Origin of the sequence: Akkermansia muciniphila (genome assembly GCF_002884975.1) — a bacterium.
Classification (GTDB): Bacteria; Verrucomicrobiota; Verrucomicrobiia; order Verrucomicrobiales; family Akkermansiaceae; genus Akkermansia; species Akkermansia muciniphila_C.
Genome location: NZ_PJKB01000002.1, coordinates 344,079 through 399,563 on the forward strand (window position 1 = coordinate 344,079; position 55,485 = coordinate 399,563).

The 55,485-nt window shown below is 57.1% G+C and carries 56 protein-coding genes, 3 tRNA genes and 3 rRNA genes (2 of these 62 running past the window's edge); 48 read left to right on the top strand and 14 right to left on the bottom strand.

From position 1 onward, the window contains the following. Nucleotides 1-95, bottom strand: partial view of a sensor histidine kinase gene (locus tag CXU21_RS07490; RefSeq protein WP_102725624.1) — the start only. The gene continues 1,057 nt to the left of window position 1, outside the view; only the first 95 of its 1,152 coding nucleotides appear in the window; the start codon lies at nt 93-95; its stop codon lies off the left edge, out of view. Between the two features lie 132 nt (nt 96-227). On the opposite strand from CXU21_RS07490, the gene CXU21_RS07495 reads away from it, so the two are divergent. The 19 genes from CXU21_RS07495 to rplN all read left to right on the top strand — a co-directional run bounded on the left by CXU21_RS07495 (nt 228) and on the right by rplN (nt 13,354). Beyond that, nucleotides 228-659, top strand: coding sequence for an acyl-CoA thioesterase (locus CXU21_RS07495; protein WP_102712282.1), 432 nt, complete (start codon nt 228-230; stop codon nt 657-659). 5 nt (nt 660-664) lie between these two features. Further along, entirely contained in the window at nt 665-2,209 is a 1,545-nt protein-coding gene (gene gpmI / locus CXU21_RS07500) for a 2,3-bisphosphoglycerate-independent phosphoglycerate mutase (RefSeq protein ID WP_102725625.1), read from the top strand. A 385-nt stretch (nt 2,210-2,594) separates the two neighbouring features. Beyond that, a complete protein-coding gene (locus CXU21_RS07510; RefSeq protein ID WP_102725627.1) occupies nt 2,595-3,683 on the top strand; it encodes an acyltransferase family protein in 1,089 nt (362 codons plus the stop codon). Between the two features lie 185 nt (nt 3,684-3,868). Beyond that, on the top strand, nt 3,869-4,252 hold the full coding sequence (rpsL, locus tag CXU21_RS07515; protein WP_102712288.1) for a 30S ribosomal protein S12: 384 nt from the start codon (nt 3,869-3,871) through the stop codon (nt 4,250-4,252). A gap of 27 nt (nt 4,253-4,279) precedes the next feature. Continuing rightward, the gene (rpsG, locus tag CXU21_RS07520) at nt 4,280-4,753 is read left to right on the top strand and encodes a 30S ribosomal protein S7 (RefSeq protein WP_012419364.1); all 474 of its coding nucleotides are present in this window, start codon (nt 4,280-4,282) and stop codon (nt 4,751-4,753) included. A 63-nt stretch (nt 4,754-4,816) separates the two neighbouring features. Then, nucleotides 4,817-6,964, top strand: coding sequence for an elongation factor G (gene fusA, locus CXU21_RS07525; RefSeq protein WP_102712290.1), 2,148 nt, complete (start codon nt 4,817-4,819; stop codon nt 6,962-6,964). 37 nt (nt 6,965-7,001) lie between these two features. Next, nucleotides 7,002-7,310, top strand: a complete 309-nt coding sequence (rpsJ, locus tag CXU21_RS07530) for a 30S ribosomal protein S10 (protein ID WP_102712292.1) — start codon at nt 7,002-7,004, stop codon at nt 7,308-7,310. A 45-nt stretch (nt 7,311-7,355) separates the two neighbouring features. Next, a complete protein-coding gene (gene rplC / locus CXU21_RS07535; RefSeq protein WP_022397788.1) occupies nt 7,356-7,991 on the top strand; it encodes a 50S ribosomal protein L3 in 636 nt (211 codons plus the stop codon). Between the two features lie 40 nt (nt 7,992-8,031). Continuing rightward, on the top strand, nt 8,032-8,640 hold the full coding sequence (gene rplD / locus CXU21_RS07540; protein ID WP_102712294.1) for a 50S ribosomal protein L4: 609 nt from the start codon (nt 8,032-8,034) through the stop codon (nt 8,638-8,640). A gap of 6 nt (nt 8,641-8,646) precedes the next feature. Next, a complete protein-coding gene (rplW, locus tag CXU21_RS07545; RefSeq protein WP_022397790.1) occupies nt 8,647-8,931 on the top strand; it encodes a 50S ribosomal protein L23 in 285 nt (94 codons plus the stop codon). 26 nt (nt 8,932-8,957) lie between these two features. Beyond that, nucleotides 8,958-9,794: a 50S ribosomal protein L2 gene (gene rplB, locus CXU21_RS07550; protein ID WP_012419358.1), complete on the top strand. Its 837-nt coding sequence runs from the start codon at nt 8,958-8,960 to the stop codon at nt 9,792-9,794. Between the two features lie 35 nt (nt 9,795-9,829). After that, the gene (gene rpsS / locus CXU21_RS07555; RefSeq protein ID WP_102712296.1) at nt 9,830-10,099 is read left to right on the top strand and encodes a 30S ribosomal protein S19; all 270 of its coding nucleotides are present in this window, start codon (nt 9,830-9,832) and stop codon (nt 10,097-10,099) included. Nucleotides 10,100-10,119: 20 nt separating this feature from the next. Next, nucleotides 10,120-10,830, top strand: a complete 711-nt coding sequence (locus CXU21_RS07560; RefSeq protein WP_102712298.1) for a hypothetical protein — start codon at nt 10,120-10,122, stop codon at nt 10,828-10,830. A gap of 39 nt (nt 10,831-10,869) precedes the next feature. Beyond that, entirely contained in the window at nt 10,870-11,208 is a 339-nt protein-coding gene (rplV, locus tag CXU21_RS07565; RefSeq protein ID WP_102712300.1) for a 50S ribosomal protein L22, read from the top strand. A 39-nt stretch (nt 11,209-11,247) separates the two neighbouring features. Then, complete coding sequence (gene rpsC / locus CXU21_RS07570) at nt 11,248-11,937, top strand: 30S ribosomal protein S3 (RefSeq protein ID WP_012419354.1); 690 nt, start codon at nt 11,248-11,250, stop codon at nt 11,935-11,937. A gap of 51 nt (nt 11,938-11,988) precedes the next feature. Continuing rightward, complete coding sequence (rplP, locus tag CXU21_RS07575) at nt 11,989-12,411, top strand: 50S ribosomal protein L16 (RefSeq protein WP_022397796.1); 423 nt, start codon at nt 11,989-11,991, stop codon at nt 12,409-12,411. A gap of 14 nt (nt 12,412-12,425) precedes the next feature. Continuing rightward, nucleotides 12,426-12,629: a 50S ribosomal protein L29 gene (gene rpmC / locus CXU21_RS07580; RefSeq protein ID WP_022397797.1), complete on the top strand. Its 204-nt coding sequence runs from the start codon at nt 12,426-12,428 to the stop codon at nt 12,627-12,629. A gap of 49 nt (nt 12,630-12,678) precedes the next feature. After that, nucleotides 12,679-12,951, top strand: a complete 273-nt coding sequence (rpsQ, locus tag CXU21_RS07585) for a 30S ribosomal protein S17 (protein WP_102712302.1) — start codon at nt 12,679-12,681, stop codon at nt 12,949-12,951. A gap of 37 nt (nt 12,952-12,988) precedes the next feature. After that, nucleotides 12,989-13,354, top strand: coding sequence for a 50S ribosomal protein L14 (gene rplN / locus CXU21_RS07590; RefSeq protein ID WP_012419350.1), 366 nt, complete (start codon nt 12,989-12,991; stop codon nt 13,352-13,354). A 405-nt stretch (nt 13,355-13,759) separates the two neighbouring features. Here the strand turns inward: rplN and CXU21_RS07600 are convergent, their stop codons facing one another. From CXU21_RS07600 to CXU21_RS07615, 4 genes are all read right to left on the bottom strand, one after another. Beyond that, nucleotides 13,760-14,608 carry a hypothetical protein gene (locus tag CXU21_RS07600; RefSeq protein WP_102725629.1) on the bottom strand — a complete coding sequence of 283 codons (849 nt, stop codon included), beginning with the start codon at nt 14,606-14,608 and terminating at the stop codon, nt 13,760-13,762. Between the two features lie 18 nt (nt 14,609-14,626). After that, on the bottom strand, nt 14,627-17,299 hold the full coding sequence (locus CXU21_RS07605; RefSeq protein WP_102725630.1) for a valine--tRNA ligase: 2,673 nt from the start codon (nt 17,297-17,299) through the stop codon (nt 14,627-14,629). 155 nt (nt 17,300-17,454) lie between these two features. Then, nucleotides 17,455-20,418: a beta-galactosidase GalB gene (galB, locus tag CXU21_RS07610; protein ID WP_102725631.1), complete on the bottom strand. Its 2,964-nt coding sequence runs from the start codon at nt 20,416-20,418 to the stop codon at nt 17,455-17,457. Between the two features lie 308 nt (nt 20,419-20,726). After that, complete coding sequence (locus tag CXU21_RS07615) at nt 20,727-21,845, bottom strand: peptidylprolyl isomerase (protein WP_102712312.1); 1,119 nt, start codon at nt 21,843-21,845, stop codon at nt 20,727-20,729. Nucleotides 21,846-22,021: 176 nt separating this feature from the next. Between CXU21_RS07615 and CXU21_RS07620 the strand changes: the two genes are divergently transcribed. From CXU21_RS07620 to CXU21_RS07640, 5 genes are read left to right on the top strand one after another with little or no spacing between them, the layout of a single operon-like run. Continuing rightward, nucleotides 22,022-22,747 (top strand): UbiA family prenyltransferase, encoded by a 726-nt coding sequence (locus tag CXU21_RS07620; protein ID WP_180972716.1) that lies wholly within the window; start codon nt 22,022-22,024, stop codon nt 22,745-22,747. A 55-nt stretch (nt 22,748-22,802) separates the two neighbouring features. Continuing rightward, nucleotides 22,803-23,453: a MotA/TolQ/ExbB proton channel family protein gene (locus CXU21_RS07625; protein WP_102712316.1), complete on the top strand. Its 651-nt coding sequence runs from the start codon at nt 22,803-22,805 to the stop codon at nt 23,451-23,453. A 26-nt stretch (nt 23,454-23,479) separates the two neighbouring features. Next, a complete protein-coding gene (locus tag CXU21_RS07630; RefSeq protein ID WP_146016573.1) occupies nt 23,480-23,914 on the top strand; it encodes a hypothetical protein in 435 nt (144 codons plus the stop codon). A gap of 21 nt (nt 23,915-23,935) precedes the next feature. Beyond that, entirely contained in the window at nt 23,936-24,700 is a 765-nt protein-coding gene (locus CXU21_RS07635; RefSeq protein ID WP_102725633.1) for an energy transducer TonB, read from the top strand. Next, nucleotides 24,697-24,918: a hypothetical protein gene (locus CXU21_RS07640; RefSeq protein WP_146016575.1), complete on the top strand. Its 222-nt coding sequence runs from the start codon at nt 24,697-24,699 to the stop codon at nt 24,916-24,918. The genes CXU21_RS07635 and CXU21_RS07640 overlap by 4 nt, the downstream gene beginning before the upstream one ends. 52 nt (nt 24,919-24,970) lie before the next feature. Here CXU21_RS07640 and CXU21_RS07645 read toward each other — a convergent pair whose 3' ends face one another. From CXU21_RS07645 to CXU21_RS07660, 4 genes are all read right to left on the bottom strand, one after another. Further along, on the bottom strand, nt 24,971-25,414 hold the full coding sequence (locus CXU21_RS07645; RefSeq protein ID WP_102712325.1) for a hypothetical protein: 444 nt from the start codon (nt 25,412-25,414) through the stop codon (nt 24,971-24,973). A 13-nt stretch (nt 25,415-25,427) separates the two neighbouring features. Beyond that, the gene (locus CXU21_RS07650; protein WP_012419340.1) at nt 25,428-25,691 is read right to left on the bottom strand and encodes a hypothetical protein; all 264 of its coding nucleotides are present in this window, start codon (nt 25,689-25,691) and stop codon (nt 25,428-25,430) included. 81 nt (nt 25,692-25,772) lie between these two features. Further along, nucleotides 25,773-26,405 carry a hypothetical protein gene (locus CXU21_RS07655; protein ID WP_102712327.1) on the bottom strand — a complete coding sequence of 211 codons (633 nt, stop codon included), beginning with the start codon at nt 26,403-26,405 and terminating at the stop codon, nt 25,773-25,775. Between the two features lie 110 nt (nt 26,406-26,515). Next, entirely contained in the window at nt 26,516-26,857 is a 342-nt protein-coding gene (locus tag CXU21_RS07660; protein WP_306419612.1) for an HU family DNA-binding protein, read from the bottom strand. A 180-nt stretch (nt 26,858-27,037) separates the two neighbouring features. On the opposite strand from CXU21_RS07660, the gene rnhC reads away from it, so the two are divergent. Beyond that, entirely contained in the window at nt 27,038-27,925 is an 888-nt protein-coding gene (gene rnhC, locus CXU21_RS07665) for a ribonuclease HIII (RefSeq protein WP_219723167.1), read from the top strand. A 1-nt stretch (nt 27,926) separates the two neighbouring features. Here rnhC and CXU21_RS07670 read toward each other — a convergent pair whose 3' ends face one another. Continuing rightward, the gene (locus CXU21_RS07670; protein WP_219723168.1) at nt 27,927-28,445 is read right to left on the bottom strand and encodes a septal ring lytic transglycosylase RlpA family protein; all 519 of its coding nucleotides are present in this window, start codon (nt 28,443-28,445) and stop codon (nt 27,927-27,929) included. A gap of 196 nt (nt 28,446-28,641) precedes the next feature. Between CXU21_RS07670 and CXU21_RS07675 the strand changes: the two genes are divergently transcribed. The 8 genes from CXU21_RS07675 to rpsP all read left to right on the top strand — a co-directional run bounded on the left by CXU21_RS07675 (nt 28,642) and on the right by rpsP (nt 34,469). After that, complete coding sequence (locus CXU21_RS07675; RefSeq protein WP_102712331.1) at nt 28,642-29,364, top strand: NUDIX hydrolase; 723 nt, start codon at nt 28,642-28,644, stop codon at nt 29,362-29,364. Between the two features lie 101 nt (nt 29,365-29,465). After that, a complete protein-coding gene (gene trmB / locus CXU21_RS07680; protein ID WP_257997371.1) occupies nt 29,466-30,080 on the top strand; it encodes a tRNA (guanosine(46)-N7)-methyltransferase TrmB in 615 nt (204 codons plus the stop codon). A gap of 5 nt (nt 30,081-30,085) precedes the next feature. Continuing rightward, nucleotides 30,086-31,219: a tRNA guanosine(34) transglycosylase Tgt gene (gene tgt / locus CXU21_RS07685; RefSeq protein WP_102725634.1), complete on the top strand. Its 1,134-nt coding sequence runs from the start codon at nt 30,086-30,088 to the stop codon at nt 31,217-31,219. A gap of 8 nt (nt 31,220-31,227) precedes the next feature. Continuing rightward, nucleotides 31,228-31,542, top strand: a complete 315-nt coding sequence (yajC, locus tag CXU21_RS07690; RefSeq protein ID WP_257997372.1) for a preprotein translocase subunit YajC — start codon at nt 31,228-31,230, stop codon at nt 31,540-31,542. A 104-nt stretch (nt 31,543-31,646) separates the two neighbouring features. Continuing rightward, entirely contained in the window at nt 31,647-32,504 is an 858-nt protein-coding gene (locus CXU21_RS07695; protein ID WP_102712337.1) for a hypothetical protein, read from the top strand. Between the two features lie 14 nt (nt 32,505-32,518). Beyond that, the gene (locus tag CXU21_RS07700) at nt 32,519-33,418 is read left to right on the top strand and encodes a tyrosine recombinase XerC (protein WP_275539846.1); all 900 of its coding nucleotides are present in this window, start codon (nt 32,519-32,521) and stop codon (nt 33,416-33,418) included. Nucleotides 33,419-33,433: 15 nt separating this feature from the next. Next, nucleotides 33,434-34,060 (top strand): LysE family translocator, encoded by a 627-nt coding sequence (locus CXU21_RS07705; protein ID WP_102712341.1) that lies wholly within the window; start codon nt 33,434-33,436, stop codon nt 34,058-34,060. Between the two features lie 166 nt (nt 34,061-34,226). Continuing rightward, nucleotides 34,227-34,469, top strand: coding sequence for a 30S ribosomal protein S16 (rpsP, locus tag CXU21_RS07710; protein ID WP_102712343.1), 243 nt, complete (start codon nt 34,227-34,229; stop codon nt 34,467-34,469). A gap of 178 nt (nt 34,470-34,647) precedes the next feature. On the opposite strand, the gene CXU21_RS07715 is transcribed toward rpsP, so the two are convergent. Next, nucleotides 34,648-35,199 carry a shikimate kinase gene (locus tag CXU21_RS07715; protein WP_102725635.1) on the bottom strand — a complete coding sequence of 184 codons (552 nt, stop codon included), beginning with the start codon at nt 35,197-35,199 and terminating at the stop codon, nt 34,648-34,650. Nucleotides 35,200-35,370: 171 nt separating this feature from the next. Here CXU21_RS07715 and CXU21_RS07720 point away from each other — a divergent pair, with 171 nt between their 5' ends. The 8 genes from CXU21_RS07720 (at nt 35,371) to CXU21_RS07755 (ending at nt 41,276) form a co-directional block, all read left to right on the top strand. Then, nucleotides 35,371-36,462 carry an L-threonylcarbamoyladenylate synthase gene (locus CXU21_RS07720; protein ID WP_257997373.1) on the top strand — a complete coding sequence of 364 codons (1,092 nt, stop codon included), beginning with the start codon at nt 35,371-35,373 and terminating at the stop codon, nt 36,460-36,462. A gap of 55 nt (nt 36,463-36,517) precedes the next feature. Then, a complete protein-coding gene (locus CXU21_RS07725; protein ID WP_102712347.1) occupies nt 36,518-36,862 on the top strand; it encodes a histidine triad nucleotide-binding protein in 345 nt (114 codons plus the stop codon). A gap of 117 nt (nt 36,863-36,979) precedes the next feature. Continuing rightward, nucleotides 36,980-37,471 carry a YceD family protein gene (locus CXU21_RS07730; RefSeq protein ID WP_146017012.1) on the top strand — a complete coding sequence of 164 codons (492 nt, stop codon included), beginning with the start codon at nt 36,980-36,982 and terminating at the stop codon, nt 37,469-37,471. 23 nt (nt 37,472-37,494) lie between these two features. Continuing rightward, nucleotides 37,495-37,686, top strand: a complete 192-nt coding sequence (gene rpmF / locus CXU21_RS07735) for a 50S ribosomal protein L32 (RefSeq protein WP_012419324.1) — start codon at nt 37,495-37,497, stop codon at nt 37,684-37,686. Between the two features lie 148 nt (nt 37,687-37,834). After that, nucleotides 37,835-38,884, top strand: a complete 1,050-nt coding sequence (plsX, locus tag CXU21_RS07740) for a phosphate acyltransferase PlsX (protein ID WP_102725637.1) — start codon at nt 37,835-37,837, stop codon at nt 38,882-38,884. 6 nt (nt 38,885-38,890) lie between these two features. After that, nucleotides 38,891-40,651 (top strand): HD family phosphohydrolase, encoded by a 1,761-nt coding sequence (locus CXU21_RS07745; RefSeq protein ID WP_102725638.1) that lies wholly within the window; start codon nt 38,891-38,893, stop codon nt 40,649-40,651. Continuing rightward, the gene (gene ybeY / locus CXU21_RS07750; protein WP_102725639.1) at nt 40,635-41,120 is read left to right on the top strand and encodes an rRNA maturation RNase YbeY; all 486 of its coding nucleotides are present in this window, start codon (nt 40,635-40,637) and stop codon (nt 41,118-41,120) included. Before CXU21_RS07745 ends, ybeY begins: the two co-directional genes overlap by 17 nt. 79 nt (nt 41,121-41,199) lie before the next feature. Beyond that, nucleotides 41,200-41,276 (top strand) — tRNA-Arg (locus CXU21_RS07755). Between the two features lie 260 nt (nt 41,277-41,536). Here CXU21_RS07755 and CXU21_RS07760 read toward each other — a convergent pair. Beyond that, nucleotides 41,537-42,163: a hypothetical protein gene (locus CXU21_RS07760; RefSeq protein ID WP_146017013.1), complete on the bottom strand. Its 627-nt coding sequence runs from the start codon at nt 42,161-42,163 to the stop codon at nt 41,537-41,539. A 102-nt stretch (nt 42,164-42,265) separates the two neighbouring features. Further along, the gene (locus CXU21_RS07765) at nt 42,266-42,610 is read right to left on the bottom strand and encodes a hypothetical protein (protein WP_102712361.1); all 345 of its coding nucleotides are present in this window, start codon (nt 42,608-42,610) and stop codon (nt 42,266-42,268) included. Nucleotides 42,611-42,984: 374 nt separating this feature from the next. On the opposite strand from CXU21_RS07765, the gene CXU21_RS07770 reads away from it, so the two are divergent. From CXU21_RS07770 to CXU21_RS07805, 7 genes are all read left to right on the top strand, one after another. After that, on the top strand, nt 42,985-45,120 hold the full coding sequence (locus CXU21_RS07770; RefSeq protein WP_180972717.1) for a thioredoxin-like domain-containing protein: 2,136 nt from the start codon (nt 42,985-42,987) through the stop codon (nt 45,118-45,120). 550 nt (nt 45,121-45,670) lie between these two features. Then, nucleotides 45,671-47,182: ribosomal RNA gene (locus tag CXU21_RS07780) — 16S ribosomal RNA — on the top strand. Between the two features lie 169 nt (nt 47,183-47,351). Continuing rightward, nucleotides 47,352-47,427: transfer RNA gene (locus CXU21_RS07785), tRNA-Ala, on the top strand. 89 nt (nt 47,428-47,516) lie between these two features. Then, nucleotides 47,517-47,593, top strand: a tRNA-Ile gene (locus CXU21_RS07790). Between the two features lie 214 nt (nt 47,594-47,807). Continuing rightward, nucleotides 47,808-50,643 (top strand): 23S ribosomal RNA (locus tag CXU21_RS07795). A 237-nt stretch (nt 50,644-50,880) separates the two neighbouring features. Beyond that, nucleotides 50,881-50,996, top strand: a 5S ribosomal RNA gene (rrf, locus tag CXU21_RS07800). Together the 16S, 23S and 5S rRNA genes with 2 tRNA genes alongside form the textbook arrangement of a ribosomal RNA operon. A gap of 212 nt (nt 50,997-51,208) precedes the next feature. Continuing rightward, nucleotides 51,209-53,722, top strand: a complete 2,514-nt coding sequence (locus CXU21_RS07805) for an alpha-N-acetylglucosaminidase (RefSeq protein WP_180972718.1) — start codon at nt 51,209-51,211, stop codon at nt 53,720-53,722. A gap of 69 nt (nt 53,723-53,791) precedes the next feature. On the opposite strand, the gene CXU21_RS07810 is transcribed toward CXU21_RS07805, so the two are convergent. Further along, nucleotides 53,792-55,485: the 3' portion of an OPT family oligopeptide transporter gene (locus CXU21_RS07810; RefSeq protein ID WP_102725644.1), read on the bottom strand. Its footprint extends 175 nt past the window's final position; the window shows 1,694 of its 1,869 coding nt (coding positions 176-1,869); the start codon falls outside the window, past its right edge; its stop codon occupies nt 53,792-53,794.

Consider the following 55,485-nt stretch of genomic DNA (forward strand, 5'->3'; position numbering starts at 1 on the left):
TGCTGTTCCGCCAGCTTTACAAAGAAGCGCTGGAGGTCCTCCTCCTTGATGTGGTCAATGCGGCCGATCAGCTTGTCGATGGTGTCTTTTTTCATGGCGGCGGTTCCGTTTCCGTCCGGGCTTGCCCCTATATATAAAGAGAGGAATGTCACAAATCAAGCTGATGTGACATATTGTCACGCATTTGCGGCTGGACATGGTTCCGGGGAAGGGGGCAGGATGGAGGCATGCCTGAAGAACTTACCCGCATCCCTTTTGTCAGAACGCGCCAGGTGGCCTTTCATGATACGGACGCCTCCGGCGTGGCCCACTTCACGCGGCTGCTGTGCCTGGTGGAGGAAGTGGAGCATGAGTACCTGCGTTCACGGGGGCTGGAGGTTCTTTCTCCGGATTGCGGCTGGCCCCGCGTGCATGTGGATGTGGATTACGCCAGTTCCGCAGGACTGGGGGACTGGCTGAGCATAGAATTGACCCTGGGAACGGTAGGAACCAGTTCCCTGGAATGGAAGTTTGCGGTGTTCCATTCCGAGCATCCGGTCATGAAGGGAAGGTATGTGGTTGTGCGCGTGGGGAAGGGAGGCAAACCTCAGGCTATTTCAGACTCGGAGAAGGAATGCCTGATTTCAGGCTTTTCAAAAGGGGGGGATGCCTGTAAATAAGGCGCATGTCTTCTAAAAAGCCTGTCGTTCTTGTGATTCGCGACGGCTGGGGCCGCAATCCGTTGGGCCCTGATGTCGCGAAAGAGTACGGTGACGCCACTGTTCTGGCTGATACACCCTTTACTGATTACCTGCTTGCCAACTACCCCCACAGCCTGCTGGGCGCCTCCGGGGAAGATGTGGGCCTGCCGGACGGCCAGATGGGCAATTCCGAAGTGGGTCACCTGAATCTGGGCGCGGGCCGCGTGGTTTTCCAGGATCTCTGCCGGGTGGACAACGCCATCAAGAATGGCTCCATGGGTGAAAACGCCGTGCTGAAGACAGCCTTTTCCCAGGCTGCTTCCTCCCGCCTGCACCTGCTGGGCCTGGTGAGCGACGGCGGCGTACACAGCCATATCAACCACTTGGTAGGCATTGTCAAATACGCGTATGAAGCTGGCGTGCGCGACATCTGCATCCATGCCATCACGGACGGCCGTGACTGCTCCCCCACCAGCGGAGCCGGATTCATGCGTGAACTGGAAGAAGCTATCAAGCCTTATGGCGCGAAAATCATCACGGTCATCGGCCGTTTTTACGCGATGGACCGCGATAAGCGCTGGGACCGCAACAAGCTGGCGTGGGACGCCATCGTGCTGGGGCGCGGTGAGCAGTGCTCCTGTTCTCCTGCCGAGTATGTGGAACAGTGCTATGCCAAGGGAGAGACGGACGAGTTCCTGAAGCCCGGCATTTTTGCCTGCGCCGACGAGCAGCGCGTGCGTGACAACGACGTGGTGTTCTTTTTCAATTTCCGTGCGGACCGCGCCCGCCAGATGAGCGACGCGTTCCTGTACCCGGAGTTTGACGGCTTTGACCGTGAAGTGACGCCCAGGGTGCACTACGTAACGCTGACGGAATATGACGCCAAGTATCCCTCCCCCATTGTTTTTGAACAGGAACAGCTGGACAACATCTTCGGCCAGATCGTGGCGGAAGCTGGAAAAACCCAGCTCCGCATCGCGGAAACGGAAAAGTATGCCCACGTGACCTTCTTCTTTAATGGAGGAGTGGAAACGCAGTTTCCCGGTGAAGACCGTATCATGGTTCCCTCCCCCCGTGAAGTGGCCACCTACGATCTGAAGCCCCAGATGAGCGCGGAGGAAGTGGCTGACAAGTTTGTGGACGCCGTGGACAAGTATGATGTGGTGATCATGAACTTTGCCAATGGGGACATGGTGGGCCATACCGGCTATGTGGAAGCTGGCATCGCCGCCTGCGAAGCGGTGGACAGCGCCCTGGAAAAGTGCGTGAAGAAGGTTTTGGAACTGGGCGGCAAGCTGCTCATTACCGCTGACCATGGCAATGCCGAACACATGCGCAATAAGGACGGCTCCCCGAATACGGCCCACACCACCAACCTGGTGGACCTGATTTACGTGGGTGCGGACAAGGATGAGGTGAATCTCTCCAACGGCATTCTTGCGGACGTAGCTCCCACTCTGCTGAATCTGATGGGGCTGAAACAGCCTGCGGAAATGTCCGGACATCCCCTGGTGACGCCGAAGAAATAACGGCACCCGTAGTTTTATTTAATGGAATCCGTTTCCGGCAAGCATGGCCGGGAACGGATTTTTTGTGCCCGCCTGTGTTCGGAAAAGCGTGCGGATAAGCAATCCGTTTTTGCCGGTTATGAATGGAAAAGGAGAACATCCTTCTCCTGTCCGGCAAGCCGGAAGGAGTGTGGCAGGTTCCTGAGACAGCGGAAAAAACTGAGCGCCAGGGAAGAAATATAAAAAGGAGACGTCTGTGAGACGTATAATCATGAAGGGGAACAGAAGCCTGCGGCGCCTCCTGAATATTCTCTCTTTCTTTGGAAAGGGAGGGCTTATTTGTACAAGCCTTTTTCCCTCAGGATCGGAACTTGACCCCGGATTGCTTATCCGTTAGCTTCCTGACATGCTGCCTGTCAGGAATTATGGGTTGGACCTGCTGAGAATCTTGCTGTGCCTGACGGTGGTCATCTTTCATTACAGAGGGTGCAAGGATTGCGGAGGTAGCGTGGCCGTGGACGGCTTTTTTGTCCTGAGCGGTTTTTTAGCCGTTCGTTCCTCCGGAGCGGAGGGTGGGGGAATAGGAAATTATTACCGGAAAAAGGCATGGCGTTTGCTGCCTGTGATGATCGTGGCATGGGCCATTGGCAATGCCATTCTCTTTTTTGAAGGCCGTCCGGTTCCCGCATGGCCCGGAATCAAGCTGCTGGTGATTGCTCCCACGCTTGCGCTGGCGCAGATGATGGAGAATGCTTCCGTCTGGTTCATCGGCTGCATTGTGGCATTTCTGGCTCTGTTCCCATGGCTGCGCCGTTGTTACGGGAAAAAGCTGTTTATGTGGGTACTGGCGGCAAGCGTTCTTTTTGCCTTGGTGCGGAGCGGAATGCGGCCTTTTGCCGTGAATGAGTCAGGCGGCCTGTATTACCAGGTGACGTTCCGCCTGTGGCAGTTCCTGCTGGGGATGTGGTGTGCGTCCTGGAACATGGAACGGTGGAAGATTTCATGGCGGTGGTTTTGGATTGGAGCGGGCGCGTCATGGCTGCTGGCATCTTCCATGATCAGGTGGAGGGGCATCGGGGCTCTGAACTATTCCTTTCCGGGATATGTGGTGTCTTCCGGAATTTTTGCCCTGTGCATTGCCTCTCTGTGGAGCGTGCGCCTGCCTTCCCTGTCCAGGCCCGTGCTGAAATGGGTGGGGATCGGAGCCGGGATGACATATGCCCTTTTCCTTTTCCATATTCCGGTGAAACTGGGAATGGACGTAATGTTCCGCATGATGAGGGAAGTCTGGAAGGTGGACTTCCGGGAGGAAGAGTTTCCGGTTTTATTCTGGGGAATTGCCTTGTGCATTTCATCCGTCCTGGCTTATTTCATCTACCAGTATGTGGAAGTCCGCTGGGTGGGAAGGAAGCTGAAAAAAGAATCGGAAGCCCGTCATGATGTTCCGGAAAGAGCAGGGGAAAATGAGACGGAAGAAATATTTAGGAAAAGATGAATAAAAGACTTGTCATGGTGTAAAATCACGTTATATTGGCCGTCCCCAAACGCGCCGAAAGGTGCAAGAAATACGTTTTCTATCGGGTTTGCCTCCGGAAAAAAGGCGCGCTTCCTGCTTATTGAAAGGGATGTTCGCCTTGAATATCGGATCAAACCGACGAACCACAACCAAAGCAGGAAAACATGCCGACCATTAATCAGCTCGTCCGCAAGGGACGTATTACTCCGGAAGAGAAGTCCAAGTCACGCGCTCTTCATAGCTGCCCGCAACGCCGCGGTGTTTGTCTCCAGGTAATGACCCGTACGCCCAAGAAGCCGAACTCGGCTCTTCGTAAAGTGGCTAAAGTCCGTCTTACCAATGGTGAAGAAGTGATCGCCTACATTGGCGGTGAAGGTCACAACCTCCAGGAACACTCCATCGTGCTTGTGCGCGGCGGTCGTGTGAAGGACTTGCCGGGTGTTCGCTACCATATCGTCCGCGGCGCTCTTGACTGCCTCGGTGTTGACAAGCGCCGCCAGGGCCGTTCCAAGTACGGCGCCAAGCGTCCCAAGGCTTCTGCCAAGTAAATTTAACATCTTACCTAATAATATATTATGGCCCGCCGTAAACGCGTCTATAGAAAAATTGAACGTCGTGACCCCCGTTACGACAGCGCTCTTGTTGGCAAACTGATCAGCAAGGTTATGCTGGATGGTAAGCGCTCCCTTGCGGAACGCATCGTCTATGCCGCCATCGACATGGCTAATGAAGGCACGGACAGCATTGATCCCCTGGAAGTGATCACCCGCGCCATTGAGAACGCCAAGCCCCGTGTGGAAGTGAAGAGCCGCCGCGTTGGTGGCGCTACCTACCAGGTGCCTCTTGAAGTGGACCCGGCCCGTTCCGAATCCCTGGCCATGCGCTGGATCGTGAACTACGCCCGCAACCGCAAGGGCGTGCCGATGCACAAGGCTCTTGCCAACGAAATCAAGGAAGCCGCCAACAACCAGGGTTCCTCCGTCCGCAAGCGCGACGACGTTCACAAGATGGCTCAGGCCAACCGCGCCTTTGCCCACTTCCGCTGGTAATCCCTTCCGCGAGCGTCAGCCGAACCACTCACTTTCGATCATTACAGATACTTTCCAGACACTATGTCCGATCACGTAAACAATCCCAATCGCAAGGCTCCCCTTGAGCGCTACCGCAACATCGGTATCTCCGCTCACATTGACGCCGGCAAAACCACTTTGTCCGAGCGTATTCTTTTCTACACCGGCATGATCCACAAGATCGGTGAAACCCACGAAGGTTCCGCCACCACGGACTGGATGGAGCAGGAACGCGAACGCGGTATCACCATCACCTCTGCCGCCGTTACCACCAACTGGAAGCAGCTTCAGAATGAAGGTATCAGCAAAGTGTTCGAAGGCGAAAACTTCCAGCTGAACATTATTGACACCCCCGGGCACGTTGACTTCACCGCTGAAGTGGAACGTTCCCTCCGTGTGCTTGACGGCGCCATCGTGGTATTCTGCGGTGTGGCCGGCGTACAGCCCCAGACGGAAACCGTGTGGCGCCAGGCCACCAAGTACAGCGTTCCCCGCATGTGCTTTGTGAACAAGATGGACCGCACCGGCGCCAACTTCAACAACGTTCTGGACGACATCCACAACAAGCTGGGTGCAAACGCCGCCGCCATCCTGATCCCCATCGGTTCTGAAGACCAGCTTCGCGGCCAGATTGACGTGGTGAACCAGAAGGCTGTCATCTATGCCGATAACGACCGTCTGGGCTCCACCTACACGATTGAAGAAATCCCCGCCGAACTTAAGGACGAAGCTGAACTGGCCTACCATGACCTGGTGAGCCGCGTGGCTGACGTGGACGATGAACTGGCTGAAAAGGTTCTCATGGAAGAACCCTTCACCGCCAAGGAACTCAAGCAGGCTATCCGCCGCGCCACCATCGCCAACAAGTTCATCCCCGTTGCAGGCGGTTCCGCTTTCAAAAACAAGGGCGTCCAGTTCCTGCTTGACGCCGTGGTGGATTACCTCCCCTCTCCGGTGGAAACCGTTCCCGCCCACGCTGAAAGCACGCTGGATGCGGAAGAAACCTTCAAGATCACCGCTACGGACGATGCCAAGCCCATGGTGCTGGCATTCAAGCTCTGGGCTGACAAGTTCGTCGGCAAGCTGGTGTTCATCCGCGTTTACTCCGGTGTCCTCAAGAAGGGTGATACGGTATACAATCCCCGCACCCGCAAGTCGGAACGCGTGGGCCGCATCATTCAGATCCAGGCTAACCAGCACACGGACGTTGACGCCGTGTACTCCGGTGACATCGCCGCCATCGTGGGGCTCCGCAACGTGACCACGGGCGACACCATCACCAGCCCGGACAACGACATCTGCCTGGAACCCCCCACCTTCCCGGAAACCGTTATTTCCATGGCCGTGGAACCCAAGACCAAGGCTGACCAGGAAAAAATGTCCAACGCTCTGGGCCGTCTGTCTGAAGAAGACCCGACCTTCCGCGTGAAGACGGATGAAGAAACCGGCCAGACCCTGATCTCCGGCATGGGCGAACTTCACCTGGAAATCATCATTGACCGCCTGATGCGCGAATTCAAGGTGGAAGCCGACATCGGCAAGCCCCAGATCGCCTACCGCGAAACCATCACCACCCCCGCCCATGGCGACGGCAAGCTGGTCAAGCAGTCCGGCGGCCGCGGCCAGTACGGCCACGTGGTGATCGACGTGAAGCCGAACGAACGCGGCAAGGGCCTCACCATTGAGAACAAGATCGTGGGCGGCGCCATTCCGAAGGAATACATGAACGCCGTTTTCGCCGGCCTCAATGAAGCCATGACCACGGGCGTCATCGCCGGTTATCCGGTGGTAGACGTGCACGTTGAAGTGGTGGACGGTTCCTATCACGAAGTGGACTCCAACGAAAACGCGTTCAAGATGGCCGCCATCTTCGCCATGAAGGATGCCTTCAAGAAGGCCAAGCCCATCATGCTGGAACCCATCATGTCCGTGGAAGCCTCTACTCCGACCGACTACCAGGGCGATATCATGGGTGACCTGAACCGCCGCCGCGGCCAGATCAGCAACATGGAAAACAAGGCTAACGCCTGTATCCTGAAGGCCATGGTCCCCTTGTCCGAAATGTTCGGTTACTCCACCGCTATCCGTACCCTCTCCAGTGGCCGCGCCTCCTACTCCATGGAGCCCTCCCACTTTGAACAGGTGCCTCAGAACCTCGTTGACCAGATCGTCAGCGACAGGGCTAAATAAACAAACCTTTGAAGTATAACCAATAGACCGCACGTCCATGCAAAGTCCAAAAATCCGCATTCGACTCCGCGCATTTGACTCTCGCGCCATCGACCGCTCCTCCCTGGAGATCGTTGAAACCGCCAAGCGCACCGGAGCCAAAGTTCACGGCCCGATCCCGTTGCCGACCCGCATTGAGAAATTCTCCGTGAACCGTTCCGTTCACGTCAACAAAAAGTCGGCTGAACAATTTGAAATCCGCACCCACAAGCGCCTGCTCGACATCGTCGATCCGACCGCCCGCACGATTGATGAGCTCAAGAAGCTCAATCTCCCGGCTGGTGTGGACATCACGATCCGCATCTAGTTTGGTACCCGGATAAGTAATTAAAAAACAGAAAGACACACTACAATGGCTCTAGGACTTATCGGAAAAAAGGTCGGCATGACCCGCCTGTTTGACCAGGAATCCGGCGCTATGGTGCCCGTGACCGTCATCGACGTAAAGGGCAACACCTTCGCCCAGATCAAAACGGAAGACAAGGATGGCTACAACGCTATTCAGGTTGCCTTTGATGCGCAGAAGGAAAGCCGCGTGGCCAAGCCTCAGGCCGGCCACTTCAAGAAACTGGGCATCCAGCCCACCAAGCTCCTCAAGGAATTCCGCGTGGAAGCTTCCGAACTGCCTGCTGAAGGCGCAGAAGATCCCGGCGTGGACCTCTTTTCCGCCGGCCAGTGGGTTGACGTGATCGGCACTTCCAAGGGCAAGGGCTTCCAGGGCGCGATGCGCCGCCACAACTTCCACGGCTCTCCCGCCGCCCACGGTTCCATGATGCACCGCCGTACCGGTGGTGTGGGTGGCTGCTCCACCCCTGGCCGCGTCTGGAAGAACCAGAAAATGCCCGGACAGATGGGCAATGCCAAGCGCACGGTACAGAACCTGAAGGTTGTGGCTGTTCGTCCGGAAGACAACGTCATTCTTATCTCCGGCGCTGTTCCCGGTGCACGCGGTTCCTACCTCGTGATCCGCCCCGCCAAGAAGAAGTAGGCTTTAGTTAACCTCACATTGATTATAGGAAAACCTATCTATGTCCGCAAATACCTTTACATTAGAAGCCGCCGCTGCCGCCAACATCCAGCTTGTAGGCAGTGACAAGGGCTCCCAGGCCGTTCATGACCTCATCGTGGCTTACCAGGCAAACCGCCGTACCGGTTCCGCCAACTCCAAGACCCGCGCTGAAGTCAGCGGCAACAACAAGAAGATCTTCCGCCAGAAGGGCACCGGTAACGCCCGTCACGGCGACAAGCGCGCTCCCATTTTTGTGGGCGGCGGCGTGGTCTTCGGTCCCCGCCCCTGCGACTACACCAAGAAGGTGAACAAGAGCACCCGCCGCCTGGCCCTGCGCCGCGTTCTGGGTGACCTGATCGCCGGTTCCAAGGTCAGCACCATTTCCGAATTCTCCGTGGCTGATGGCAAGACCAAGTCCTTCATCAAGGCCGTCAAGGAACTGACGGACGCCAAGAAGGTGCTCATCGTGGCTGCCTCCTTTGACGAATCCACCTATCTTGCCGGCCGCAACGTTCAGGAAGTCCTCCTGATGACCGCCGCAGAAGTGAACATTGAACAGCTCATGAACGCTGGTGCAGTGATCCTCGTTGACAACGCTTTAGAAACCCTCGCCAGCCGTACTGCTTAAGAAGCCATGAAAGACATTTACCAAGTCATCAAGAAGGTGCGCATCAGCGAAAAGGCCACCATGCTCCAGGAAACCACTGGTGAGCTGGTCCTTGAAGTTGACCGTGACGCCAACAAAATCGAAATCAAAAAGGCTGTCGAAGTTGCTTTCGGCAAGAAGGTCGCTTCCGTGCGCACCGCCAACTATGACGGCAAGCTCAAGCGTCAGCGCCGCGCTGATGCAGGTCGCACCGCCCACTGGAAAAAAGCTTACATCAAGCTTGCCAACGGTGAAACCCTTGACCTCGTTTAACGCCCCTATTAGGAAGGAAAGCTATCATGTCCCTCAAGTCATTCAAGCCAGTTACTCCCTCTAACCGCTACAAGGTGTGGCCGTCCTTTGACGAAATCACCACCTCCACCCCGGAAAAGAGTCTCTGCAGACCCCTCAAGAAATCCGGCGGCCGCAACAACAACGGCCGCATCACCACCCGCCACATCGGCGGTGGCCACAAGCGCAAGTATCGCCTGGTGGACTTCAAGCGCAACAAGTTTGACGTGCCCGCCACCGTGCTTACTATTGAATACGATCCCAACCGCACCTGCCGAATCGCCCTGATTGAATACAAGGACGGTGAAAAGTCCTACATCCTGGCTCCTACGGGCCTCCAGGTGGGCATGAAGGTGGAAAGCGGCCAGAAGGTTGCTCCCAAGGTAGGCAATGCCATGCCCCTGAAGAACGTTCCCCTGGGTACCTCCGTTCACAACATTGAAATCCGTCCGGGTTCCGGCGGCAAGGTTGCCCGCGCAGCCGGTCAGCAGGCCATTGTTTCCAACCGCGAAGCCGGCTATGCCCTGATCAAAATGCCCTCCGGTGAAATCCGCCGTTTCAATGAGGATTGCTACTGCACCATCGGTCAGGTTGGCAATACCCAGCACATGAACGAAATGTCCGGCAAGGCCGGCCGCACCCGCTGGATGGGCGTTCGTCCCACCGTGCGCGGTATGACGATGAACCCCGTCGACCACCCGAACGGTGGTGGTGAAGGTAAGTCCAAGTCCGGCGGCGGCCGCCAGCACCTCAAGTCCCCGTGGGGCCACGTCAAGGGCCAGAAGACCCGCCGTCTCCGCAAGCCCAGCGACTCCGTCATCGTACAGCGCCGCAACGCCAAGTAACCAATACACAATAACTTTAACTAGGATCATATAACATGGGACGTTCTCTCAAAAAAGGCCCTTTTGTCAGTCAGAAGCTTCTCACCAAGGTTGACGCTCAGCTTGAATCCGGTGACCGCAAGCCGATCAAGACCTGGAGCCGCGCATCCATGATTACGCCTGACTTCGTCGGTCTGACCTTCCTGGTGCACGCCGGCAAGAACTTTGCCACCGTGTACGTCACGGAAAACATGGTAGGCCACAAGCTTGGTGAATTTGCCCCGACTCGTGTCTTCAAACAGCACGGCGGTATCGGTAAGAAGTAATCAGTAAGTTAACAATCAACATGTCGAACTCTTCTTCCATCCTTGCGTACTCCCTCACCACCCTTGTGGGGCTGGGCGGAATACTGCAGGGAGCGGAAGAGGATACGGCGGCACTGACGCGCAGAATCGAGCGTCTCGAAAAGCAGAATGCGGCCCTTAAGGCATCCTATGTCCAGGCCCGCAGCGACGCCGACAAGGCGGCCGCCCAGCTGGTGGACATCCGTTCCCGGCTGGAAGCTTTGGGAGGCGCAGCGCTAGGTAATAGTGAGGAACGCCTGATTCAGGCAATGGCAGACATCGAAGTTCTCAATGACCGCATCCAGCGGTTGGAACAGGCGTCCGTCAAGCTCTCCGGAGCTATCCTCGCCTACATGAAACAAGCCATATCCGAGGATGCGAACTCCAGGACCGCGGTGGAAAGCTCCCTGCGCCTGCTGGACTCCGTTCTGGGATACAGGCAACAGCCCGTGCGAGATGGCGCGGGAACCCTGGCGGAAGCCAAGGTGCTCAGCATTGACTCCGAGTCCGGAGTAGTGGTGCTGAACGCCGGCAAGACGGCGGGGATGCAAGTCGGGATGCCGGTACAGGTGACCCGGGGAGCGCAAACCATCGGAGAAGCCGTGGTCACGGACGTCCGCAAGGAAGTATGTGGCGCGCTTGTTCAGAAACTTGTGGCGCCTGCCGATCCGGTGCGCGTCGGAGATTCTGCCTCAGTAAAAACCAACGACTAAATCATCTTCATCAATAACCTGCACTACGAGGAAAAACCCATGGAAGTGAAAGCTGTTTACAAATACGCCCGCATCTCTGCCAAGAAGATGCGCGATATTGCTCAAGAAATCCAAGGCTTGTCCGTCTCCCAGGCGACCGACATCCTGTCCTACACCCCCAAGAAGGGTGCCTACCTGCTGAATAAGACGCTCAAGTCCGCTTTGGCCAATGCCGAAAACAATGCGGAACTGTCCGTTGACACGCTGGTGGTCAAATCCGTCATGGTCGATGAAGGCCCCACCATGCGCCGCACGATGCCCCGCGCCCGTGGATCCGCCAACATGATCCGCAAGCGCACATCCCATATCACCGTTATCCTGGCCGATCAAGAAGGCTAGGTCATACCAATCTAACACACATATAGCTGAACTAATATCATGGGTCAGAAAGTAAATCCAATCGGGTTCCGCCTCGCCGTCAACAAGGACTGGCGCTCCAAGTGGTACGCCACGGGCCAGGATTACGCCACCAAGCTGCATGAAGACTTGGTGATGCGCAAGTACATCAAGGAACAGTTGATGTCCGCCGCCGTCTCCAGCATCGTGATTGAACGTGCCTGGAACAGCGTCCGCATTACCGTCCACACCGCCCGTCCGGGCCTTGTCATCGGCCGCAAGGGTGAAGAAATTGAAAAGATCCGCCAGTACCTTCAGGGCCTGTGCGGCGCTTCCACCCAGGTCAACATTGACATCGTGGAAATCCGCTCCCCTGAAACGGACGCCCAGCTCATCGCTGAAAACGTGGCCGTTCAGCTGGAACGCCGCGTTTCCTTCCGCCGCGCCATGAAGCGCGCCGTGCAGGTAGCCATGGAACGTGGCGCCGACGGCATCCGCATCCGCTGCGCCGGCCGTCTCGGCGGCGCTGACATCGCCCGTGCCGAATGGTACCGCGAAGGCAAAGTGCCGTTGCAGACGCTCCGCACTCCGATCGACTACGGTTTTGCCGAAGCCCGCACTCTTTACGGCATCATTGGCGTGAAGTGCTGGGTCAACAAGCGCGATGAAGTCGTCTCCCAGCAGAATTCCCGCCCGTCCGGCCCCCGCGGTCCCCGTCGTCCGCGTGCCTAAAAAAGCCGCCATCACATTGTTCATCACACTTAACACAAGGAGGAATAAGATATGCCTTTAATGCCCAAAAGAGTGAAGCACCGCAAGATGCACCGCGGCAGCCGTTCCGGCAACGCCACCAGCGGTACCTATGTTGCCTTTGGTGACTTCGGCCTTCAGGTGCTCGACCGCGGTTGGATCACCAACAACCAGATTGAAGCCTGCCGTATTGCGATCAACCGTTACCTGAAACGTAAAGGTAAGGTGTTCATCCGCATTTTCCCGCAGAAGTCCTTCACGTCCCGTCCCCCGGATACCCGTATGGGTAAGGGCAAGGGCGCCGTGGAAGGCTGGGTGGCCGTTGTCCGCCCCGGCAACATTCTGTTTGAAGTTGGCGGCGTGACCGAATCCCAGGCCCGTGAAGCCCTTCGTCTGGCTTCCAACAAGCTGGGCGTGCCTACCCGCTTCGTCTACCGTCAAGGCGTTCAACACTAAAGCTACTCATCACCATGTCCGATAAGAACTCTCCCAAAGAACTTCGTGCTATGTCCGCCAAGGAGCTTTCCGCTCTGGTGCGCAGCCTTCGTGAAGAACTCTTCAATCTCCGTCTCCAGCAGGCCACCGGCCAGCTGGAAAACAACCAGAGAATCCGCACTGTCCGCAAGGACCTTGCCCGTGCCCTTACCATTAAGGGTGAAACCGGGGAAGCGTAAGCTGAGGATTTCCGGTAACAACAGAACATTCTAACACTTTTAGAATCCAATGTCCGAACAAACCGAAACAACCAAGAAGCCCGGCCTTCGCAAGACGCGCATCGGCGTGGTGACCTCCACCAAGATGGACAAGACCATCGTTGTGGAATACGTTGCCCGCGTTCCGCACCCCAAGTTCAAGAAGATCGTCAAGAAGAGCAAGAAGTTCTACGCTCATGACGAAAACTCCACGGCCAAGGTAGGCGATAAGGTACGTATCGTTGAAACCCGCCCGCTTTCCAAGCTCAAGTGCTGGGAACTGGTGGAAGTGCTGACCCACTAATCAGGAATCAACCATTAAATAAAGGAGATTTGATACCATGATCCAGATGGAATCCCTAGTCCAGGTGGCCGACAATACCGGCGCCCGCTCCGCCAAGATGATTGGCGTCATCGGCAAGCGTACCCGTCAGGCCCACATTGGCGACATTATTACCTGCCACATCCGCGAATCCATTCCGACCGCTTCCGTGAAGAAGGGTACCGTGGTGAAGGCTGTGGTGGTGCGCACCGCCGCCCCGATCCGCCGTGATGACGGCTCCGTGCTGCGCTTTGACGGCAACGCCGTCGTCATCATCGACAAGGACAACAACCCGCGCGGTACCCGTATTTTCGGGCCGGTCGCCCGTGAACTCCGTGAAAAGAAGTTCATGAAGATTGTTTCCCTTGCTCCGGAAGTGCTCTAATTGAGACACCTCAGGATTTTGGAACGCCGTCCTCTGGAAAAGAGGGCGGCGTTTTTGTTGCTCCGTTTTTCCCCTGAGCAGGGTTTTGAAGAGAATGGCCTGCTGGTGGATTTTTCAGGCGGGTGGATGCCGCAGGCGTTCCGGCAGGCGCATGTGCATCCCAGGAAGGAGTGTGCAGGCTTGGAGAGGGGAAGAAATATGCGGGAAGGTTGCCTGTGCTTCTGAATCCGGATATGGGAGATATGGGAAAAGAGACCCCGGAGAGGTATCAATCCGGCGCTCATGGAGCCTGTTTACAGCGCCGTGAAGGGGAGGAAGCTGTTGCGGTTAATTCCGGTGCAGGGAAGGGCCGAAAGGCCTGTTCAGGCGCGGAGAGCCTTGTAACAGGAGAAACGGACCCGGCGCTCAGCGCTTGCCCTGGTCAGCACGGGCTTTCTCCAGCTGCTGGGAGGAACCGCAGGCCGGGCACCGGAACCAGCGGAAGAGAAACACGTGCAGAGCCGTGGCAAATACATAGCCGAAGAGGGGGAGGCAGTGCGCCGCCTTGTTGCGGGTGTATTTTTTGAAGGAGAAGACATGCGCCCGGCATACGCTGCATTTCCGGGGAAGAGCCAGGGAGAGGTACAGGATGAGCGCCAGGAACAGGGGGCCGAAGCAGAGGCTGATGATTAGCCAGCCCCGTTCTCCGTTAAGGAGAACCAGGGTGGTTACCGCAATGGAAAAGAGGATGCTGACAAAGAGCAGAAGGACGGAGGCCGCCCCCAGCCACGTCCGGAAAGGGGTCATGTGCCTGACTCCTTTTTTACGCAGGTAGGTTTTCGGTTCGTGGGGAGTATGGGCGGGTTTGGCGGGCTGGTAGCTTTGTTCCTCCTGAAGCCTCGCCTTGGTGGAGAGGTGTTTTGCAGGGCTGTCAGAGTTCCGCTGCCGTTTTTCCCGGACGGGTTTCCGTGGAGTTGCCGGCGGCGTGGCCGGTTCAGCTACGGGAACGGCAAGGGGGAGTGGTGCCTGGGCGCCGGGCAGGTCTGCCGGTTCCGGCGCCGTGGGGGATGAAAGGGCCTGCTCCACCCATGCCCTGAATAGAGGGGCCGGGGGAATTGCCGTTTTCAGCTTAAGCATCCGTTTTGCCTGATGGAGTTCAGGCAAAACGGTGAGGGGATCCACGGAAGCGAATTGTTCAAGAGTCCCTATGCCGACCGCTTCCAGCAATTCAATGAATTGCTCACGTCCGGCAAAGTACTGTTGAAGGTCATTCATTCCCGGAAGAATAGATGATTAGGAAAGGGAATCAAGCATGCCTTTCAATTGGGCCTGTTTTGCTTCCCAATCCGCCAGACGGGCTTTTTCCTGCTCCACGACTTCCGCCGGAGCTCTTTCCACAAAGCCCGCATTGCCCAGCTTGGCGGAGGATTTGGTGATTTCCCTGGCAATTTTATCCAGTTCCTTGCCCAGGCGTTCCTTTTCCGCTTCCACGTCAATGAGCCCGTCCAGGGGAAGGAAGAGTTCCCCCAGCGGCGTCAGGGCCGCGGGCGTGCCCTTGGGCGCTGCATAGCCCGCGTCCCGGGTGACGGATTTGGCATTCGCCAGGATGGAAAGGCGGGAGAGGATGTCCTGGGGAACGTCATGCGCGGTTTTCAGGATGAAGCTGACGTTTTTGTTGTTGGAGAGGTCGTATTCCGCCTTCAGGTTGCGCGCCTTGTTGGCCGTTTCATAGAGGGCGGCTGCCTGGGTGTTCGCCAGCGTGATGCGTTTTTCATCCAGTCCGGCCAGCAGGGCGTCCGCGGAGGGAAGGGGTGTGCGCATGAGCGGGAGGCCGCCGTTGGCGTCCGCAAAGCCCAGGGAGGCCCAGAGTTCTTCCGTGATGTGGGGCATGACCGGATGGAGCAGGGCCAGGTAGTGCCTGAGCACCGTGTCCATGGTGGTGAGCGTGGCCGCCCGCGCCGCGGGGTCCGCGCCGTCCCTCAGGTCGCCCTTGACGGCTTCCAGGAAGCGGTCGCAGTATTCGTTCCAGAAGAATTGGTACAGGGCCTGGATGAGGGCGTTGAATTCGTAGTCCGCCAGCGCTTTTTCCACATCCGCGTGAAGCTGCCTGAGTTTGGAGATGATGGCGATGTGCACGGGGGAGTAGTGCGGAGCCGCGCCTTCCTCCGCCGCACCCTGCATCAGGCGGAAGCGGGTGGCGTTGTAAAGCTTGTTGGCAAAGTTCCTGCCTTCGCCGATCTGGCTTTCGTCAAAGCGCACGTCCGTGCCCGTGGGGGCGATGCGCATGAGGCCGAAGCGGAGGCCGTCCGCGCCGTAGTTGGCAATCAGGTCCAGCGGGTCCGGGGAATTGCCCAGGGATTTGCTCATTTTACGTCCAATCTTGTCGCGGATGATGGATGTAAAGAATACGTTGCTGAACGGCTTGTCATGCTGGAAGCGGTAACCGGCCATGATCATGCGGGCCACCCAGAAGAAGATGATGTCCGGTCCCGTGACGAGGTCCGAGGTGGGGTAGAATTTGGCGCGGGTTTCATCATCCATGGTAGAGAAGGGCCACAGCCAGGAGGAGAACCACGTGTCCATCACGTCACTGTCCTGAATCCAGTTTTCCGGGTCCGCCGGGGGCTCGGTTCCTACGTAAAGGCTGCCCTGTTCCAGGGCGGAGGCGTCCAGGGCAGGGGCGTTCCTGAGTTCCTCCGCCTTATCCTTCCTGTACCAGACCGGGATACGGTGGCCCCACCAGAGCTGGCGGGAGATGCACCAGTCCTGGATGTTTTCCAGCCAGTGCGCATAGGTTTTCGCCCAGCGGGCGGGGCGGAAGGTGATGTCTCCGCCGGCTACGGCGTCCGCCGCTTCCTTCACGCAGGGGTATTTGAGGAACCACTGCATGGAGAGGCGCGGTTCAATGGGGACGTTGGCGCGTTCGGAGAAGCCCACTTTGTTGTCATAGTCTTCAATCTTGACCATGAGACCGGCGGCTTCCAGCATTTCCACGGATTTCCGGCGCGCGTCAAAGCGGTCCATGCCGTGGAGTTCCGGCACTTCCGGGCAATTGACATGGCCGTCCGGGGTAAGGATGTCAATGATTTCCAGGTTGAATTTCCGGCCTATTTCAAAGTCGGCCTTGTCATGGGCCGGAGTGATTTTCAGGGCGCCGGTGCCGAATTCTATTTCCACGTATTCATCCCCAATGACGGGTATGGGGGCGGCGTTGAGCGGGCGCATGACGTTTTTGCCGATGAGATGGGCGTACCGCGGGTCCTTCGGGTTCACGGCCACGGCCACGTCCGCCATGATGGTTTCCGGGCGGGTGGTAGCTACATGGAGAGCTCCGGAGCCGTCTTCCAGCTTGTACAGGACAGTGTAGAGCTTGCTTTTCTGTTCCGTCATGATGACTTCTTCATCGGAAAGCGCGGTAAGGGAAACGGGGCACCAGTTGACCATGCGGCGCCCGCGGTAGATGAGGCCTTCCCTGAAGAGGTCAATGAAGACCTGCCCGACGGCTTTGGTGTATTCCTCATCCATCGTGAAGCGTTCACGGTCCCAGTCACAGGAACAGCCCAGCTTGTGGAGCTGGTTGATGATGATGCCGCCGTGCTTTTCCTTCCATTCCCAGACTTTTTCCAGAAAGGCTTCACGGCCCAGGTCATGGCGGCTCTGGCCCGTTGTCTGCTTGATATCCTTTTCCACCCGCACCTGGGTGGCGATGCCCGCGTGGTCCGTGCCGGGCAGCCACAGGGCTTCATATCCCTTCTGGCGCGCGCGGCGCACCAGAATGTCCTGGATGGTGTTGTTCAGCACATGGCCCAGGTGGAGCACTCCCGTGACGTTGGGCGGGGGAATGACGATGGAGTAGGCAGGCTTTTCAGAAGCCGGGTCAGCCTTGAAACAACCTTCTTCAATCCAGCGGGATTGCCATTTTTCTTCCACCAGGGAGGGATCATATGCTTTGGGCAGATCAGACATGGGCAAAAGGGTACCATAAAGTTTTTTTCTTTCAATCCCTACCTATCCGGTAAATGGAGGAAAACAGGCCTTTTCCGTCCCGGAGGCGGACGCATGAAAAAGCCGCCGGCTCCCTGGCGGGAACCGGCGGCCGGAGCAGATGCTTCGTACCCGGTTTATTTGACTGTCACGGTCGTCTGGGCCGGTTTAAGGCCGTTGGAGATGACCTGGAGCGTCACTTTTCCGGATTCACCCTTGCGGGAGCGCAGAACAACCTGGGCAAGGCCGTTGAAAGCCTTGATTTTCATGATGTTCTTATTTTCCGGATTGGCCATGGTGGTGAAGTCCGTGGGGTCTCCGTTGCAGATGCCGGCAATGTCCGCCGGACCGCTTACCTTGAAGGTGAGCTGGTTTTTACTGCGGGGCACCATGCGGCCCTGCGCGTCACGGACGGCTACGGTGACGTAGGAGAGGTCATAGCCGTCTCCCTTGATTTCACTGCGGTCCGGCTTGAGGGTGAGCGCCGCCGGTTTTCCAGTGGTAGTTACCGTATCCGTAGCCCAGGGTTTGCCGTCTTTTTTGGCGACTACCTTGAGGGTGCCGGGCGTGTATTTCACGTCTTCCCACACGAGGCGGTAGCGGTCCTTGTCACCGGTGCCCTTTTTACGGACGCCCTGGGATTTTCCGTTCAGGAAGAGTTCCGCTTCATCCCCGCTGGTATAGACGTGCACAGGCGTTACTTCACCCTTGCGTTCCGGCCAGTTCCAGTGCGGCAGGATGTGGGCCATCTTGACATCCGGCCTCCAGTGGGCCTGGTAGATGTAGAAGCGGTCCTTCTTGAATCCGCACAGGTCCACGATGCCGAAGTAGGAGCTGCGGGAGGGAGCGCGGTTGCCCATTTTCTTGAGCTCCGCCATCAGTTTTTCGCGTTCCGGTCCTTCCGGCACGTTCAGGGCGTTGGTGGCGTCCAGGTTGTACGGGGTGGGTTCGCCCAGGTAGTCGAAGCCCGTCCACACGTATTCGCCCGCACTGTTGGGGTTGTCGTCCTGAGCGGCGAATTCCACGTCCGGGCGGTAAGCCCAGCCGGGGGCGTAAAGGTCATAGGAGCTGACTTGGTAGAGGAAGAAGCCTTTGCTCTTGTTCCAGTCCACCGGGAAGAAGTATTCTCCCCGCGTGCTGACGCAGGAGGAGGTTTCACTGGCGTAGAAGGGCTGGTCCGGACGGTCCTTGGAGAAGCCCTTGTATGCATCGGGCTTGTAGTTGTAGCCGTAGACATCCAGGGTGTCCGCAAAACCGTTCCGCGCCGCGCCGCGGTCATTGCAGCCTGCCGTTACTTTGCGGGTGGGGTCTTCCCGGTGGAAGAGGTCCGTGAGTGTCTGGGAAACATGGTGCAGGTTTTTATTGCCCTGTTCCGGCACTTCATTGCCCGTGCTCCAGGCGATGACGCTGGGGTGGTTGCGGTCCCGGTGGCAGAAGTTGACCAGGTCGCGTTCATGCCATTCGTCAAAGTAGTTGTGGTAGTCCTGCCCCTTTTTGGCGCTGTGCCACATGTCAAAGAGTTCGTCAATGACCAGGATGCCCATCTTGTCGCACAGGTCCAGCACTTCCGGTGCGGGCGGGTTGTGGGAGGTACGGATGGAGTTGACGCCGAATTCCTTCAGGATTTCAATCTGGCGTTCATAGCCGCGCGTGTGGGCGGCTCCGCCCAGCGGCCCCAGGTCATGGTGCTGGCAGACACCCTTGAGCTGCACGCGTTCCCCGTTGAGGTAGAAGCCCGTGGGCTTCCATTCAATGGTGCGTACGCCAAAGTTCGTGAGCTTCTGGTCAATGATCTTGTCACCCAGCTTGACGGTGGTCTTCATCTTGTACAGATGGGGGGCTTGGAGCGTCCACAGGGTGGGGTTTTTAAGGGACAGCGTGCTGGTGACCTTGCCCTTTTCCCCAGCGGGAATGGCTTCTCCCTTGGTGGTGGTTGCAGCCACTACCTTGTCACCGTCCAGGATTTCTTCCGTAACGGTGGGGATGACGGGCTTGTCCGTGGTGTTTTTCACCGTGGTGTCCACTTCCACCTTGGCGGCGGATTTGGTGACTTCCGGAGTTTTGACGAAGACGCCCCAGTGTTCAATGTGCACGGGGTTGGATTCCGTGAGCCATACGTGGCGGTGGATGCCGCCGCCCGGATACCAGCGGGAGGAGTTGGGGGGATTGTCCACCCTGACGGCGATGGTGTTTTTCTGGCCGAATTTCAGGAAGGGCGTGATGTCCACGCGGAAGGAGCCGTAACCGTATTTCCATTCTCCGGCCAGGTCCCCGTTCACATAGATTTTCGGGCGGGACATGATGCCGTCAAAGTCCAGGTAGAATTGGTTGCCCTTGGCGTCCGCGGGAACTTCCAGCGTCTTGCGGTACCAGCCGATGCCGTCCCAGGGAAGCTTGCCGGTTTCATTGGGGAGGTCCATGCGGTACGGGCCTTCCACACCCCAGTCATGCGGCAGGTTCAGGGAACGCCAGTTTTTGTCGTTAAAGCCCGGGCTGGAGGGATGGTCCGCCTTGCTGGCTCCGGCGGCCGCCTGCGGGCGGATGATTTCCCCCTTGTCGTTTTTAAAGGTGATTTCACGGATGCTGGCCCAGTTGCCCTGGTTGTTGCCCGTGCAGGTAATCCGGAAGTAGCGGGGCTTGCCGCCCTTGTTTTCCACTGTGTCTTCCTTGGAGTTGTTTTGTCCGGAAGTTTTGTCTTCAATGGTCGTCCAGCGTTTTCCGTCACCGGAGCCTTCCAGCTTGAAAAGATGGTTGTTCTGTTTTTCCCACAGGATATTGATGGTTTTCACATCCACGGGGCGACCCATGTCCACGGTGATTTTTTCTCCGCTTTTACCGCCGTCGGCACACCAGCGGGTGGACTTGTCCCCGTCCACGGCATTGTCCGCAGGATTACCGGATTCTTCACTGGTGGCAGTGGCGAACCCCATGGCTTTCCCGGGCTCCGGCTGTGTGCTGCCGTCCGGCATTTTTCCGAAACGTGCAAATTTCCAGTTCCAGTCCAGGCTCTCCGTTTTGGTAGCGTCCAGGGGGGCCGCCATGAGGCTGGCGATGCTGAACGCAGTGATGCAGAGGGTCGTGCGTGTAATGTTGGTGAACATATCTGTGATATTACGACTGGAAATCTGCAATCTTGCAAGATTTTTATTCCGCAGGACACGGTTTCTGATCAGGTTTTTTCATCCGGACCTCACGTGTCCGGCGTGATGACTTGGGGATGCCGGTCCGGTATGAATGAATCCGTCTTCCGGAAAGTGCCTTGGCCCGGGAGGCCCCCCCTGGATGTGAGAGTGGCGCGGAAGGTTCGGTTGATGGACAAAGAACCGCGGGGGGATGAAAAGAGGATGCCGGACCGGCTTTGTTGAAGAGCCGGTCCGGCAACGGGGGAAAGATGGGAAAAGGGGAGGGGTTAGATATACACCTTGACGATGGCTTTTTTACGGAGTCGTTCCACCCATTTTTTGTAGCGTTCATTGCTGCGCTTGTTGCGCGCCATCATGTCAATCTGCTCCTTGATGGCGGAGAGCGGGGGAGGCGGAGCCAGTTCTTTCTTTTCCACCAGCACAATGGTGAAGCCGGTGGCGTCTACAAGCGGCCCGATGATTTCCCCGGTATTGGCTCCAAAGATGATGGCCGCGGATTCCGGGGAGAGCGTGGAGCGCTCCGTGACGGGCCAGTCGCCGCCCTTTTCCGCGTACAGGTCCTTGGAGTAGCGCCTGGCCATGTCTTCAAAGGTGGCGTTTTTGGATTTGATTTCCTTGGCGATGAGTTCCGCCAGGTTGAGCTGCACTTCCGGCGTGGAGGCGGAGTCGTCCCCCAGCATGGGAATGAAGATTTTCTTGAATTTGATTTTGTCCTTGGTCAGGTCCCGGTATTGTTCCTTGGTAGCCTCGTACTCCTGCCGTATTTCTTCCGGGGTGGGCGGTATTTCCTGATCGTACTTGGAGGCGCGCATGATCTGGACCTGGAGCTGTTTTTTCGTCATTTCCCGGAAGGCGCGGATAGTCATGCCGGACAGGTTCAGGTTTTTCAGGAAGGCGGAGCGGTCGCCGTTGAAGGTGGTCAGGATGGTGCGGTTGATTTCCTGGTCAATGAGGGAGTCGCGGATCACGCCGCCCATGCCCTCAAATTCGTTGCGGAGCAGTTCGCGCTCCACCAGGTCTTCAATGATGTTTTTCTTCGCCAGGGCAAGCTGCTTGTAGAATTCGGGCCCCTGCTTGGGGTACTGGGCCGCCAGCTGGGCGCCGATGGGCATGAGCCGCACGCTGACTTCATTGGCCGTGATGGGGCGTCCGTTCACGGTGGCCGCTATCCGGTTGACGATGCGCTGGGGCTGGATGCGGGAGGCCGGAGCCTCATTCGGGGAAATGCGCTTGGATTCGTCCGGGCGCACCGTCTCCCTTCCGTCATCCCCGTGAAGCTGGACGGCCCGGGGGAGGGAGGACTGCGAGTCCACGATGCTTTGCCCCTGTGCAGATACGGCGATGGTACAGATGAGAAGCGCCTGGAAGTGGGTCCTGATATTCATGAAGGGGTAAGAAGAAGCTTTAATGTTTCAGGATGATAGGGGACGGACCTGTAAAGACAATCTATTTTTTGGTATGTATGGCGCGAATCCCTTATGGAAGGGAGGGTGTTTCCTCCGCTTCTGCTGACTGTGGATGTGCTTGGTAAATGCCGTTTTTCCCTATACAGTGTGCGGCGATGCACAATTGCCGTTTATTGCAGGGAGTGGTCCGTTCCTCCCGTCCGGCCAATATTCCCACGCTGTTTACCAATGCGGCGGCGGCCTGGGCCGCTGTCCGGGGGGCGGAGCTGCCGCCAGCCGGCCTGTACGCCGGCACGGTGCTGATGGGACTGTGTTTTTATTTGTACGGCATGTGGGAGAATGACCGTGTGGACGCCCGGTGGGACGCGTCACGTTATCCGGACCGTCCGGTGCCGTGCGGTGCGGTGAGCGTGTCCGTGCTGAGGCTTCTGGCACTGGCGGCCGGGTTGTCCGGCCTGGTGCTGAATATGGTGCTGGGCGGTGAGTTTGCGCTGGGCGCCCTGCTGCTGATCGTGATTTCCCTGTATAATATGTTTCACAAGCTGTGGAGCGGGTCCATTCTTCTGATGGGGCTGTGCCGCGGGCTGTGGGTTCTGGCGGCGGGGCTGGTGTTTGCCCATGCGGCGGGGGAGCCTTCCCTGCCTCCGGCGCTGGCCTGGTATGCCTTCGGCCTGTTTGCGTTTACGTGCGTGATTTCCCTGGTGGCAAGGCGTGAGGCGGGCAGGCCCCGCGTTCAGGCGGCGGTTGGCTTGCTGCTTTCCGGCATGTGCCTGTTTGATGTGGTGTGGCTGCTGTTCTTCGGTTCCTGGCTGTGGATTGGCGCCGTTTTACTGTGGGCCGGAACGCGGCTGCTGCAGAGGCTCGGGTGCCGGGCTACATAGGTTTGGATTGAAATTACACGGAAAGTGTGCATGATTTAACGCGAGAAAGAGGGTTATGAATGAATTGATCATCAAGATAGGGCCGTTGTTCTGGGTTTTGAGCGTTCTGGCCGTGTATGCGCTGGCGGTCGTGGCGGAACGGATTTTATATTTCCACAGGATTCAGATTAATACCGGGGATTTTTTGAGGGGCATTTCCAAGCTGGTGAATGCCGGCAGCGTGGATGAAGCCCGGCATGAGGCTTCCATTCTTCCGGGGCCTGCGCCCCGCGTGGTTTCCTCCGTGCTGGCGCATTCCGGCCTGCCGCGCGAGGAGCTTCGCGCCGTGGCGGAGGATTCCGTCCAGATGGAGGTGTTCCAGATTGAGAAGAATATCCGCGGCCTGCTGGTGGTGGCTACCGTCAGCCCGCTGATAGGCGTGCTGGGGACCATTCAGGGACTGGTGGGCTTTTATTCCCAGCCGGGCCTGCTGGAAGGGAAGGCTCCCACCCTCGCCATGTCGGATGCCGTTTACCAGGCCCTGCTGAGTTCCGCGCTGGGTCTGAGCATTGCGATTCCGGCGTACCTGTTTTATTCCTACCTGGCTTCCCGCTCCCGCCAGATTGTACATTCTCTGGAACGGGCCGGCACGGAGGCCGTCTGCCTGGTGTGCGACGCACGCCGGAGGCGGGAGGAGGGAGAGAGCATGACGGGCCGCGGAGTGTAAGGTAACCATAAGGAAGGAGGAAGCGCGTGCAGATCAAGACCCGTTCAACGTTGCCTACCGGGGCGTTTTTCATGCAGGTGGTTGTCCTGCTGGATCTCGTTGTCCTGGTCTGTGTGCTGACGATCATGACTTCCCGCGTGGGGATGGCGTACGGATATGAGGTGAAGGCCCCGTCTTCCCGGTTCCTGATGAACATTGTGGGGGATGCGGAGTTTATTTCCGTCACGGCCGGGGACCAGCCGGCTTTTTATATAGGAAACCGCCTGATTGAGGGTGGTCTGCCCGGGGTTTCCGCAGAGCTGGACCGTATTTCCCGTGAGCATGAGGGGAACGGCAGCGGGCGCATGAGCATTGCGCTGAGGCTGGATTCCGCCGTTTCCCGTGCTCTGGAGCAGCAGCTGGTGGACATGGTGCTTGCCAGGGGAATGACGTGCTATATTGCCGCGGAGCCGGCGGATTGACTTTTTTTTCCTTTCTTCCGCATGAAGCTGAACAAAAAGAGCCGGGCCAAGATTTTCGACCTTCATCTGGGGTTGACGTTTGACTGGCGGGATACCGGCATTTTGCGCTGGCGTATTTTGCTATGGATGCTTGTGTTCGGCGTCTGCCTGTTCATTGCCGCCCTATTTGTCCATGTGGATGTTCCGGGAGCGCGCAAAACGGGGGAGCAGCCGGGCGCCGTTGTGCTGCTGCCCGCAGATAACCCGCGCCTGCACCAGTATGTGCTGCGCAATACGCCCCTGCCTGTGAGGGGCCCTGTCTGGGCTGATCCGGTGACGGCGGGGCCGATCGGGGAAACGGGGATCACGCTGCCCTCCCTGCGCTCGGCGGATACGCCCCTGGCTCCTCTCCCCTCCGTGTCCGTGCCTACTGTGGCGGACCAGGTCTGGCGCATGTGGCAGCATCCGGATTTTCATATCCGCGCCATGTTGAATCCTTCCCTGGACGTTTCCGGCACGTGCATCCCCTACCTGTCTTTCTGTTCTCCGGGGCTGGATGGGCAGATTGTCACCGCCGGGTCCCTGTCCGGTTTTTCCAGAAGCGAGGACCATACGGGGTTGAGGAGTGAGTTTTTTGTGGTGGTGGACGTCTGGGGCGTGCCCTCCCAGGTGCTGCTGATGGAGTCTTCCGGAAGCTCCGGGGCGGATGAGTCCGCCATGCGGTTTGCCCGGTCCCTGCGATGGTCCCCATCCCGGGAGCCGCGTAGCGGCACCATGTCCATTGAGTGGAAGGAGGAAGAGCCGTGAGCATGTCCCTTCCGGAGTTTTTGCTGCATCTGTTCCTGGTGGGAGCCGGAGCTTTTTGCGCCGTAGTGCTCGTCTGCCTGGTGACGGCCTGGGTGCGGTCTTTCCTGGACCGCAGGCACAAGGAGCGGTGCCGCATTTGCGGGTTCCGGTTCTATGTACGGGACGGGAATCCGCGCGCGGAGTGCCCGCATTGCGGCGCGGCCAACAGGAAAGGTTAAAAATCCCCCGTGCGGAAGGCCGCTTGGGGGGTGTAGTGAATGGTTGGCCGGATTAATAAATCCGGAGGGATTCTTCATCAATGGGCAGGGAATCCATGCCCAGGTCTTCCGCTCCGTGCGTTCCCATCTCCTCCCGCACATGGATGACGTCCACCCGGCTGCTTTTGCCTTCCCCGGAACGGTAGCGGATGCGCGGTTCCCTGATGACGACAGTGTTGCCGCCCATGGCCGCCGCTTCCTTGGTGAAGTAGTTAATCAGGTCCTTGTCTTCCATGGAGACATGGACAATCCGCCCTTCCGGACCGTTAAAGTGCCCCACATTCGTGTATTCCCCCATGGGATATTCATCAATGACCAGAACTTCGTTCTGCGGGATGGGCGCGCGCGGCGGGCCGGAAGTGACCGGCGTCCACGCATTGGGGCCGGAGGGGGAGGAGCAGGCTGCAATCAGACTTGTGATCAGGCAAAAGGCCAGACTGATAAAAGGCGCGTTCATGGTTGTCCTGCCGTCAATAATCGGCAGGCGGCACAAAAATGCAACGGTAAACTTCGTTGCCGTCATGAAAGATTTGCACCATGACACGTTCAGGCGTTCTTTTAACGCAGTAGGAGTCGTGTTCCTCCGGGATGGGGGGTGCGTAACGGCGCGTGCTGCGGCGGGCAAAGACATGCTGGCGGAATACTCCCACGACGGCATGATTGCTCATTTTGACAATGGTATAGTAGTCGCTGGTAGGCAGGGTGATGGAAGGAGGAACGTCTTTGGCACTCACGGGCTGGATTATAGATGGCGGCTGAAAACAATGTCGAACCTGAAATGTGGCATGGGATCACGTCCGGAACGGGGTGTGGTCCTAGTCCGTCCGCCCCATCATTTCCCGGGTTTCCTGAATGGTGCGCGCCTGGGCCTGCCGTGCGCTCATGATGGTGGGCTGTTCAAAGCTCTGCCGCCTGGCTTCAATGTCCCTGTTGACGGTGCGGCCCAGGTGTTTGTCCGCGTCTTTCCAGGAACGGCCCTCAAAGTCGGATTTCTGGGTGGCGTATTGTTTGGACGCATCCTGCCAGGAATGGGTATTCACCCCTTTGGCGTGGGTAATAAAGTCCGGGGTATCCACCTTGCCATCCGTGAAGGATTTGACGCCGTCCCATTTTTTGGTTTCAAATTTGGTGGCGGCTCCGTCAAATTTCTTTTTTTCAAAGGCGGTGGTTTCAAAAGCCTTTTTTTCAATCTGGGACGTGTCTCCGTTGTAACGGAGCCCTTCAAAGGAGCTTCGTTTCTGGGAAACCATGGTGGTATTGCCTTCCTTGTCCGTCTGCTGGCCGAAGCCGCCGGCGAATTTTGCTTCCAGCGCATCCATCAGCTCCGCATCCGTTTTGGCGGAATCCGGACGCTGTTTGGGCTGCATGCTCGTTGTCACCGTACGTTCGGTAGCGCAGGAGCAGAGCCCAGCGGCGGCAATCAGGAGAATGTGCTGTATCCGGAACATGCTCACGGTTTCCTATTTTCACGATTGCCGCGCAAATTGCAAACAAAAAGGCGCCTCCATTGCTGAATGGAGGCGCCCGGAGTAATTTGTCTGGTTCCTGCGGGGGAAGGTTACTTGGAAGCGGTCAGCTTGGCGACCTGGTCCTTCAGTTCCTTGCCTACCTTGAACTTGACGACGGAACGGGCGGGAATCGGCACGTCCTGGTCAGGATTCTTGGGATTGCGGCCTACTTTGGGCTTCACTTCCTTTACCTGGAAGGTTCCGAAGTTGCGAATCACCACACGGTCACCTTCCGCAAGTGTGCTGGAGATAATGTCCACGGCACGTTGTACGATGTCGAACACTTCAATCTGGGTGAAGTTGGTTTCGGCGCTGATCTTGTTAACGAGGTCTCGTTTTGTTAATGTTTTAGCCATATGGAGTGCAGAATGATATGAATGTATGAGTTTTATAGTTCAGCGTCCGTGATTTGTCTCCTAAAAAATCATATAATCCGTGGCATGCTTGATTTTTGCGTCCGCAACCGCGCGATGCGAGGATTTTGCTTGACCGTAGCGGTTTGAATGCTTCCATTATTCGCCGCCGGGCGTTCCTGCGCCGGGAGGGAGGATATGCGCACCACATTTACAACCATGCTGACTGACGCTCAGGCCGGAAGGCTTGAGTCCATTCTGGAGGGAAAGGGGTTTGAAAAAAGGGAGGTGCCTTACGCGCGCTTTTCCTTTGCGGGACCCTCCCTGCTGGTGACGGTTTATGAGAAGAAGAACAAGCTTCTTCTTCAGGGGAAGGGAACGGACGAGTTTATAGAGTTTACCCTGGAGCCGCAGGTGACGGGCATCCTGTCCCTCCCTGCGGAAGTGGAAGAGGAGGGAGGAAAAACAGAAGCCCATTTCGGCATTGATGAAAGCGGCAAGGGGGATTACTTCGGCCCGCTGGTGGTAGCCGGGGTTTATGTGGACGGCCGCATCAGCGCCGCCCTGCGCAAGCTGGGCGTCTGCGACAGCAAGCTGGTGGGTTCCTCCGCCAGAATCCGTTCCCTGGCGGAAGGGATACGCAAGGTTCCGGGCATCCGGTTTCATCTGGTAAGCATAGGCCCGGAACGGTACAACCAGCTTTATCCGGAGTTTAAGAATTTGAACCGTTTTCTGGCCTGGGGCCATGCCACGGTGATTGAAGGCCTGGCGGCCAAAGTGCCGGATTGCCCCATGGCGCTGAGTGACCAGTTTGCCAATCCGTTTGTCCTGAAAAGGGCGCTGGCCGCCAAAAAACTGTCCATCCGGCTGGAACAGCGCGTCCGGGCGGAGAGTGACGTGGCGGTGGCTGCTGCATCCATTCTGGCGCGTGAACGTTTTGTGAACTGGATGGATGCGGCGGGAGAGGCCGCAGGCATGAAGCTGCCGCTGGGCGCCTCCGGCCAGGTGGTGAAGGCCGCCCGGCAGCTGGTGGCCGTACACGGGGAGGAGATGCTGCCGAAGGTAGCCAAGATGCATTTCAAGACCACGCAGAACGTGCTGAAGTGAGTCAGGGCGGCGTGGCATAGGGCGGCGCTTCCCGCTTCCATTTGCCGTCTCCCACGGAAAGGACGGTGATTCTGACGCGGTCCAGCCCATGATGTTTCATGTCCAGCCGTTCCGCGGCTTTTTCACTCAGGTCAATGAGACGGTTTTTAATGAAGGGGCCGCGGTCGTTGACACGTACTTTCACGGTTTTTCCCGTTCGCAGGGATTGGACGAGCACCTCACAGGGGAGGGGCAGGGTGGGATGCGCCGCGTGCAGGTGCCAGGGGCGCACGTTTTCTCCAATGGCCGTTTCCCCGCTGACCAGCCCCCACAGGGCGCATTCGTTATAGTGGGAGGCAATGCCTGTCTGTTCATAGGACAGGGCCTGTTCCACGCTCATGGGGTGGTAGCGGTGGCCCCGTATGGTGTAGGGACGGGTCATGTAACCGGGGTAGTCCCGGCTTTTGGGGGAGGAGGAGCAGGATGCCAGCCATAACACCCCGGCCAGCATGGCCGCTCCCCTGATGATGCCCGTGTGCATAGGTTATGTATGGACGGGAATACGGCGGATTGCAAGACGCTGATGCGTTTCCCTTCCGGGGAAAACGGTTTCTCCGGAGGTCCGGAGCGGTTACTGCGGACTTTCCGGATCCGGTTTTGATTTTGGTTGACTTGACTGGGCCGCTTGCGTAGCGTTGGTGCGATTCTGGGAACTTACTACAATAATAGATAACATAATGAGCAGACAGGCATTTTATCCACATCTCTCAGTGGATTGTGTGTTGATCGGGTTCGATGAGGAAGGGCTGAAGGTCCTTCTGGTTGAAAAGACGCATGTCGAACCCGGCCATACCGGCGCTATTTCCAAGCTGCCCGGTGATTTGATTTATGAGGAGGAAGAGCTGGACGCCGCGGCACGCCGCATCCTGTTTGACATGACGGGCATGTCTTCCCCCCATTTGGAGCAGTTCCATACCTTCGGCGCGCCGGCGCGCATCAAGAATCCGGCAGACCGGGAGTGGGTGGAGGCCGTTTCCGGCCAGAAGATCGGCCGGCTGGTGACGGTGGCGTATATGGCCATGCTGAGGATATCCACCAAGCTGCGCAAGTTAATGGAGAGCCACAAGACCCGCTGGGTGCCTGTGGACGGGCTTCCTGAACTGGCGTTTGACCACCGGGACATCATTGACCTGGCCCTGGAGAAGATACGTTCTTCCGTGAAGAAGGAGCCCGCGCTGATTTACGATATGCTGCCCGCCAAGTTTACGGCGCTCCAGCTCAGGAGGCTGAATGAGGAAATTCACGGCAAACCGATGGACGTCCGCAATTTCCATAAGAAGATTGCCTCCCGTCCCTATATCGTGCCCCTGGATGAGAAGGAGGAGGGGGTGGCCCACCGTGCGGCGCGCTATTACCGTTTTGACCGCAAGATTTACAACCGCCTTTATTACCGGAGCTGAGGCTTCCTGACGCAGTGATTCCCTCCTTCCGGGCCTCTTCCCGCCATGTTTGCGGGGAGGGGCTCTTCTCATTTGACAGAGTCCGTTTTGTACCGCATCTTATGCGCACGTTGATTCCCATGACAAATCCGGCCTTTATCCCAGACGATTTTTTCAAGGTGCTGGCGCCCTCCGATATTTTTGGCGCGGACGGCCCGTTTGAGGTGGATTTGGGTTGTGGGGACGGAGGGTTCCTGCTCCAGATGGCGGCCCATTATCCGGAGCGCCGTTTCCTGGGCATTGAGCGGCTGCTGGGCCGGGTGCGGGGCGTCTGCTCCCGTGCGGCGGTCCGGAAACTGGAAAACGTGAAGGTGCTCCGGGTGGAGAGCCGCTATTTTCTGGAGTGGCTGATGAAGCCGGGGTGCATTTCCAGACTGCATTATCTGTGCCCGGACCCGTGGCCCAAGGAAAGGCACCATAAGAACCGCCTGGTGCAGGATGATTTTCTGCCCGTGCTGCACCGCTCCCTGGCTGATGGCGGGGAGTTCCTGTTCAAGACGGACCATGAAGAGTATTTCCAGTGGGTGCTGGACCATGTGGAGCGCAGCGGCCTGTTCAGCCGCGCAAGCTGGGACGAAGATGAGTTTTTTTATCCCAAAACGGATTTCCAGCTTCAATGGGAGTCCATGGGGAAACCGATTTACCGCGCCCGTTTCATTAAATTGCAGAAAGCCTGATTACCATGCCTTTTACACTTCACCAGAAAGATTCCTCCACCGCCGCGCGCCTGGGCACGCTTGATTTGCCCCATGGACAGGTTCCCACCCCCATCTTCATGCCGGTGGGGACGCAGGGTTCCGTGAAGACCATGCATCCGCAGGATCTGGAATCCCTGGGCGCAAAGATCATCCTGGGGAATACCTACCATTTGTCCCTGCGCCCCGGTTCCTCCCTGATCCGGGAGATGGGCGGCCTGCACCGGTTTTCCTCCTGGAACCGCCCGATTCTGACGGATTCCGGCGGTTTCCAGGTCTGGTCTCTTGCCAAACTCCGCAAGATTACGGAGGAAGGGGTGCGGTTCCAGAACCATCTGGACGGCGCGTACATGATGCTGAGTCCGGAGCGCTCCATGGAGATTCAGGCGGACCTGGGCAGTGACATCGCCATGCTGTTTGACGAGTGCCCCCCCTATCCCTGCGACAGGAAGTATGCGGAGGCCTCCCTGGGCTATACGCTCCGGTGGGCGCGCCGCTGCAGGGAATGGGTGCGGGAACACCAGCCCCGTTCCGGGGAGGGGCGGCAGCACCATTTCGGCATTGTGCAGGGGTCCGTGTATGCGGATTTGAGGAAAAGGTGCGCGGAGGAACTGGCTGCCATGGATTTTGACGGTTATGCCATCGGCGGCGTTTCCGTGGGTGAGCCGGAGGAGGAGATGCTCCGGGCGATTGACCATTCCGCGCCCTGGCTGCCGGAGGACAAGCCGCGTTACGCCATGGGGCTGGGCACGCCCCCCCAGCTTCTGGAGATGATCGCCCGCGGCGTGGATATGTTTGACTGCGTGATGCCCACGCGCCTGGCGCGCCACGGCGTGGCCCTGACTCCGGACGGCCCCATGCATATCAAGAACCAGCGCTGGGCCGCGGATTCCCGCCCGATCGACCCGGAAGGGCACCCGCATGTCACACAATTCTCCCGCGCTTATGTGCGCCACCTGTTTAAAGCCGGTGAAATACTCGCTTTAAGATTGCTTTCTTTCCAGAATCTGGAATTCTATCTGCGGCTGATGGCTCAGGCGCGTGAGGCCATAGCCGCCGGCACGTTCGGCTCCTTCAAGGATTCATTCATCGCACGATACAAAGCAAATAACATTTTATGAATATCTTCATGTTAGCACAGGCCCAGGATGCCGCCGCCGGACAGGAATCTGGAAATATGTTCCAGCAGATCCTCAGCAGCCCCATGTTCATGTTTGTGATTATCATCGTCCTGTTCTGGGTGATGCTGATCCGTCCGCAGCGGAAGGCCCAGAAGGAACAGCAGGCGCGCATCGCAGCCCTGCAGCGCGGGGACCAGGTAATCACGAACGCAGGCCTGCATGGTTTTGTGGAAAAGGTGAATGACCGCACCGTTTCCCTCAAGATCGCGGAAGGCGTGGTTGTTGAGCTGGAAAAGAACGCCATCGTTCAGGTGGAGAAATAAGGTTTTCCACCTTTCCATACGTTTTCAGCATCCGCCCGTGTCGCCCGACGGCAGGGGCGGATGTTTATTTTTGAAACCGTCTTTTTCCGGCGGGGTTAATAAGAATGACCATGAGATTGCCCCACACTATTATTCTATCGTGCTCCGTTGCGCTGGCGTTCGGTTTTCCGCCGCTTGCGGCAGGGCAGTCCGTGGCTTCCGGAGACCGCCAGGAGGCAGAGGCGGTGCCCAGGCCCGGTCTGGAATGCCTTCAGGTAACTCTTTTGATCCGCCAGATGGTTCTGGACCGGTATGACGGTACCGGAACAGGTATCCTGTCCGGGCAGGACAAGGCCCGGCTGGTGGAGGATGCGCGCGCTGCGCGCAAGGAGGCCAGAAAGAAATTCCTGATGCAGTTTGACAAGGACGGGGACGGAAAGCTTTCCCCGGAGGAGTACAAAGCCTTCCGGGAGCATGTGGAAAAACGCCGCGGCGCCCGCAAGCCGGATGCCGGAACGGGCAAGCGGAACGAGCTTCCTCCGCCTCCCCCCCCCGGCAGTGAGCCGGGAACGCCCATGATGGAAGTCGTTCCCCTGGTGGAAATACGGACTCCGGGGCAGAAGCGCTTCATGGTGGCTCCCGGCCTGTTTCTGCTGACCAGGAACATGCTGCTGCAGAAGTATGACGCTAACGGAAACGGCCGCATTGACCCGGAGGAGCACGCGGCCGTCATGAAGGATGCGGCGGCTCTGTACCGGACTAAGATGAAGGAAATGATGGACCTTTACGATCTGGACCAGGATGGAGTGCTGAGCCCGGTGGAGAAAGAGCAGGCCCTGGCGGACAGCCATCAGGACAGTCCCCTGTACGCCATGGAGGAACCGGACGACATTGACTTGTTCATCCGGGCGAATATCAGTGAAGTGCTATTGAGGGAGGCTCCGGTGAATGCCGGGGAGGAGAAGGATAAAAGCACGGAATAACTTGATTCTTTATCATGGAGCAGCCTCTGGAACCGGAGCGGGCCTTCCTGCAATATCTGGAGGTGGAGAAGCAGGCTTCTCCCCACACGGTGGAGGTGTATGCCCGCGCGCTGCGCCAGTTCCGGACCTGGGCGGACGGTTCGTTCACGGGGTGGGAAAACTGCACGCCGGACCAGATGAGGGACTGGCTGTTCCAGGAGCTGAAGGATGAAGCCGCCACGGCCACCATCCGCCTGCGCTTTGCCGCCCTGCGCAGTTTTTACCGGTTTATGATGCGCCGCCATGGATTGGAAGCCAGCCCGATGACGGGCGTTTCCCTCCCCAGGAAAAAGAAGAACCTGCCTGTTTTCCTGACGCTTAACCAGATGCTGGAATTGCTGGAGCTGCCGTACAAGGCGCCCGTGCCCGCCAATGCTCCCGCCTGGCTCCCCTACCGTGATGCGGCCATCCTGGAACTTTTTTATTCCTGCGGCATGCGCCTGAGCGAATTGGTGGGGCTGGACGTGAGCAGCGTGGACCACCGCTTCCGGGGAGTGCGGGTCATGGGGAAGGGGCGCAAGGAACGCATCCTGCCTGTGGGCGCGCCCGCCCTGGCGGCTCTGGAGGCCTATGCCTCCATGGCCTGCTTGCCGAAGGATTCCCCCCTGTTCGTTTCCCGCATAGGCACCAGGCTCAGCGCGCGCGCCGTGCAGCTGATGCTGGACAAGTACGTGAAGCTCTCCTCCATCCCTTTTACCATTTCACCACACAAGATCAGGCATACGTTTGCCACGCATATTCTGGATGCCGGGGCTGACCTGCGCTCCGTGCAGGAACTGCTGGGGCATGCCTCCCTGTCCACCACGCAGATTTATACCCACGTGACGCGTGCCCGGATGGCGGAGGTTTACAGGCAGGCGCATCCCAGGGCGTAAAGGCCGCTTTATCCCATGACGGAAGAACTCATATTTGCAGGCATCCTGCTGCTCTCCCAGGCGTCACCCGGCCCGGACCAGGCCTTTGTCACCCGGAGCACGCTGGCCTACGGCTTCGGCGCCGGAGTCATGGCCGCGCTGGGCATCGGGACGGGGGTGATCGCCCACGCGGCGCTGGCATGCACGGTGGGGGCATCCGTTTTTCACAGTTCCCTGGGGCTGGTCCTCTTCTGCGCCGCCTCCTGCTGGATGCTGTATTTGGCGTGGAAGATATGGCCGCGGGGAGAAAAAGGGGCCGTCGCCGCGGGTGAAGACGTTCCCGCGGCCTCCGGCATTTACCGGGATGCTCTGGTGACCAACCTGATGAACCCCAAGGCCACGTTCTTCTTTGTAGCGCTGTCCGCCCCGCTGCTGGAAAAAAATCATGATCCCTCGTATGCCCTGTTTATCGGCACGTTGATCGTAGTGACGGGAACGGCGGGGTGGATTCTGTGGGCTCTTGTTTTCCGCTGGCGTCCCATCCGTTCCTTTTATGACCGGAATGCGGGGAGGGTGGATGGCGTGTTGTCTCTGGTGCTGGCGGGGTTTGGCCTCAGCATGCTTTATTCCTTCGGGTGCATGGCGGTGGAAAGTTTTTCCTGACCGGGGGAGGGGAGGAACGGCTTTTTTACCGGAAAAACAACTCTGGTGTTGACAATGACTCCATTATATCGCATACATCTGCACCCGCTATGGGAAGCTGAACGCGCACGCATGTGAGTGACAAGGCGCGCAAGTTCCCCATTAACACCTTTTACTTATAATTGATATGGCAGTAGCAATCAGACTCAACCGTCAGGGTTCCAAGGACCGTCCTTACTATAAAATCGTAGTTGTCGACAGCCGTGCTCGTCGCGACGGCCGTTACATCGAACAAGTGGGTTCCTATGATCCCATGAAGGAAGGCGTGAACTACACCATCGACCTGGAAAAGGTTGACAAGTGGCTTTCCAATGGCGCCCAGCCCTCTGAAACGGTGAATTCCATGATCCGCAAGGCCCGCAAGGCCTAAGTCCGGTTCCTTACCAATTTTTCCTGAAGGCGTTCCTCTGGCGGGGACCGCCTTTTGTTGTTTCTTGCGCGGAGAAGGGCAGCGGTAAATCAGGGAGATCAGGGAGTAAAGCGCGCATGGGAAAGCCCGGGGCGGGGACAAGCTGTGCGCGTGTCCGCAGAAAAAGCGGAGTGCGCTATTACTGGCGGGAACGGAAGACTCTGGCGGATTCCAGAATGCCGAAGGCTATCTCATGAATATGGAGATTGGCCGTATCAATGGTCAGGTGTGCCGTCTGCTGGTAAAAATCATGCCGCTCTTCCATGAGGCGGGTCAGTATGGCCTTCGGGTTGGGCTGCTGGAGCAGGGGGCGGTTGGTGCAGCGGGAAATGCGCTGGTACAGGGTGTTCACGTCCGTGTGGAGCCACACGACAAAGCCCAGTTTTTTCAGCAGTTTCCGGTTTTCCGGCCTGATGGTGATGCCGCCCCCGGTGGATATAATGCGGCTCTGCCTGGTTGCGGCCTGCATCTGGCGGAGGACTCCGGTTTCCAAATCACGGAAATGTGATTCTCCGTGAGTCTTGAAAATCTGCGGGATGCTCATACCCGTCTGCCGCTCGATCAGTTGGTCCGTATCCGTGAAACGGAGGCTCGTCTCCCGGTGAAGTTCCTTCCCGATGGTTGTTTTGCCGCACCCCATCAGCCCGATCAGGATGATGTTTGGCAAGGATGTTGGCGCGGCCTCCTTCATGGCCTGATTGTACTCAATCCGGATGCTTGAGAAAACAACTTTTTAGCCGTATGGCCTTTTCCGGTTTGAGTTGGAAGAGGAATGGGGGACTTCTGGAGGACCGTGAGCCGCCGTGCGGGGCCGTCATGCCGCGCTTCCGCGAATTTGACGGGTTCCCGCCTTCGGGAAACCATGTCTTACTTGACGCAGGAGCTTCCTTCAGGCAAGGATAAGGCCATGCAAACCGAATTGTTCGAGGTAGACCCCCTGTCAGACAACCGCAAACTGTATGTCCGCACGGCGGAAGCGCTGGCGGCGGGTGCGCTGGTGGGAATCCCCACGGAGACCGTGTACGGCCTGGGAGCTGATGCCTTGAACCCGGAAGCGGTGGCCAGGATTTTTGAAGCCAAGGGGCGTCCTTCTTTTGACCCGCTGATCATCCATGTGCATCATGGGAAGGAAGTGGATAAATATACCGCCATTCCGGAAGAGCTGGAAGAGCTGGTGCATACGCTGGCGTCCAAATTCTGGCCGGGGCCGCTGACGATGGTATTGCCGAAGGCGGATATCATCCCGGACATTGTGACCAGCGGACTTCCGACGGTGGCCGTGCGCGTGAGCGCGCATCCCGCCATGCGCGGGGTGGCCAAGGCGCTGGGGCGTCCCGTGGCTGCGCCCAGCGCCAACCGCTTCGGGCATATCAGCCCTACCTCCGCCTCAGCCGTGCAGAAGGAGCTGGACGGACGCATAGAAATGATTCTGGATGCCGGCGCCTGCTCCGAGGGGCTGGAGAGCACCATTGTGCGCCCCATGCTTGACGAGAAGGGGAAGCCTGCGCTGGAACTGCTGCGTGAAGGGCCCGTGACCCGGGAACAATTCCGGAACCTGGTGAAGGTGGTGCGCCGCAAGCCTTCCGCACGCCCCGTTTCGGAAAAAGCTCCGGCGGATGCCCCGGGACAGCTCAGCAGCCATTATGCGCCGCGCAAGCCCATGATGCTGCTGGAACCCGGTGAGGAATTCGTGCCCGTGGAAGGGGTGCGGTACGGTTTGCTCTCCTATGAGGGGACTTCTGATCTGGCCCAGGAAGGGAATTGGGCGGAGGTTGTAGCCATGAGCCCCGGCAACGGACGCCTGGCGGAGGCCGCCGTACGCCTGTTTGCCCTGATGAGGCAGATGGATGAAAATGAAGGCATTGACGTCATTGTGGCGGAGGCTGTTCCGGAGGCGGGACTGGGCCGTGCCATCATGGACCGTCTGCGCCGCGCCTCCGCCGCCAGGGAATGACTTGTCCCCGGCTCCCGGAATATGCTAAAACCATCCCGAACCCCTCTTTGATTTTATGGCCGCTACGTTATTTGAAAAAATCTGTTCCGGGGACATTCCCGCGGACATCGTTTACCAGGATGAACAGTGCGTCTGTTTCCGGGACATCAGCCCGCAGGCTCCGGAACATCTGCTGCTGGTTCCGCGCAAGCCCATTCCCCGTCTTTCCGAGGCAGGGGAGGAAGACGGAGCCCTGCTGGGCCACATGATGCTGGCCGCCGGACGCATCGCCAGAAGCCTGGGCATGGACCAGAACGGCTTCCGCCTGGTCATCAACAACGGACCGGACGCCGGAGAAGCGGTGCCCCATCTGCACATGCACCTGCTGGCGGGCCGCAAGTTGGAATGGCCTCCCGGTTAGGTCCGGCACGGATTGGAAGGGCTGCGGGAAAAAGGGGATGTGTCATTCCGCCCCTTTCCGGGGATGGTGCCGCCCTGTCTGCTTGTCAGGCGCGGAGTGTGCCTGTAAAATGCGGTCATGAAAAGATTGCTGGTAGAGCTTGAGAACTTGCCGGAAGCGGGAAAGAAATACAGCGGTGAGCTGGATTCCGAAATCTTCGGCATCGACGATGAAGAGGTTAATTCCATTGGACCTCTTGCTTTTGACCTGTACGTGCAGAGATTTGAGAACGAATTATTCGTGAGGGGCAACATTTCCGCCCCGTTCAAATTCCGCTGCGTGCGGTGCCTGGGGTACTTTGACTACGTGGTGGAGGTAAATGAATTTGCCACCTCTTTTGAAATTGATTCACAGAGTGTTGTGGATGTTTCCGACTCCATGCGTGAAGAAATAGTCCTGGATTTCCCGGCGTACCCGAAATGCGCGGACGGAGGCATGGAAAACGACTGTATGGCGAAAACTCCATATTTTGGGGTGGACAAAGAGGGGGTAACGGGTGTAAACAGTTCTGCCCCGAGCAAGAATAGTGGCGTGTGGGACGCCCTCAATGAGCTGGGGGATCATCATTAATCACCTTTTTACCAACTAGAATTATGGCAGCACCTAAGCGCAGAACGTCCAAGATGAAGCAGCGTACCCGCCTTGCCGCGCAGGCATGGCGCGCTCCGAAGCTCCGCAAGTGCCAGAATTGCGGCAGCAGCACCCCCGGTCATACCGCCTGCCCCAATTGCGGTACGTATACGACCCGTTCCGGCAAGGAAATTGTGGTGAAGGCGGAAGCGTAAGCTCCGCAGGCACCGCATTTGCCTTGAAAAGTATCGCCGTAATCCGGCGTTATCATATTGATTCTCCAGCCGCTTTTGCTCCGCAAAGCGGCTGAACTTGCTTGAAGCAGGCTGCTTTTTCTGTTAACACACTTCTTCAACAAATACTATGAAGATTGCACTGGATGTGATGGGCGGCGACAATGCGCCCGATATTAACCTGGACGGGGCAAAGCGGGCCCTGCAGGATTTCCCTCTCATTGAAAAAATCTACCTGGTGGGGAGGGAAGAGGTGGTGCGTGGTTCCTGTGACCGCTGGGGCCTTTCCGGTCCGCGTGTGGAAATTGTTCCCGCTGCGGAAGTGGTGGAAATGAATGAATCCGGCCTGTTGGCGGTGAGGCAGAAGAAAAACTCCTCCATGTCCGTTTCCGTGGACCTGGTTAAATCCGGAGACGCGGACGCCGTGGTCAGCGCGGGCAACACGGGCGCGGCCGTGGCGGCCGCCACCATCAAGCTCAGGCTGCTTAACGGCGTGGAACGCGCAGGCATTGTGACCCAGCTTCCCAATGAATTCGGAGTCTGCAATGTGACGGATACCGGCGCCAACCCGGAGGCCAAGCCCCGGCATCTGGTGGGCTACGCCGTCATGGCCAGTATCCTGGCCCGTTCCGTTTATGGCAAGCCGATGCCCAAGGTAGGGGTGATGAGCAATGGCTCTGAAGATGAAAAAGGAACGGACTTTACCAAGGGAACCTTTTGCCTGTTGAAGCATCTGGAGGAGCGCGGCGCGCTCCCTTTTCAATTTGTGGGCAATGTGGAAGGTCACGATCTCTTTGAACATGAAATAGACGTGGCGCTGACGGATGGTTTTACGGGAAACGTGCTGCTGAAAACCTGCGAGGCCACCGCCAAGGCATTCGGCAAATGGCTGAAGGAGGAACTTCAGGCGAATCCGCTCCGCATGATGGGAGCCGCCTGCGCTTCCGGTGCATTCCGTGCCATGAAGGCGCGCCTCTCTGCCGACTCCGTGGGTGGGAGCCCCTTGCTGGGCGTCCGGGGCGTAACCATCATCGCGCATGGGAGCTCCTCCCCCGCCGCCATCCGCAATGCCCTGAGAGTCTCCATGGAAATGGTGCAGCAGGGGGTCAATCCCCTCATTGAAGAGGAGATGGCCAGACTGGGCGCCATTCCGGAAATCTCCGAAGTGTACCCTAAATAATCAACCATGTTTCATTTTCTGAAAAAACATGCCGCAGCAGCGGTAAAAGATGGAAAAACCGCGGAAGAGGCCTCTTCCGCGCCCCGTTCGCCGGGAGACCGCCTGGACTCCAACGTGGCGGTATCCGTAGGCCTGTGCATTCTGGTTTTCATTATCCTGCAGTGGATGGGCAGTTACAGCCCCCATTGGGGAAAATCCCTGTGGCACAATGTATCTGAAGCCTTCCTGCTCTTCTCCGTGACGCTGGCGCTGATGCCCATGTACTGGCTTTGCGCCGGGGCCCTGCGGAAAAAGAACAAAACACTTGTCGTCACCTGGGGAGCCATTTTGCTTCAGCTCCTCTTCTTTGGCCTCATCCGTCATGTGACGGCCAACATTACGTCGGACATTGGCAACGAACTCCTGTACCTGCCTTATATGATGGCTCCGCTGATTGTGACGGTGCTGCTGGGGCCGCTGCTGGGCATGTTCGCTACCATCGCCATCTGCATGCTCGGCGGATTCTTCATCCTGCCGGCGCAATACGTGCCGGAAAAACAGGTCCAATTCTGGATCTTGAGCTCCCTGTCCGGCATGCTCACGGTACTGCTCACCCATAATCTGAGAAACCGGGCGCAATTGCTGCGGGCCGGCTTCTTTGTGGGGCTCCTGATCATGGTACTGTGCTGCATCATGGGAGTCATCAACCTCCAGGCCTGGGACTACAACCTGGTGGGCGTGCTGGTGTGCCTGGCTGTGGCGTTTGGCGTGAGCATGCTGACCAGTGTGCTGATCAGCGGCGTGCTGCCCATCATTGAGGGCGTCTTTAAAATCATCACGCCCATTTCCTGGCTGGAAATGGCGGACATGAACCGCCCGCTCATGAAGCGGCTGCAAATGGAGGCCCCGGGAACCTTCCACCACTGCCTGATGGTCGCCCAGCTGGCGGAAGCGGCGGCGGAAGCCATCGGCGCCAACCCCATTGAATGCAGGGTGGCCGCCTACTACCATGACATCGGCAAGATGCAGAACCCCCTTTACTTCATTGAAAACATCATGGACGGCCCTAATCCCCATGATGAGCTGACGCCCAGCATGAGCGCCCGCATCATCATTGACCATGTTCATGACGGGGTGGAACTGGCCAAGGCGAACAACCTTCCGCGGCCGCTGGTGGACGTCATTGAACAGCATCACGGCACATCCCTGGCCTACTTCTTCTACCGCAAGGCCCTTCAATACCGGGATGAAATCCTGGGCAGGGTGGAAAGCGGGCTGGCCTCTCCGGACGATGTTCCGGAAGTGGTGGAATCCAACTTCCGTTACAAGGGCCCCAATCCCCAGAGCAAGGAAACGGGAATCGTCAGCCTGGCGGACATCGTGGAAAGCGCCACGCGCTCTATGGGGAAAATCTCCTGTGAGGAAATGCAGAAGAGAGTGGATGAACTCCTGAAGCAGCGGGTAGTGGACGGCCATCTGGACGACTGCGGCCTCACCTTCGGTGATCTTAAAAAAATCCGCAACAGCTTCATCCAGACGCTGAAAAGCATTCATCACAACCGCATTGCCTATCCTTCCCACAATCCGGAGGCAAAAATTGAAAAGCCCGTGCTACCCCCGGCGGAGGCAAAGGAAGAAGGCCGGAAGCCGGAGAAGGAGGAACAGGAAAACAAAGCGATTCCGGAAATCATGGAACTGCCCGATACCGGTGCAGGGGATACGGAAAAACCCGGTAAAGCGGACGAAAAGGACGGGACGGATACGGAGAAAAATGAAACCGCATCTTGAACTCTACGACCATCTGGAAAAGGGGCGCCTGAGCCCGTCCGTGGCGGAAGCCCTGAATGGCGCCCTGGTGGCTTGCCTCCCCGCCGTACTGGCGCTGCCTGAAGGTCCTGTGCCCGTTCTCTCCGGTCTGGACGAGGTGGAAATAAGCGTGGTGGACGATGAAGCCATCCGGGACGTGCATGCCCGTTTTCTGAATGATCCCACGGTGACGGACGTCATCACCTTTCCCCACGGAGACGGGGTGGGCGAAATCATCGTCAGCTATGATACCGCCATCCGGCAGGCGGCGGAATTCCATGAGCCGGTATACAGGGAACTATTCCGGTACATGGTGCACGGCCTGCTGCACTTGCACGGCTACATTGACACGGAGCCGGAGGAGAGGGAGCGCATGTTCTCCCGGCAGGAACCGCTGGTGCAGGAATTCGGGGCTGCCCTGGCTGGCATGTCTTCCCCGGGCAACCGTTGATCCGGAGGCTGAAAGCGCTCTTTTAAAGATACGGGCTTGCCAAGCCGAGATATTCTTTGTTAATCTCCTTCCGCACCATGCGTCCATAGCTCAGTTGGATAGAGCAACTGCCTTCTAAGCAGTGGGTCACTGGTTCGAATCCAGTTGGACGTGCCATTTTCCGGAACCCCGTATTCTTTCAGGAATAACGGGGTTCCTTCATGCGGTGAAAGCATGTTTTTCATCTGGAAAAGGTTTCCTGGAGAAATGCCGGAACAGGGCTGGTAGTGGGTAAGGGCCGATTTGATGCCGTGCGGGAATGGAAAGGGTGGCCAAGGGCCAGGAAAACAGCGCCCCGGAATGCTCCGGTCATGCTGCCGGTGCATTTTTAATGGGTTGCCCCCGGAAGAAGAGGCTTGGCGACCGGAATTCCTCCCCTATTCAGCCTGATGGGCGCAGGCCTCTGCCTTTCTGGTGAAGCCGGAAAACGGAGTCCGCCGTACACGTTCATCCTGAAGGAGGACATTGACGCACAATTCCAGAATTTTATGCATGCCGTACTGGGGGAGGTCAATGTCCGGATGATGTTCCTGGAACTTGTGGATGATGGACATTTCCGTCTCGGAAAAACTCACGGGAATGGTATTGGAAAGCTGGACATTCCAGGGCTCCCCTTCGCTCATCAGCTTGTCGATGAAAAGGGACTGGGTGACGGGAATGCTGCCGCGCACGGCAAACCAGGTGTGCACGGTACGGACGGAAACCCGGCATTGTTCCGCCAGCCACTGGCGCGTTTTGCCGTGGCCCCGGAGCCATTCCTTGATCTTAAGCTTTTTCGGATCGCATCCTTCCGCATCGGGGGGAGCGTTCAAATCCGGGTCGGAAACCAGATCCGGGATAATGTGGGCAAGCGCTTTTTTGGTATTGGCCGATATTTTGCGGACGCTCATTTGTGCGTAAAACGTCTGTGGCCGGATTCCTATCTCCTCCGCCAGCTGGTAGGACTTGCGGTTCTGGCATTGCAGCCACTCCTTAACCATGGTGCGTATATCGTCGTCAGACATGAATTGGTGCAGGTTGAATGATGAAGAAAAGATAGGGGAAAGGCGTTTGAAACGCCATATTCTCTTTCCTTGGGACGGTTCCGGGATGTGGAATCCTGCTTTTCAGCTTCTGCTCTTGATGCTGGAAAGCGCATCCAGGGCTTCACTGGCCCACTCCGGAACGGTCAATCCGTGACGTTCGGCTTCATTTCTGAACTTTTCATACTTCTGAGGGGTAACTGGAACATAAATGCTATTGGGATTCTTCATCTGCGCCAGACGTGCGTGTTTGGCGTATTCCTCTTTCATGATCCTGATTATGAGACGTTGTCGTGCTGGAGGAATAGGAACAGTGGAGAGCCACTTATCAACCTGGCTCTTGCTGACGCCGCAGAGATCGGCAAACTCGTCCCGGGTCATTTTCGTAAGGGCGAGAAACTTCCTGATGCTGGACTTCATTTCATCCATAAGCGCATTTTTCGCATTCAGAAAAAATCTAGCAAGCCATTTTTGGCATATTTTCTATTTTAGAAAATAATATTGTCTTTGCGTATCCTAAAAGGTAAATGGTTTTTCCTAAATCCAATGAAACTCAAAAAAATATGAATGTTGGAAACACTCGTTTTCTTCTTTTATACGAAAAACTTAATGCTTAATATTTTCCTTTCTCCATGGCATTTTCACTGCTGTTCCGGGGAAGGGAAGTACGGTTTATCGGGGTGGTGTTGGCTTATCTTCTTCTATTGGCTTGACTCAGCACGTTTCAGGCGTACGGTATTATCATGTTAAATTCCTCTTTATTTGCCTTGGGGTGTTCCGCGCTTTTTGTGATGTCTGCGGGAATGCCTTTGCTGGCTGCTTCTCCCGGAAAAAAAGAAAATAAAACAACCGCTCCGGCGGAAGCCCTTCCTACGCTTTCCCTGGAAGGGCTGCCGGGGGTATGGCTGCAGGGAACGCCCGTGAAGGAGTGGGAAAAGGACAAAGTATATATCTTTGAATTCTGGGCTACCTGGTGCGGGCCGTGTCTTGCCGCGATGCCCCATATGGAACAGCTTCACCAGGCATTTAAAGACAATCCGCGCATGCAGATTGTCGGGGTCAATGTGATGGACAGGAAGACCCCGGAAGCCCTGAAAGAATTTATCAAGAACCGTCCCTCTCCCCTGAACTATACCATGGCGGTGGATGTGGATGGAAAGAAGACCAAGGAGAAGTGGCTGGATCCCCTGGAGGTAAACGGTATTCCACACGCCTTTGCCGTTAAAAATGGCCGGCTCATCTGGCGCGGGCATCCCGCACAGCTTTCGGAAGAAATCATGCAGGCCATGCTGAGGCCGGATTTTTCTGCGGCTTCGCTCCCGGCAAAAGGCCCGGATGCGGGCGCCCATGAGTGGCAGCATTACCGTGAAACCTCGCAAAAGGTGCGCGATCTTGTAGAAAAGGACGGGAAACAGGGAGTCCAGGCGCTGTTGAAGCAAATTCAGGATTCCGGAAAATTCCCGCAGGACCAGGTGATTCAAATGAAGATGATTCCGTTCCTCGTACTGGCGGAACAGGGCAAATTTGAGGAAGCCCAGTCGGTACTGAATGATGTGAGCGGGGAATATCCGGACAATTACCGTGTGCAGATTGATATAGCCGGAACTCTGATGGAGGGAAAATCAGTGCCTGCCGGAAAGATGGATACCGCTCTGGTGGAACGGTGTCTGGCCCGCTGCATTGAAATCTCAAGGAAATCCAACAAGGAAGCGTCCCTGCCATGGCGTATGATGGCGGAACTCCGGGAGCGGCAGGGGAACATGAAAGAAGCGCTTCAGGATATGGAGAAAGCGCTTTCCCTGACCTCCATCAGCAAGGCATGGACGAAGTTGCAGGAGCTTTCCGGCACTACGGAAACGTTTCAATCCCTGATGGACCAGGCAGCTGCGGAAATTAAGCCGGAACCTCCCCGGAAGAAGCAGGAGCTGGGTCCGGTGCAGGAGGACGAACAATACACGCCCCTTTTCAGCAAGCTGGACTGGGTCAATCATCCTGCACTGACAGGGTTGCCTTCCGGCAAGACCGTATTTATCAGCTTTTGGAGATGGACTCCGGCGCAGGGCGGCATGTGGAGCGACGGGGCTCCGGGAAGAATACTTGATGTAGTCCTGAAAAAATACGGACTTCTGGATCATCCGGGGATTAAGGCTGTGGTGCTGGACGTGATCCCGGCAGATAAAAAACAGGTGCAGGAATACCTGGACAGTCCGGAAGGGTGGACTGCTTATCCTGTCGGTGTTCCATCGGATCGCTCGGTGGTGGATCTTTTTGAATCTCTTAAGCTTGAATCATTCCCTGCGGCTGCCGTCATCCGTGACGGAACGCTCCTATGGGCTGGTGAAATTAAAAGGATGCCGGAATGGGTGGCGGAAACGGCCCGGCGGGACTCTTTTGACAAGAACCAATTTGCGGAAGAAGATGCGAAACGCAAGTCCCGGCAGCAGGCCATGCAGGCGGTCATCAAAAAATCCTTTGAACTGCGCCGGGAAAAGAAATTTGATGAATACAAAAAGCTGATTGAGGAAAACGCCGAGCGATTTGCCGATGACGGATGGTTTGCGTCTACAGTGGCGGAAATCCAAGCGGGGGAAGCCTGGAAGGAGAAAGACTACGAAAAGGTGGCGGATATCTTAGACCAGGTGCTGACGCGTTTCCCGAAGGAAGACTCTCTGGCTTCCTATCTCCTGAAAATCCTGAACGGATCGGATGAAATGCGTGGGTACAACTATCAAGCGGCACGGCATGCTCTCCAGATCATGAAAGACTCCAATACGCGGGATGACGGTGGTTACAATGCGGCTTGCTATGAAGTCATGATGAAAATGGCGATGGAGAAAAAAGACTACGCCCAGGCGAAAAAAGACGCTCTGAATGCACTCCGAGAATTGCCCCTCATGCACCAGTACGTAGCCATGAAGAAAAAACAGGCGGAAGCTTAAGACTTCTGAAACGTTTGGGCCCCTTTTGTTGAGAAAGGGGCCTTTTTCGCGAAAAAAGAGAAAAATGTAATACGTTAAGGATCAGTAATATTTAGAATGTTGAAAAAATATCGGAAAAAACATATCGAAAAAAATTGACAAGAGGGGTAGTTTTGATAGACTTCTCGGCACGCCAACACGGCGACGGGATGAAAAGCCCGGCGGCATGAGGGGCTCGAAAGAGGGCCTGAATGAAGCCAGGGAATGCCACCCGGAAGAGCCTCTTTAAAGGGGCCGATAAGAAGATTTCAAGGGAATGACTACCGAACCCGCCGAGGGTTTTCCTGAGAGCGTCGAGAGATGCGCGAGGGAGAAAAAGCCCGAAGGAGCGACCTTGCTCCGAGAGGGGCGGATTGGTAGAAGCAAGGGAAAGAAAAAAGGTCGTGACGCGCGCCGTGCTTGGCAGAGCGAAGAGGACCTCAAGAGACACAACTTGAGGGAAGAGCTGACTGAAGCATGGCGCAGATGAAATCGAAAGATTCCATTTGGTCCAGCAATTTCAAAAATTATTTTGATGGAGAGTTTGATTCTGGCTCAGAACGAACGCTGGCGGCGTGGATAAGACATGCAAGTCGAACGAGAGAACTGCTAGCTTGCTAATAGTTCTCTAGTGGCGCACGGGTGAGTAACACGTGAGTAACCTGCCCCCAAGAGTGGGATAGCCCCGGGAAACTGGGATTAATACCGCATAATATCGCAAGATTAAAGCAGCAATGCGCTTGGGGATGGGCTCGCGTCCTATTAGTTAGTTGGTGAGGTAACGGCTCACCAAGGCGATGACGGGTAGCCGGTCTGAGAGGATGTCCGGCCACACTGGAACTGAGACACGGTCCAGACACCTACGGGTGGCAGCAGTCGAGAATCATTCACAATGGGGGAAACCCTGATGGTGCGACGCCGCGTGGGGGAATGAAGGTCTTCGGATTGTAAACCCCTGTCATGTGGGAGCAAATTAAAAAGATAGTACCACAAGAGGAAGAGACGGCTAACTCTGTGCCAGCAGCCGCGGTAATACAGAGGTCTCAAGCGTTGTTCGGAATCACTGGGCGTAAAGCGTGCGTAGGCGGTTTCGTAAGTCGTGTGTGAAAGGCGGGGGCTCAACCCTCGGACTGCACATGATACTGCGAGACTAGAGTAATGGAGGGGGAACCGGAATTCTCGGTGTAGCAGTGAAATGCGTAGATATCGAGAGGAACACTCGTGGCGAAGGCGGGTTCCTGGACATTAACTGACGCTGAGGCACGAAGGCCAGGGGAGCGAAAGGGATTAGATACCCCTGTAGTCCTGGCAGTAAACGGTGCACGCTTGGTGTGCGGGGAATCGACCCCCTGCGTGCCGGAGCTAACGCGTTAAGCGTGCCGCCTGGGGAGTACGGTCGCAAGATTAAAACTCAAAGAAATTGACGGGGACCCGCACAAGCGGTGGAGTATGTGGCTTAATTCGATGCAACGCGAAGAACCTTACCTGGGCTTGACATGTAATGAACAACATGTGAAAGCATGCGACTCTTCGGAGGCGTTACACAGGTGCTGCATGGCCGTCGTCAGCTCGTGTCGTGAGATGTTTGGTTAAGTCCAGCAACGAGCGCAACCCCTGTTGCCAGTTACCAGCACATAATGGTGGGGACTCTGGCGAGACTGCCCAGATCAACTGGGAGGAAGGTGGGGACGACGTCAGGTCAGTATGGCCCTTATGCCCAGGGCTGCACACGTACTACAATGCCCAGTACAGAGGGGGCCGAAGCCGCGAGGCGGAGGAAATCCTAAAAACTGGGCCCAGTTCGGACTGTAGGCTGCAACCCGCCTACACGAAGCCGGAATCGCTAGTAATGGCGCATCAGCTACGGCGCCGTGAATACGTTCCCGGGTCTTGTACACACCGCCCGTCACATCATGGAAGCCGGTCGCACCCGAAGTATCTGAAGCCAACCGCAAGGAGGCAGGGTCCTAAGGTGAGACTGGTAACTGGGATGAAGTCGTAACAAGGTAGCCGTAGGGGAACCTGCGGCTGGATCACCTCCTTTCTATGGAGTAAGTGCATGAGAATGCACAGGTCGGATCTCTTCCCGAGGGAAGAGGGCGCGGAACCCGCGAGGGCCCGCAACGAACCAAAGATGTGTAAACAGCCAGTTCGCTTGTAGCGAAACTAGGCACGACGTGCGTGACGACCTTTTTTCAAACCGAACCGCAACTGGGGGTATAGCTCAGTTGGTAGAGCGCCAGCTTTGCAAGCTGGATGTCCGGGGTTCGAGTCCCCGTGCCTCCACCAGTTTCGGTAAGAAGGCGGCAACGGAGAACGGTAAATGGCTATTAACTATTACCTGTTCGCTGTTAACTGCCTCTGCGAGACCCAAAGCCGGGCCTGTAGCTCAGTTGGTTAGAGCACGCGCTTGATAAGCGCGGGGTCACAGGTTCAAGTCCTGTCAGGCCCACCAAAAAGCAAATCGATTATTGAGGGAACAACGAAAATTGACATCTGCGTGGCAAAGAAAACAATTGCTGAGAAGCAATTGCTTTCCAACAAAGTGGGTAGTTGAAAAACAACTACAATACACAATTTAAAACATGCATACCAAGAAATAAGACAATACAGTAAGTCACGAAAGGGCTTTGTGGTATTGTGGAAGTGGTAAAAAGCTTTTGCAATATGATGAAGTAATTAAGGGCGTACGGTGAATGCCTTGGTGCCAACAGGCGAAGAAGGACGCGGCAAGCTGCGAAAATCCTCGGGAAGCTGCAAGCAAGCGATGATCCGGGGGTATCCGAATGGGGTAACCTGATCGAGTTAATACTCGATCGTTCATACCTGAATACATAGGGTATGAAACGCGAAACCCGCTGAAGTGAAACATCTCAGTAAGCGGAGGAAAAGAAAGAGAAATCGATTCCGTAAGTAGTGGCGAGCGAAAGCGGATGGAGCCCAAACCGAAGGTACTCCTTCGGGGTTGTAGGACCACGACATATTCGACCATACTGGATAGTAGAACAGCCTGGAAAGGCTGGCCGTAGAAGGTGAAAGCCCTGTAGACGAAATCCAGCGTGGGAATTAGTGGAATCCTGAGTAATACATCACACGTGGAACGATGTATGAATCAGCGCGGACCACCGCGCAAGGCTAAATACTAGTTGGCGACCGATAGTGAACAAGTACCGCGAGGGAAAGGTGAAAAGAACCGCTGTGAGCGGAGTGAAATAGAACCTGAAACCGTATGTCTACAAAGTGTCAGAGCAGAGCAATCTGCGATGGCGTGCCTTTTGTTTAATGAGTCTGCGAGTCAGTGTTTGTGGCAAGACTAAGGGCTTCCGGCCCGGAGTCGTAGCGAAAGCAAGTCCGAATAGGGCGAATTAAGTCGCAGGTACTGGACCCGAAGCGGAGGTGACCTACCCTTGGCCAGGTTGAAGCATGGGTAAAACCATGTGGAGGACCGAACAGGTGAACGTTGAAAAGTTCTCTGATGAGCTGAGGGTAGGAGTGAAAGGCTAATCAAACCCCGTGATAGCTGGTTCTCTTCGAAATGCATTTAGGTGCAGCGTCACGTGCTGATGCGCGGGGGTAGAGCACTGACAAGGCTAGGGGGCACACCCGCTTACCAAACCTTATCAAACTCCGAATACCGTGCAATGGAACGTGGCAGTGAGACAGTGGGGGATAAGCTTCATTGTCGAGAGGGAAACAACCCAGACCAGCAGCTAAGGTGCCTAAATAACGCTCAGTGGAAAGGATGTGGGATTACACAGACAGTGAGGATGTTGGCTTAGAAGCAGCCACCATTTAAAAAATGCGTAATAGCTTACTCATCGAGTGATCCTGCGCCGAAAATGATTGGCGATCAAGCGTTATACCGAAGCTCTGGACTTTACCTTACGGTAGAGTGGTAGAAGAGCGTTGCATACGCGTTGAAGGGTGATGGCGACTGACCCTGGAGCGTATGCAAGTGAGTATGCAGACATGAGTAACGTAAAGCCGGGTGAAATCCCCGGCCGCCGTAAACCCGAGGTTTCCAGGGCAACGTGTTTCGTCCCTGGGTTAGCCGGGACCTAAGCCGAGGCCGAGAGGCGTAGGCGATGGACATCAGGTTAATAATCCTGAGCTCGCGACCCTTAAACTGGGAGGACGCATGAGAAAAGATGACTAGGTTATTGAATTCCGAGTTGAGTCTACGGACTCAGCGCATCATTGGATCGAGTGCCAAGAAAAGCCCCAGCATATGCTAAGCGACCCGTACCGCAAACCGACACAGGTGGGTGGGTAGAATATACCAAGGCGTAAGAGTGAAACCTGGTTAAGGAACTCGGCAAATTAGCCCCGTAACTTCGGAAGAAGGGGTGCCTGCAGCGATGCAGGCCGCAGAGAAATGGCCCAACCGACTGTTTATCAAAAACACAGCACTCTGCAAAGACGCAAGTCGAAGTATAGGGTGTGACACGTGACCAATGCCGAAAGATTAAGGCAAGGGGTTAGCCGCAAGGCGAAGCTCTGAACCCAAGTCCCGGTGAATGTCGGCCGTAACTATAACGGTCCTAAGGTAGCGAAATTCCTTGTCGGGTAAGTTCCGACCTGCACGAATCGTGAAACGAGTTGGGCACTGTCTCAACCAGGCGCTCAGTGAAATTGTAGTGGCGGTGAAGATGCCGCCTACCCGCAGAAGGACGGAAAGACCCTATAGACCTTAACTGTAAGCTGTCATTGTTTCTTCGGTTTTAATGCTCAGAGTAAGTGGGAGACGCTGAAGACGCCCTTTAGGGGGCGTCTGAGTCATCAATGAGACACCACCCTTTGAAACTGGAGGATCTAACCCTGAGCCGTGAATCCGGCCAGAGGACCGTGTCAGCCGGTCAGTTTTACTGGGGCGGTATCCTCCCAAAGAGTAACGGAGGAGCGCGAAGGTGGGCTCAGCCCGGTTGGCAACCGGGTGTCGAGTGCATGGGCATAAGCCCGCCTAACTGTGAGACCTACAAGTCGAGCAGATGCGAAAGCAGGCCCAAGTGATCCGGCGGTAGAAAGTGGAATTGCCGTCGCTCAACGGATAAAAGGTACCTTAGGGATAACAGGCTGATCACGCCCAAGAGTTCATATCGACGGCGTGGTTTGGCACCTCGATGTCGGCTCGTCGCATCCTGGGGCTGGAGAAGGTCCCAAGGGTCCGGCTGTTCGCCGGTTAAAGCGGCACGCGAGCTGGGTTCAGAACGTCGCGAGACAGTTCGGTCCTCTATCCTCTGTGGGCGTTGGAAAATTGAGGGGTTCAGACCTTAGTACGAGAGGACCGGGTCTGACGCACCACTGGTGCATCGGTTGTACTGTCAAGTGCATGGCCGAGTAGCTAAGTGCGGACGGGATAAGCGCTGAAAGCATCTAAGCGCCAAGCCCATCCCAAGATGAGTTTTCCCTATAGGTTCGTGGAAGACCACCACGTTGATAGGTCGCAGGTGTAAGTGCAGCAATGTATTGAGCCAAGCGATACTAATTACCAATAGACTTCATCATATTACATCACTCCCGTTCGTGAATAACAACTTGCCGTTGTCTTGTTCATACAGTGCATGTTTAAAAAGTAACACCACCAGCCACGCAGATGTCAGTTTACGCTGATTCCTTCCCCTCATAACGAGAGGAAATCTTCTTAGCCACAAACACACACAACCCTTAAAAAATCCCCCTCAAAGCCCCCAAGGGCTCCCGGGCAGGCAGGATGAAGAGAGAAAAAACCTCTTCCCCCTGAAGCCCGGTGGCCAGAGCGCAGTGGTCCCACCCGGTCCCGTTCCGAACCCGGAAGTGAAACGCTGCCGCGCCAATGGTAGTCGGACGATAGGTCCCGCAAGAGTAGGTCGCCGCCGGGATTTTTTTCATCAGGCCCCAACAGTCCCATCACTGTTGGGGCCTGTTCGTTTTCTTGTTGAAAGGATTGGGGGCGCTCCAAAAGGTTGGTAAGGCCGGGAGTTTGCTTTTCCCGCCATTATAATCCTCCTTGAAAGACGCTATGGATTTTGCATGTATAGTTGGTGCTATGCTTTCACATGCTTTTGCAGTCGGTTCGGTTCTGGGAACGGTCATGTCCCCGCTTGTTTGCGTCTCTGCCGCGGAAATGTCTCCCGTAGCGGCCGCTGAAGACGTGGTGGCGCGCGTGACTCCAGCAGCAAAAGGCGCTGTGTCGTTCAGCTTGAATCCGGCCCTGGGCAACAAGATTACGATTTCAGGCGCTCCCGGAGGCATTCGGGTGGAAGCATCTGACGTACGCCGCCTGGTAGCGGGATACGGGTGGTATCTGAAAAATATTGCCAAGGTGCATTTTTCGTGGAACGGAGACCGCCTGACGCTTTCCTCTCCGCTGCCTGCCCCATCCAGCCCTGTCACGATTGAATCTCCGTGGAATACCGTTTTTGCCTATAATTACTGCACCCTGTCTTATACGGCGGCTTTCTGGGATTGGAACCGCTGGCAGCGTGAGATTGATTTTCTGGCGCTGAGCGGGTTTACGCACGCGCTGGTGACGGCAGGGCTGGAGAAAACCTGGGAGGATTTCCTTATCGGCCTGGGGTATCCCCGTGAAAAGGCTCTCCGCTTCATCCCCAATCCCGCCTTTGCCGCCTGGTGGAACATGGGCAACCTGGAAGGACACGGGGGACCGTTGACCCAGCAGCAGATTGACAGGATGGCGCAGCTGGGGCGGCGCATCGTATCCCGCATGGAGCAGCTGGGCATGACGCCCGTGCTTCAGGGTTATGTGGGGTTTGTTCCTGCGGATTTTGCGGAGAACGTGCGGATGAAGGGCCTGAAGCTTATCCCGCAGGGGGAATGGGTCAATTTCAAGAGGCCGTGGGTCGTGGACCCCACTTGCGAGGCGTTTCCGAAGCTGGCTGCGGACTGGTACAAGGCTCTCCGCAAGGTGTACGGCATTTCCGGAAAAATGTTCGGGGGGGATTTGTTCCATGAGGGAGGCAGCAAGGGGGACATTGACGTGACGCGTGCGGCGCAGGCGGTGCAGGGCGCCATGCAGAAGGCTTCCCCGGGTTCTTCCTGGGTGATCCAGGCGTGGGGGGGCAATCCTTCCCGCGAGCTGCTGGCCGGAACGGACCCGAAGCATGCGCTTGTGCTGCAGCTTACCAAGGACATGGCTGACGGCGGAAAGAATTTGAGGACTTTTGACGGCATTCCCTGGGTCTGGTGTGAGCTGGCCAACTTCGGCGGCAATACGGGACTGTACGGAGGGGTTCCTCTTCTGTCCCGTCTGGGGAGTGATTTGGCCGGCTACAGGGACAAGGGGCTGACGGGAATGGGTACCTTGTCCGAAGGGCTGGAGACGAATCCCCTTCATTACGCCCTGTTCAGCGACCGTTTATGGACAGAGGAGGATATTCCGGTCCGGGACTGGCTCAGGAAGTATGCTCGCCAGCGTTACGGCGCCGCTCCGGAAGCGGTCGTGCAGGCTTTGGAAATCCTGTCTTCCTCCATTTACAATCCCGCCCGTTCGCAGGAGGGGTGTACGGAGTCCATTATCTGCGCCCGTCCGTCCTGGGACGTCCGCAAGGCTTCCACGTGGTCCAGCGGGGAGAGGTATTACCATCTGGGCGACATCGTTAAAGCGGCCCGCGGTTATTTGCAGGCGGCTAATGCCCAGCCGTCCCTGTTAAAGGAGGAGACTTTCCGCTATGACTTGGTGGATGTCGTCCGCCAGGCGCTTGCGGACGCCGCTTTTTACCAGCTTCAGCGGATCAGGAGCGCTTTTGACTCCGGGGATGCAGCGGCATACAGGAGGCAGGTGAAATCGTTCCTGTCCCTGGTTGCCGATATGGACGCCCTTCTGGCGACGGACAGCCAGTTCCTGCTGGGAACCTGGCAGAAAAAGGCGCTGGATTGGGGAAGCACCCGGCAGGAAAAGGCCTTGATGGACAAGTCCGCCAAAATGCTTGTGACTACGTGGATTGACCAGGCTCCCCGTGCGCTGAATGATTATTCCAACCGCCAGTGGGCCGGGCTTGTTTCCGATTTTTATCTGCCCCGCTGGAAGAATTTTTTTGAATCCCAGCTGGATGTGCTGACCGGAAAGAAGGACCGTACCGCCGCCCAGGCCGCCTTTATGGATAAGACGGTCCGTGAGGAGCTGGCTTTTGCGGGAAATGGAAAGGTGTATTCCACCAAGCCGTCCGGGGATACTCTGACCGTCGCCAACCGCGTGATGGGTGCTCACCGGGAAATGCTGGACGCCCTGAGCGCGGAAGAAAGACATTCCACGGGAACTCCGTGGGATCTTCAGCAGGGCTCTCCGCTGCAATTTAACGTAACGGACCAGGTAACCGGGCCGGGCACGTATACCGCTACCTTCCAGTGGAAGAACGGTCCCAGCGCCCTGAAAATTCATTCCGTCAAGTTGTACGAGGGAGACAGGGAAGTGGCCGCAGATACCCATGAAGGCTGGACCGGGGTGGAGAATAAGGATAATTCCTACAGGCTTGATCTGAAGAGGTACCGCACCAACCTTGATTCCTATACCTTGAAGGCGGAGGTGAGCGGCGTTTCCGAAGGAGCTTCCAAAGGGGAAATGACATTGAAGAAGGAGGCCCGTTGACATGCCGCCGGGCCAGGGCCGGACCTTCGGAATATTCTTTTTCCGGCGGTCCGGTGCCCGGTCACGGGTTTAGCGTGCCGCCTGGTAAATGCTGAACATCAGGATGGCCATGCCCGTCAGGGCCGCGCCGGCAATGATGCCGGAGGCGGTGGGGATTTTATATTCCTTGGATTTGGCACGGAAGAAGCGGTCCGCAGCCCAGCCGAGCACGGCCCCGGCAAAGAAGAGGAAGGAGTCATTCCACTGGATAGCCCACGCCAGCCCGAAGCCGATGGGGGTGGGGAGCCATTTTCCCGCAGCGGGAAGGTAGCGGGGGACAAGCACCAGAATGAGGCCTAGGATACCTCCCGCGATGATGGAGAGAACCTTGATGCTGTGCAGGTGGCTGAAGCCCATGCCCAGCGCTTCCGCCGTGGCTGCCCATGTTCTGGCTCCCGGCGCATTGAATGCCTGGAGGGCGTCCACGTCCGGTACCATGGAGCGGAAGGCGAGCACGGAGACGAGGGTTCCCAGGAAGATTCCGGAGAACTGGGCGATGAATTGCTTGCGGGGATTGGCTCCCAGCAGGTAGCCCACCTTGAGGTCCACGAGCAGGTCTGCCGAAGAACTGGAGGCTCCGGAGGTGATGTTGGCCGCCATCAGGTTGGCCGTCACGTGTCCCGGCGCGATTCCGCCGAAGATGAGCTGCGTGACTTTGCCCATGGCTCCGGTGGGAGTGATGTTGGCCTCCCCGGTGATCCGGCAGACGACCAGCGCCAGGAAGAAGGAGATGACTACTGCAATGCAGCTCATCCAGTACGGAACGTCAAAGGTGACGTACGCCAGATAGCCGAGAGCCCCCAGGGAGACGAGCTGGCCTGCCAGGAACCAGCTCATGGGCGTTTCTATTTTTTCCACGTCCGTCAGCTCCCGCCTTTTAGTCAGGGAGAACATGGCGCCCAGGGAGGAAAAGGAGCGGACGATGCTTTTCCATTGGAACAGGAAGGCCACGATGCTGGCGACGACCATGCAGGCGGTTCCGCCCCACAGGGTCCAGCCCACGGCATCCCGGTAGCCGGCGCCCGCGGGAAGCAGTCCCTGGTTTTCCAGCCACGGTACGTAGAGAGCCCAGCAGACCGTGCCGCCGATGAAGAGGCTGAGGGAGGTTTTCATGCCCACCAGCGCGCCTGCGCCCACAAACATGAGGTCCCATTTAAAGAAGATCGTGCGGTGGTACCAGTTGCCCAGGATTTGCTGCTGGGCGGTGCCCAGCCATTGTTCCCCTCCCGCCGCCATGGCGATGGCGTTGGCGGAGGCGAAGAGGGCGGAATAAAGAAGGGCTTTGGCCTGTCCAGCCGCCTTTTTGCCTTCCGAATAGAGCACCTTGAGGGTTTCCGCCGTGGCGATGCTGTCCGGAAACCTGATTTGCTCAATGTTGATCATCTGGCGCTTCATCGGAATGGCCATGGTGACGCCCAATACGGCAATGAAGAATATCCAGGCGAAGGTGACGCCCAGCGGCATGTGCTGCCCGGTCAGCAGGAGCAGGGCGGCCACGGCGGAGGTGAGCGTGCCCCCGGTAGAGTAGCCTGCGGAGCTGGCGGCGGACTGCATGCACGTGTTTTCCAGAATGGTCATGGGGGATTTGGAGATGCCCAGGCGGACAAAGGCATTCCAGAGAGCAAACGAGATAATGCCCGCCGTCAGGGCCACCCCGAAGGACCATCCCATTTTAAGGTTGGCATACAGGTTGGTGAGGGAAAGGATGGAGCCGAGGAGCATGC

Excerpts from the sequence above, each read along its gene's own strand:
- CXU21_RS07495 (WP_102712282.1), top strand. The coding sequence starts at position 228 with ATGCCTGAAGAACTTACCCGCATCCCTTTTGTCAGAACGCGCCAGGTG.
- gpmI (WP_102725625.1), top strand. The coding sequence starts at position 665 with ATGTCTTCTAAAAAGCCTGTCGTTCTTGTGATTCGCGACGGCTGGGGC.
- CXU21_RS07510 (WP_102725627.1), top strand. The coding sequence starts at position 2,595 with ATGCTGCCTGTCAGGAATTATGGGTTGGACCTGCTGAGAATCTTGCTG.
- rpsL (WP_102712288.1), top strand. The coding sequence starts at position 3,869 with ATGCCGACCATTAATCAGCTCGTCCGCAAGGGACGTATTACTCCGGAA.
- rpsG (WP_012419364.1), top strand. The coding sequence starts at position 4,280 with ATGGCCCGCCGTAAACGCGTCTATAGAAAAATTGAACGTCGTGACCCC.
- fusA (WP_102712290.1), top strand. The coding sequence starts at position 4,817 with ATGTCCGATCACGTAAACAATCCCAATCGCAAGGCTCCCCTTGAGCGC.
- rpsJ (WP_102712292.1), top strand. The coding sequence starts at position 7,002 with ATGCAAAGTCCAAAAATCCGCATTCGACTCCGCGCATTTGACTCTCGC.
- rplC (WP_022397788.1), top strand. The coding sequence starts at position 7,356 with ATGGCTCTAGGACTTATCGGAAAAAAGGTCGGCATGACCCGCCTGTTT.
- rplD (WP_102712294.1), top strand. The coding sequence starts at position 8,032 with ATGTCCGCAAATACCTTTACATTAGAAGCCGCCGCTGCCGCCAACATC.
- rplW (WP_022397790.1), top strand. The coding sequence starts at position 8,647 with ATGAAAGACATTTACCAAGTCATCAAGAAGGTGCGCATCAGCGAAAAG.
- rplB (WP_012419358.1), top strand. The coding sequence starts at position 8,958 with ATGTCCCTCAAGTCATTCAAGCCAGTTACTCCCTCTAACCGCTACAAG.
- rpsS (WP_102712296.1), top strand. The coding sequence starts at position 9,830 with ATGGGACGTTCTCTCAAAAAAGGCCCTTTTGTCAGTCAGAAGCTTCTC.
- CXU21_RS07560 (WP_102712298.1), top strand. The coding sequence starts at position 10,120 with ATGTCGAACTCTTCTTCCATCCTTGCGTACTCCCTCACCACCCTTGTG.
- rplV (WP_102712300.1), top strand. The coding sequence starts at position 10,870 with ATGGAAGTGAAAGCTGTTTACAAATACGCCCGCATCTCTGCCAAGAAG.
- rpsC (WP_012419354.1), top strand. The coding sequence starts at position 11,248 with ATGGGTCAGAAAGTAAATCCAATCGGGTTCCGCCTCGCCGTCAACAAG.
- rplP (WP_022397796.1), top strand. The coding sequence starts at position 11,989 with ATGCCTTTAATGCCCAAAAGAGTGAAGCACCGCAAGATGCACCGCGGC.
- rpmC (WP_022397797.1), top strand. The coding sequence starts at position 12,426 with ATGTCCGATAAGAACTCTCCCAAAGAACTTCGTGCTATGTCCGCCAAG.
- rpsQ (WP_102712302.1), top strand. The coding sequence starts at position 12,679 with ATGTCCGAACAAACCGAAACAACCAAGAAGCCCGGCCTTCGCAAGACG.
- rplN (WP_012419350.1), top strand. The coding sequence starts at position 12,989 with ATGATCCAGATGGAATCCCTAGTCCAGGTGGCCGACAATACCGGCGCC.
- CXU21_RS07600 (WP_102725629.1), bottom strand. The coding sequence starts at position 14,608 with ATGAATGACCTTCAACAGTACTTTGCCGGACGTGAGCAATTCATTGAA.
- CXU21_RS07605 (WP_102725630.1), bottom strand. The coding sequence starts at position 17,299 with ATGTCTGATCTGCCCAAAGCATATGATCCCTCCCTGGTGGAAGAAAAA.
- galB (WP_102725631.1), bottom strand. The coding sequence starts at position 20,418 with ATGTTCACCAACATTACACGCACGACCCTCTGCATCACTGCGTTCAGC.
- CXU21_RS07615 (WP_102712312.1), bottom strand. The coding sequence starts at position 21,845 with ATGAATATCAGGACCCACTTCCAGGCGCTTCTCATCTGTACCATCGCC.
- CXU21_RS07620 (WP_180972716.1), top strand. The coding sequence starts at position 22,022 with ATGCACAATTGCCGTTTATTGCAGGGAGTGGTCCGTTCCTCCCGTCCG.
- CXU21_RS07625 (WP_102712316.1), top strand. The coding sequence starts at position 22,803 with ATGAATGAATTGATCATCAAGATAGGGCCGTTGTTCTGGGTTTTGAGC.
- CXU21_RS07635 (WP_102725633.1), top strand. The coding sequence starts at position 23,936 with ATGAAGCTGAACAAAAAGAGCCGGGCCAAGATTTTCGACCTTCATCTG.
- CXU21_RS07645 (WP_102712325.1), bottom strand. The coding sequence starts at position 25,414 with ATGAACGCGCCTTTTATCAGTCTGGCCTTTTGCCTGATCACAAGTCTG.
- CXU21_RS07655 (WP_102712327.1), bottom strand. The coding sequence starts at position 26,405 with ATGTTCCGGATACAGCACATTCTCCTGATTGCCGCCGCTGGGCTCTGC.
- rnhC (WP_219723167.1), top strand. The coding sequence starts at position 27,038 with ATGCTGACTGACGCTCAGGCCGGAAGGCTTGAGTCCATTCTGGAGGGA.
- CXU21_RS07670 (WP_219723168.1), bottom strand. The coding sequence starts at position 28,445 with ATGCACACGGGCATCATCAGGGGAGCGGCCATGCTGGCCGGGGTGTTA.
- CXU21_RS07675 (WP_102712331.1), top strand. The coding sequence starts at position 28,642 with ATGAGCAGACAGGCATTTTATCCACATCTCTCAGTGGATTGTGTGTTG.
- trmB (WP_257997371.1), top strand. The coding sequence starts at position 29,466 with ATGCGCACGTTGATTCCCATGACAAATCCGGCCTTTATCCCAGACGAT.
- tgt (WP_102725634.1), top strand. The coding sequence starts at position 30,086 with ATGCCTTTTACACTTCACCAGAAAGATTCCTCCACCGCCGCGCGCCTG.
- yajC (WP_257997372.1), top strand. The coding sequence starts at position 31,228 with ATGTTAGCACAGGCCCAGGATGCCGCCGCCGGACAGGAATCTGGAAAT.
- CXU21_RS07695 (WP_102712337.1), top strand. The coding sequence starts at position 31,647 with ATGACCATGAGATTGCCCCACACTATTATTCTATCGTGCTCCGTTGCG.
- CXU21_RS07700 (WP_275539846.1), top strand. The coding sequence starts at position 32,519 with ATGGAGCAGCCTCTGGAACCGGAGCGGGCCTTCCTGCAATATCTGGAG.
- CXU21_RS07705 (WP_102712341.1), top strand. The coding sequence starts at position 33,434 with ATGACGGAAGAACTCATATTTGCAGGCATCCTGCTGCTCTCCCAGGCG.
- rpsP (WP_102712343.1), top strand. The coding sequence starts at position 34,227 with ATGGCAGTAGCAATCAGACTCAACCGTCAGGGTTCCAAGGACCGTCCT.
- CXU21_RS07715 (WP_102725635.1), bottom strand. The coding sequence starts at position 35,199 with ATGAAGGAGGCCGCGCCAACATCCTTGCCAAACATCATCCTGATCGGG.
- CXU21_RS07720 (WP_257997373.1), top strand. The coding sequence starts at position 35,371 with ATGTCTTACTTGACGCAGGAGCTTCCTTCAGGCAAGGATAAGGCCATG.
- CXU21_RS07725 (WP_102712347.1), top strand. The coding sequence starts at position 36,518 with ATGGCCGCTACGTTATTTGAAAAAATCTGTTCCGGGGACATTCCCGCG.
- CXU21_RS07730 (WP_146017012.1), top strand. The coding sequence starts at position 36,980 with ATGAAAAGATTGCTGGTAGAGCTTGAGAACTTGCCGGAAGCGGGAAAG.
- rpmF (WP_012419324.1), top strand. The coding sequence starts at position 37,495 with ATGGCAGCACCTAAGCGCAGAACGTCCAAGATGAAGCAGCGTACCCGC.
- plsX (WP_102725637.1), top strand. The coding sequence starts at position 37,835 with ATGAAGATTGCACTGGATGTGATGGGCGGCGACAATGCGCCCGATATT.
- CXU21_RS07745 (WP_102725638.1), top strand. The coding sequence starts at position 38,891 with ATGTTTCATTTTCTGAAAAAACATGCCGCAGCAGCGGTAAAAGATGGA.
- ybeY (WP_102725639.1), top strand. The coding sequence starts at position 40,635 with ATGAAACCGCATCTTGAACTCTACGACCATCTGGAAAAGGGGCGCCTG.
- CXU21_RS07760 (WP_146017013.1), bottom strand. The coding sequence starts at position 42,163 with ATGTCTGACGACGATATACGCACCATGGTTAAGGAGTGGCTGCAATGC.
- CXU21_RS07765 (WP_102712361.1), bottom strand. The coding sequence starts at position 42,610 with ATGGATGAAATGAAGTCCAGCATCAGGAAGTTTCTCGCCCTTACGAAA.
- CXU21_RS07770 (WP_180972717.1), top strand. The coding sequence starts at position 42,985 with ATGCCTTTGCTGGCTGCTTCTCCCGGAAAAAAAGAAAATAAAACAACC.
- CXU21_RS07805 (WP_180972718.1), top strand. The coding sequence starts at position 51,209 with ATGTCCCCGCTTGTTTGCGTCTCTGCCGCGGAAATGTCTCCCGTAGCG.